This window comes from Okeania hirsuta, from assembly GCF_003838195.1.
GTDB lineage: Bacteria > Cyanobacteriota > Cyanobacteriia > Cyanobacteriales > Microcoleaceae > Okeania > Okeania hirsuta.
Window position 1 is genome coordinate 1 of the sequence record NZ_RCBY01000004.1, and the last position, 57,671, is coordinate 57,671.

41 protein-coding genes and 1 pseudogene (1 of these 42 running past the window's edge) are annotated in these 57,671 nt (G+C 37.5%); 24 read left to right on the forward strand and 18 right to left on the reverse strand.

What is annotated here, in order from left to right; translation table 11 throughout:
• Positions 1 to 325 precede the first annotated feature (325 nt).
• The 14 genes from aroF to guaD all read left to right on the forward strand — a co-directional run bounded on the left by aroF (position 326) and on the right by guaD (position 19,723).
• The gene (aroF, locus tag D5R40_RS01285) at positions 326 to 1,423 is read left to right on the forward strand and encodes a 3-deoxy-7-phosphoheptulonate synthase (protein WP_124146319.1); all 1,098 of its coding nucleotides are present in this window, start codon (positions 326 to 328) and stop codon (positions 1,421 to 1,423) included.
• Positions 1,424 to 1,529: 106 nt separating this feature from the next.
• Complete coding sequence (locus D5R40_RS01290) at positions 1,530 to 2,108, forward strand: chorismate--pyruvate lyase family protein (protein WP_282433598.1); 579 nt, start codon at positions 1,530 to 1,532, stop codon at positions 2,106 to 2,108.
• A 145-nt stretch (positions 2,109 to 2,253) separates the two neighbouring features.
• Positions 2,254 to 3,792: a class I adenylate-forming enzyme family protein gene (locus D5R40_RS01295; RefSeq protein ID WP_124154138.1), complete on the forward strand. Its 1,539-nt coding sequence runs from the start codon at positions 2,254 to 2,256 to the stop codon at positions 3,790 to 3,792.
• 49 nt (positions 3,793 to 3,841) lie between these two features.
• Positions 3,842 to 4,096 carry an acyl carrier protein gene (locus tag D5R40_RS01300; protein ID WP_240039092.1) on the forward strand — a complete coding sequence of 85 codons (255 nt, stop codon included), beginning with the start codon at positions 3,842 to 3,844 and terminating at the stop codon, positions 4,094 to 4,096.
• Between the two features lie 242 nt (positions 4,097 to 4,338).
• Positions 4,339 to 6,939: a condensation domain-containing protein gene (locus D5R40_RS01305; protein ID WP_124154139.1), complete on the forward strand. Its 2,601-nt coding sequence runs from the start codon at positions 4,339 to 4,341 to the stop codon at positions 6,937 to 6,939.
• A 20-nt stretch (positions 6,940 to 6,959) separates the two neighbouring features.
• Positions 6,960 to 8,735 (forward strand): NAD(P)/FAD-dependent oxidoreductase, encoded by a 1,776-nt coding sequence (locus tag D5R40_RS01310; RefSeq protein ID WP_124154140.1) that lies wholly within the window; start codon positions 6,960 to 6,962, stop codon positions 8,733 to 8,735.
• Between the two features lie 80 nt (positions 8,736 to 8,815).
• Entirely contained in the window at positions 8,816 to 10,018 is a 1,203-nt protein-coding gene (locus D5R40_RS01315) for a 4-hydroxybenzoate 3-monooxygenase (protein WP_124146324.1), read from the forward strand.
• 71 nt (positions 10,019 to 10,089) lie between these two features.
• Complete coding sequence (locus tag D5R40_RS01320) at positions 10,090 to 11,580, forward strand: cupin domain-containing protein (RefSeq protein WP_124146325.1); 1,491 nt, start codon at positions 10,090 to 10,092, stop codon at positions 11,578 to 11,580.
• A 219-nt stretch (positions 11,581 to 11,799) separates the two neighbouring features.
• Positions 11,800 to 13,290, forward strand: coding sequence for a cupin domain-containing protein (locus D5R40_RS01325; protein WP_124154141.1), 1,491 nt, complete (start codon positions 11,800 to 11,802; stop codon positions 13,288 to 13,290).
• Positions 13,291 to 13,509: 219 nt separating this feature from the next.
• A complete protein-coding gene (locus tag D5R40_RS01330) occupies positions 13,510 to 14,628 on the forward strand; it encodes a cupin domain-containing protein (RefSeq protein WP_124154142.1) in 1,119 nt (372 codons plus the stop codon).
• Between the two features lie 112 nt (positions 14,629 to 14,740).
• Complete coding sequence (locus tag D5R40_RS01335) at positions 14,741 to 15,829, forward strand: SGNH/GDSL hydrolase family protein (RefSeq protein WP_153183450.1); 1,089 nt, start codon at positions 14,741 to 14,743, stop codon at positions 15,827 to 15,829.
• Positions 15,830 to 15,984: 155 nt separating this feature from the next.
• Positions 15,985 to 16,605 carry a glutathione S-transferase family protein gene (locus D5R40_RS01340; protein ID WP_124146328.1) on the forward strand — a complete coding sequence of 207 codons (621 nt, stop codon included), beginning with the start codon at positions 15,985 to 15,987 and terminating at the stop codon, positions 16,603 to 16,605.
• Positions 16,606 to 17,109: 504 nt separating this feature from the next.
• Positions 17,110 to 18,135 carry a sulfite exporter TauE/SafE family protein gene (locus tag D5R40_RS01345; protein WP_240041527.1) on the forward strand — a complete coding sequence of 342 codons (1,026 nt, stop codon included), beginning with the start codon at positions 17,110 to 17,112 and terminating at the stop codon, positions 18,133 to 18,135.
• A 244-nt stretch (positions 18,136 to 18,379) separates the two neighbouring features.
• The gene (gene guaD, locus D5R40_RS01350) at positions 18,380 to 19,723 is read left to right on the forward strand and encodes a guanine deaminase (RefSeq protein WP_192901261.1); all 1,344 of its coding nucleotides are present in this window, start codon (positions 18,380 to 18,382) and stop codon (positions 19,721 to 19,723) included.
• Positions 19,724 to 20,355: 632 nt separating this feature from the next.
• Here guaD and D5R40_RS34345 read toward each other — a convergent pair.
• The 9 genes from D5R40_RS34345 to D5R40_RS01390 all read right to left on the reverse strand — a co-directional run bounded on the left by D5R40_RS34345 (position 20,356) and on the right by D5R40_RS01390 (position 31,548).
• On the reverse strand, positions 20,356 to 20,499 hold the full coding sequence (locus D5R40_RS34345; RefSeq protein ID WP_161564899.1) for a hypothetical protein: 144 nt from the start codon (positions 20,497 to 20,499) through the stop codon (positions 20,356 to 20,358).
• A 52-nt stretch (positions 20,500 to 20,551) separates the two neighbouring features.
• Positions 20,552 to 21,301 (reverse strand): DUF364 domain-containing protein, encoded by a 750-nt coding sequence (locus tag D5R40_RS01355; RefSeq protein WP_192901170.1) that lies wholly within the window; start codon positions 21,299 to 21,301, stop codon positions 20,552 to 20,554.
• 127 nt (positions 21,302 to 21,428) lie between these two features.
• Complete coding sequence (locus tag D5R40_RS01360) at positions 21,429 to 22,085, reverse strand: endonuclease/exonuclease/phosphatase family protein (protein ID WP_161564640.1); 657 nt, start codon at positions 22,083 to 22,085, stop codon at positions 21,429 to 21,431.
• Between the two features lie 512 nt (positions 22,086 to 22,597).
• Positions 22,598 to 23,446, reverse strand: a complete 849-nt coding sequence (locus D5R40_RS01365) for an FkbM family methyltransferase (RefSeq protein ID WP_205127585.1) — start codon at positions 23,444 to 23,446, stop codon at positions 22,598 to 22,600.
• Between the two features lie 553 nt (positions 23,447 to 23,999).
• Complete coding sequence (locus D5R40_RS01370; protein ID WP_205127586.1) at positions 24,000 to 25,040, reverse strand: Gfo/Idh/MocA family protein; 1,041 nt, start codon at positions 25,038 to 25,040, stop codon at positions 24,000 to 24,002.
• A 1,053-nt stretch (positions 25,041 to 26,093) separates the two neighbouring features.
• The gene (locus tag D5R40_RS01375; protein ID WP_124154144.1) at positions 26,094 to 26,846 is read right to left on the reverse strand and encodes a glycosyltransferase family 2 protein; all 753 of its coding nucleotides are present in this window, start codon (positions 26,844 to 26,846) and stop codon (positions 26,094 to 26,096) included.
• 242 nt (positions 26,847 to 27,088) lie between these two features.
• On the reverse strand, positions 27,089 to 28,051 hold the full coding sequence (locus D5R40_RS01380; RefSeq protein ID WP_124143258.1) for an IS5 family transposase: 963 nt from the start codon (positions 28,049 to 28,051) through the stop codon (positions 27,089 to 27,091).
• A 378-nt stretch (positions 28,052 to 28,429) separates the two neighbouring features.
• The gene (locus tag D5R40_RS01385; RefSeq protein WP_124154145.1) at positions 28,430 to 30,664 is read right to left on the reverse strand and encodes a CHASE2 domain-containing protein; all 2,235 of its coding nucleotides are present in this window, start codon (positions 30,662 to 30,664) and stop codon (positions 28,430 to 28,432) included.
• Positions 30,665 to 30,813: 149 nt separating this feature from the next.
• Positions 30,814 to 31,548, reverse strand: a complete 735-nt coding sequence (locus D5R40_RS01390; RefSeq protein ID WP_124146333.1) for a DUF928 domain-containing protein — start codon at positions 31,546 to 31,548, stop codon at positions 30,814 to 30,816.
• A gap of 1,384 nt (positions 31,549 to 32,932) precedes the next feature.
• Between D5R40_RS01390 and D5R40_RS01395 the strand changes: the two genes are divergently transcribed.
• The 4 genes from D5R40_RS01395 (at position 32,933) to D5R40_RS01405 (ending at position 35,889) form a co-directional block, all read left to right on the forward strand.
• Positions 32,933 to 33,226 carry a hypothetical protein gene (locus D5R40_RS01395; RefSeq protein WP_124146334.1) on the forward strand — a complete coding sequence of 98 codons (294 nt, stop codon included), beginning with the start codon at positions 32,933 to 32,935 and terminating at the stop codon, positions 33,224 to 33,226.
• 23 nt (positions 33,227 to 33,249) lie between these two features.
• Positions 33,250 to 33,381 (forward strand): hypothetical protein, encoded by a 132-nt coding sequence (locus D5R40_RS40645; protein ID WP_282433595.1) that lies wholly within the window; start codon positions 33,250 to 33,252, stop codon positions 33,379 to 33,381.
• 288 nt (positions 33,382 to 33,669) lie between these two features.
• The gene (locus D5R40_RS01400; RefSeq protein ID WP_124146335.1) at positions 33,670 to 34,965 is read left to right on the forward strand and encodes a type IV pilus twitching motility protein PilT; all 1,296 of its coding nucleotides are present in this window, start codon (positions 33,670 to 33,672) and stop codon (positions 34,963 to 34,965) included.
• A 192-nt stretch (positions 34,966 to 35,157) separates the two neighbouring features.
• Positions 35,158 to 35,889, forward strand: a complete 732-nt coding sequence (locus D5R40_RS01405; RefSeq protein ID WP_240039095.1) for a circadian clock KaiB family protein — start codon at positions 35,158 to 35,160, stop codon at positions 35,887 to 35,889.
• Positions 35,890 to 36,692: 803 nt separating this feature from the next.
• On the opposite strand, the gene D5R40_RS01410 is transcribed toward D5R40_RS01405, so the two are convergent.
• The 4 genes from D5R40_RS01410 to sbcC form a co-directional block, all read right to left on the reverse strand.
• Entirely contained in the window at positions 36,693 to 38,207 is a 1,515-nt protein-coding gene (locus D5R40_RS01410) for a thioredoxin-like domain-containing protein (RefSeq protein ID WP_124154146.1), read from the reverse strand.
• A 242-nt stretch (positions 38,208 to 38,449) separates the two neighbouring features.
• Positions 38,450 to 41,149, reverse strand: a complete 2,700-nt coding sequence (locus tag D5R40_RS01415; protein ID WP_124154147.1) for a tyrosine-protein kinase family protein — start codon at positions 41,147 to 41,149, stop codon at positions 38,450 to 38,452.
• Between the two features lie 11 nt (positions 41,150 to 41,160).
• Entirely contained in the window at positions 41,161 to 41,610 is a 450-nt protein-coding gene (locus D5R40_RS01420) for a HEPN domain-containing protein (RefSeq protein ID WP_124154148.1), read from the reverse strand.
• Positions 41,611 to 42,031: 421 nt separating this feature from the next.
• Entirely contained in the window at positions 42,032 to 45,082 is a 3,051-nt protein-coding gene (sbcC, locus tag D5R40_RS01425) for an exonuclease subunit SbcC (protein WP_124154149.1), read from the reverse strand.
• A gap of 407 nt (positions 45,083 to 45,489) precedes the next feature.
• Between sbcC and D5R40_RS38955 the strand changes: the two are divergent.
• Together D5R40_RS38955 and D5R40_RS34350 are read left to right on the forward strand one after the other, a co-directional pair.
• Positions 45,490 to 45,945, forward strand: a pseudogene (locus tag D5R40_RS38955) (IS1 family transposase); the annotation flags it as partial.
• Positions 45,915 to 46,058 carry a hypothetical protein gene (locus D5R40_RS34350; RefSeq protein WP_161564900.1) on the forward strand — a complete coding sequence of 48 codons (144 nt, stop codon included), beginning with the start codon at positions 45,915 to 45,917 and terminating at the stop codon, positions 46,056 to 46,058. The pseudogene D5R40_RS38955 and the gene D5R40_RS34350, both read left to right, overlap by 31 nt.
• A 393-nt stretch (positions 46,059 to 46,451) precedes the next feature.
• Here D5R40_RS34350 and D5R40_RS34355 read toward each other — a convergent pair whose 3' ends face one another.
• The 3 genes from D5R40_RS34355 to D5R40_RS40650 form a co-directional block, all read right to left on the reverse strand.
• Positions 46,452 to 46,613 (reverse strand): hypothetical protein, encoded by a 162-nt coding sequence (locus D5R40_RS34355; protein WP_161564901.1) that lies wholly within the window; start codon positions 46,611 to 46,613, stop codon positions 46,452 to 46,454.
• A gap of 347 nt (positions 46,614 to 46,960) precedes the next feature.
• On the reverse strand, positions 46,961 to 47,101 hold the full coding sequence (locus D5R40_RS34360; RefSeq protein WP_161564642.1) for a hypothetical protein: 141 nt from the start codon (positions 47,099 to 47,101) through the stop codon (positions 46,961 to 46,963).
• On the reverse strand, positions 47,091 to 47,213 hold the full coding sequence (locus tag D5R40_RS40650) for a hypothetical protein (RefSeq protein WP_275670417.1): 123 nt from the start codon (positions 47,211 to 47,213) through the stop codon (positions 47,091 to 47,093). Before D5R40_RS40650 ends, D5R40_RS34360 begins: the two co-directional genes overlap by 11 nt.
• 2,027 nt (positions 47,214 to 49,240) lie before the next feature.
• Between D5R40_RS40650 and D5R40_RS01440 the strand changes: the two genes are divergently transcribed.
• Positions 49,241 to 49,978, forward strand: coding sequence for a phycocyanobilin:ferredoxin oxidoreductase (locus tag D5R40_RS01440; protein WP_124146340.1), 738 nt, complete (start codon positions 49,241 to 49,243; stop codon positions 49,976 to 49,978).
• A gap of 2,062 nt (positions 49,979 to 52,040) precedes the next feature.
• On the opposite strand, the gene D5R40_RS01445 is transcribed toward D5R40_RS01440, so the two are convergent.
• Positions 52,041 to 53,039, reverse strand: a complete 999-nt coding sequence (locus D5R40_RS01445; RefSeq protein WP_240039098.1) for a hypothetical protein — start codon at positions 53,037 to 53,039, stop codon at positions 52,041 to 52,043.
• 1,032 nt (positions 53,040 to 54,071) lie between these two features.
• Here D5R40_RS01445 and D5R40_RS01450 point away from each other — a divergent pair.
• The 3 genes from D5R40_RS01450 to D5R40_RS01455 all read left to right on the forward strand — a co-directional run bounded on the left by D5R40_RS01450 (position 54,072) and on the right by D5R40_RS01455 (position 57,492).
• On the forward strand, positions 54,072 to 56,102 hold the full coding sequence (locus D5R40_RS01450) for a DNA polymerase III subunit gamma/tau (protein ID WP_124146341.1): 2,031 nt from the start codon (positions 54,072 to 54,074) through the stop codon (positions 56,100 to 56,102).
• Between the two features lie 139 nt (positions 56,103 to 56,241).
• Entirely contained in the window at positions 56,242 to 56,370 is a 129-nt protein-coding gene (locus D5R40_RS40655) for a hypothetical protein (RefSeq protein WP_282433596.1), read from the forward strand.
• Positions 56,371 to 57,069: 699 nt separating this feature from the next.
• Positions 57,070 to 57,492, forward strand: coding sequence for a Rossmann-fold NAD(P)-binding domain-containing protein (locus tag D5R40_RS01455; RefSeq protein ID WP_161564902.1), 423 nt, complete (start codon positions 57,070 to 57,072; stop codon positions 57,490 to 57,492).
• 176 nt (positions 57,493 to 57,668) lie between these two features.
• Here D5R40_RS01455 and D5R40_RS01460 read toward each other — a convergent pair whose 3' ends face one another.
• A protein-coding gene (locus tag D5R40_RS01460; protein ID WP_124154152.1) for a WD40 repeat domain-containing protein crosses the window boundary here: on the reverse strand, positions 57,669 to 57,671 show its final stretch. The gene runs 1,791 nt beyond the window's last position; 3 of the gene's 1,794 nt are visible here — the last part of the coding sequence; the start codon falls outside the window, past its right edge; the stop codon is at positions 57,669 to 57,671.

Genomic DNA, 57,671 nt, shown 5'->3' on the forward strand with positions numbered 1-57,671 from the left:
TTTTCAGCTTAGTAAATGCAGAAAACTTGGTACTTAATTATAGTTTCCCTAGTTTGAAGCCAACTTCTCAAAAATGCATAACCTAACTTAGACCAGATATACGCATCTTTACAGTTACAGGAAACAACTTGATTCCTGAGATTAATACTAGCTCAAATGACGTAAATTCGTTATTACAGTTTCTCTAGTTTTAAGCCATTTACAGATATAGAAATAGAACTGGTGGCAGGGACAGAAATAGAGATGTTAGTTTAACCCACATCTGCTATCTCAAACCTTTCTCCATCATTCTGTTCAGCAAACCCAATCTCAACGGAAATAAAGCATGATAATTGTCCTCAAAGCAGCCACTCCGACAGTCGAAATTGAACACATTAAAGACGAACTGTCCCAATACAAAGTCAGCGTCGAAAAAATCATCGGCAAACACCGAGTGGTTATTGGTTTAGTCGGTGAAACGGCTGAACTCGATCCCTTAAAAATTCAAGCTGTCAGTCCTTTTATTGAAAAAGTCTCACGAGTTGAACATCCCTTTAAACGCGCAAGTCGAGACTTCCGACATGGTGAACCCAGTGAAATTATTGTTGAGACACCGAACGGTTCTGTTACTTTTGGCGAACACAGTCCCATCGTTCAAACTGCCGGTCCTTGTTCGGTTGAAAATGAACAGATGATTGTCGAAACCGCCCAACAAGTTAAAGCAGCAGGTGCTCATTTCCTACGTGGTGGAGCTTACAAACCTCGGACTTCTCCTTATGCTTTTCAAGGACATGGTGAGAGTGGTTTGGAATTGCTAGCCATTGCACGTCAAGAAACTGGCTTGGGAATTATCACCGAGGTAATGGATGCATCCGACATCGAAAAGATAGCAGCTGTTGCAGATATTCTCCAAGTTGGTGCTCGTAATATGCAGAACTTTTCTCTATTAAAAAAAGTTGGTGCTCAAGAGAAACCGGTTCTGCTGAAGCGGGGAATGTCAGCAACCATTGAGGAATGGTTAATGGCGGCTGAATATATTTTAGCAGCGGGAAATCCCAATGTTATTTTGTGTGAACGGGGAATTCGCACCCATGACCGCAAATATACCCGGAATACCCTCGATTTATCCGTGATTCCTGTCTTGCGGACACTGACTCACCTTCCCATTATGATTGACCCCAGTCACGGGACAGGTAAAGCCGAATACGTCCCGGCAATGGCAATGGCTTCAATTGCAGCAGGAGCTGATGCTCTGATGATAGAAGTTCATCCCAACCCTTCCCAAGCTCTGTCTGATGGTCCTCAATCCTTGACACCTCATCGCTATCAAGACCTGATGCAAGAAATGACAGTTATTGGTAAAACAGTGGGTCGTTGGCCAGAAAAGTTAGCCCTCGCCCCTTCATCCCCTCAAGCCACCAAAAAATTAAGTGCCATTGTTTAAATTTTGTTGTGAGTTGAAGGAAAAATTGAAGGCTAACTTAGATTGATTCAACTCACAATATCTGATCAAACATGTCTTTTTAGCCAATTCTAGAAAAATAATGCATATGAACGCTCAAACCCTAGTCTTAAGACCAATTTTTTCCCAACACTTTCCGCGAAAGCGGAATTACATCGAACCTGTATTACTCAGCCCATTTCAGCGAATATTACTCACAACAAACGGCACTGTTACAGATATGATTGAAGCTTACTCGGGGGAAGCAATCAAAATCAAAAAGCTGTTTGAAGACGAGATTCAACTTGAAGAAGACATCGTGCCGATGAACCTCAAAAAAGGCACAGAAGTTATCGCTCGCAAAGTGCTACTTCAAGGTAAGATGAGTGACCGCAACTATGTCTATGCGGATTCAATTTTAGTTCTCGACAGACTGAATGAAAAAATGCGAAACCAACTGTTACAGACCAAAACTCCCATTGGGAAACTCTGGATCGAGAACAAAGTGGAAATCTTCAAAGAAAATGTCGAACTTGGCAAAGAACATGCAGGGGATTTAGCAGATTATTTCCAGATTCAACCCAAAGACAATCTCCTGTATAGAAGCTACTGCGTCATCTCCAATCATCAGTACACCATGATGATTACAGAGAAGTTTCCGGAAAATAGTTTTAGGCGAAATTTCTAATAGACATCTCCAATAATAAAAAAGAAAATCAACTATCGTAAAGAAATTATCAATTCTTTCCCACTACTCCCTACTCCCTACTCCCTCTTTTGGAAGAGATGTCTAATAGCATCGGTTGTTCAAGTGGCACAATAGAGGTAAAATTATGATTATTAAACAGTTGAAAGAAGCGGCTCATTCCTTTCCCAAACATACAGCAATTGTCTATAATGAGTCCCGAATTAGTTATGAGCAACTTAACTTCAAAGTTCAAGGATTAAGTGAGGGATTAAGTTCTCTAGAAATCGGCAAAGGTGATTGTGTCGCTTTCGTTTTACCCAACTGTCCTGAGTTTGTTTATAGCTTCTATGCTGTTGCTCAGTTACAGGGAATTGTTCTGCCTCTCAATCATTTATTCAAAGCCGAAGAACTGAGTTATTGTCTCAGGGATAGCAAGGCAAAAGCAGTAATTACTGACCTCAAACGTGCCAAAATTTGTCAGGATATTATTGCAAATATTGACCGAAAAATTGAGTTGATTGTTGTGGATGGTGTTTATCCCGAAAGCCACTATATATACCATCTAATTCTGCCAGGAAAATTTCAACATCAAGACTATTCAGAAAAAGCTCTTTCTTCTGATCTTCTGTATCAATATTCATCCGGTTCAACGGGGAAACCAAAACGAATTGCACGCACCCAGGCGAGTCTTTGCCATGAGGTAAAAAACTTCGCAGAAACCACCCAAATTCAGCCCTCAGATAATATTCTTTGTGCAGTTCCGATGTATCATGCTCATGGGTTAGGAAATTGTCTCCTCGCAGCCACTTGTAATGGTGCAACCTTAGTTATTTTAGAACAGGTTTTGCAGAAGGATGGTACACCTGTTGAGGTTCCCTTTGTCTTCCGGTGCCCCCGAATTTTTGAACTGATTAAAACGGAGAAGATTACCATCTTTCCGGCAGTACCTTATATCTTCAATGCTTTAGCAGAAACTCGAACAAAAACCTTGGTGAACCTATCTAGTTTGAGATTATGCTTTTCAGCCGGAAACTTTTTATCCAAAGACATTTTTGATAAGTTTTGGCAGCGATTTAAGATTCCTATTCGACAGCTTTATGGCTGTACTGAGGCTGGATCTGTGGCAATTAATTTAGAGGAAGACATCAACAAAATTTATCACTCTGTTGGATTTCCGCTCAATAATGTTGAACTCAAAATTGTTAATGAAAGTGGAAATGAGCAACCCATGGGAATGAGTGGAGAAGTTGTGATCAAAAGTCGCTCTCTAACTCAAGGTTATATTAATCAGCCAGAACTGAATCAACAAGTCTTTAAGGAAGGATGTTTCTATACAGGTGATTTAGGGAAAAAAGATGAGTGGGGTCGAGTGTATATTACTGGTCGCAAGAAGCTGCTCATTGATACCGGAGGTCGCAAAGTTGACCCGATAGAAGTAGAAGATATTTTGATGAATCATCCTCACATTAAAGAAGCTGTTGTTGTTGGTGTAAAAGGATCTTATGCTGGCGAGTTGGTTAAAGCTGTAATTGTCAAAAAAAGTCGAAAAAATTTTGACGACCAAGAGATTCTTTCATTTTGTAAGCAGCGTCTTGCGGAGTTTAAAGTTCCCAAAATCATTGAATTTCGCCCAGATATTCCCAAAAGTCCACTCGGAAAAATTCTGAGAAAGGAATTAGTTTAAACCGATATCATCACAGTCCAAATACTAATTTTTTAACGAGCATAATACCATGATTACAACTACAAGAATTCAAGAACAAGTTCAAGGGTTAGTTTTGGAAGTTCTACCCGATGTGACCTTAGAAGAGTTGCAAGACGATGTAGATATCTTCAACTTGGGTCTAGATTCAATTAACACGATGACTCTAATTTCTAACTTGCAAGAGACTTTTGAAATTGAGTTAGATGTGAGTGAGATTAGTTTTGAGAACTTTCAAAATATCTCAACAATTGTGGAGATGATTGAAGAAAAGAAAAGTTGTTAAATTTTATAGCGCTACTTGAATCGGGAATAGGGAATAGGGAATAGGGAATAGTAGACTAATAAAGGGTTTTAGGATTTAGAAATGTCAAGAGCCTTAATGCGTAGCACTATAACAATCTATTTAGGGTTTCGGTGCGTTACGCTACCGCTAACACACCCTACCCATAGCTTTCTTCCCTTCTGCCTCCTGCTTTCTGCCTTCCTTCCTCCAAAGTGTAATTATTCAACCAGACATGATATAATATGTCACTCGAAACATTAAACAAAAAACAACAGAAAACTTCTCCAGTTACCAATAATTCAACTCAATCAGTGGCTGCTAAAAAGGAGTTATGGGAAGCAATGAGAACGGTCATTAGCTTACAAAATCAAGCTCCACCCTTAGTCTCTGTTTCCCGAGAAAATCCACTTCCTCTCTCTTTTCCTCAAGAGCGGTTATGGTTTTTACAACAGTTGGAACCAAGTAAAGCTGCTGCTTATAATATGCCATTTGGGTTTCGCATTTCCGGTTCACTTAATCCATTAGCTTTAGAGCAAAGTCTGAATGAACTTATTCAACGTCACGAGGCTTTGCGAACGACTTTTACCTTAGTTGAAGGTCAACCAACTCAAGTCATTCACTCCTCTTTTTCCTTTCGTTTATCTGTAATTAATTTACAGAACTTCCCTCAAAAACAACGGGAAAATAAGGTAATGGAATTAGTGAAGGGAGATATTGAGCAACCGATTGAATTGACTCAACTGCCTCTGTTTCGAGGAACACTTTTTCAACTTGATGAACAGGATTATTTTCTGTTACTGAATGTTCACCATATTATCGTCGATGCTTGGTCAAAAGGAGTTTTATTTCAGGAGTTATCAACACTCTACGAAGCATTTTCTCTCGGTCAATCTTCACCACTACCAGAACTTCCAGTGCAGTATGCGGACTTTTCGGTTTGGCAACGTCAATGTATTCAAGGTGAGTTTAAAGAGACTTTGCTAAACTATTGGAAGCAACAACTTGGCGATAATTTACAAGCCTTAAAGCTGCCAACTGACTATCCTTATCCGACTAATCCTACCCATTCTAGTGCCTACAATAAACAGTTACTTTCTGTTGAACTCACGACTCAACTTAAAAGCTTCAGTCGAAAACAAGGAGCAACATTATTTGCAACGTTATTAGCTGCATTTAATGTGCTATTATATCGCTACTCTGACCAAGACGATTTTTTTGTATGTAGTCCAATTGCGAATCGGAGTCGGAAAGAAACAAAGGGATTAATCGGTTACTTTGCGAACTTACTGATTCTACGGACACAGTTGAACGTAAACCAAACGTTTCGGGAGTTTTTGAGTCAAGTTCGTCAGGTTGTTTCCGGAGGTTACGCTTATCAAGATTTACCCATTCAAGAAATTATTAACGCTCTAAATTTACTGCAAACTCCTCTATCTAAGGTGATGTTTGCACTGCAAAATACAACAATTCATACCTTAAACTTACCCGATTTAAATGTCGAAACCTTTAATCTTGATAGCGGAACAGCGGATTTTGACCTCTATCTCTATCTGATTCCAGAAGGTGATACTTTTGCTGCTATATTCAAATACAATGCTGATTTATTTGAGGAAGCAACCATTGCTAAAATGCAGGAGCATTATCGTACTATTCTGGAAAACATTTTAATCAATCCAGAGCAGTCTATCTTGGATTTACTCCCTTTGAGCGCAACTGAACAACAACAATTAGAGGAGAAACGAGCCAATCAATCTACATTAAAACCACCCAGTAATTATTCTAAACCTGCTTATCTTGCACCCCGCAATTCAACTGAACTCAAACTCGTTCAATTATGGAGTAAAGTATTAGGAATTGAATCCATTGGAATTCGAGATAACTTCTTTGATTTAGGTGGACAGTCCTTAATGGCGATGAGTTTGTTTACTCAAATTGAACAAACCTTTGGTAAAACGTTACCTTTGGCAACACTACTAAAATCTCCAACCATTGAACAACTAGCCGAAATTCTTGCTGAAAACGAATCTTCTCTCCCTTGGTCTTCATTAGTTCCACTTCAACCTCGTGGTTCTAAACCCCCTTTCTTCTGCATTCATGGACAACAAGGAAATGTATTGAATTTACGAGAATTAGCCAAATCTCTAGGTTCAGAACAACCGTTTTATGGATTGCAAGTTAAAGGGTTAGATGGCAAACAAATGCCTGACTTTACAATCGAAGCAATGGCGACTAATTATCTTCAAGAAATTCGCAGTGTTCAACCCCATGGTCCCTATTTTCTAGGGGGAAACTCTATGGGAGGTACGATTGCTTTTGAGATGGCACAACAACTTCAACAACAAGGAGAAAAGGTGGCATTACTGGTGATGTTTGACACTTTCAATAAAAGTGCTTTTCCTCGCCTTGTATTCCGAAACCAACACTACTTCAAATACTTATCCCAATTGGGACTATCCAAGTCACTATTTGAGGAACTCAAAGACGTTACTCAACGCCAACTGCAAGCAATCCTTTGCCAGCTTTATCTAGGTTTAGGAAAACCTCTACCTCATCATCTCAGTCGTGCGATCGTAGCTGAGGCGAATATGCAGGCAAAGTGGGTTTATTCACCACAAGTTTATTCCGGTAAAATTACCCTGTTTCGGGCTAAAAAATCTGCTAAATTCAACAAGTTTTATTTACCGAATCAAGCAGATTGGGAAACTCGTGATCCTGAACATGGTTGGAGTAATTTTTCTAGGGATAAATTAGAAATTTACGATGTACCGGGAGACCATTATTCAATTTTTGATCGACCAAATGTACAGGTCTTAGCTGAGATTTTAAAAGCTTGCTTAGGTTAGTCTCACTTTTCCTTGAATTAATGTTAACCGAAATAATGTTTACTCTCAATACAGCAGGAGATTTCACAATGAATACAATGACTTATGATGTAGCAATTTGCGGTGGTGGTTTAGCGGGTTCTACTTTAGCTAGACAGTTGAAGTTAACAATGCCCGATCTTTCTATTATTGTCCTAGATCGTTTGGCTCGACCTCTACCTGAAGGTGCTTTTAAAGTTGGAGAATCAACGGTTGAAGTGGGTTCCTATTATCTGGCTGAAACACTCCAATTTGGTGATGGTTATTTCAAACTGAATCATATGCCAAAGTTGGGACTGCGTTTCTTCTTAGGTGATGCTCAAGGTAAATTTGAAGAACGTCCTGAACTCGGACTATCTAAATTTCATTCTCCTTCCTCCTATCAAATTGACCGAGGTAAGTTTGAAAATGATCTGCGAAACTTAAACATCGAAGCAGGAATTGAATTTTTAGAAAATTGCAAGGTTCTTGATATGATCCTATCTGAAAATAATCAAGACTTCCATGAAATTGTTTACACTCAAGATGACACGAAGCAAAAGAATACCATTCAAGCTAAATGGGTTATTGATGCGATGGGTCGTCGTAGATTTTTGCAGAAAAAACTGGGTTTAGCTCAACGAAATAGTTCTAAACATAGTGCGGTTTGGTTCTGGGTCAATGAACGGGTTGATGTCAGTGATTTTGTTCCCAAAAGTAACCAAAACTGGCATGAGCGTGTCCCGGGAAATCAACGATATTATTCAACCAATCACTTGTGTGGAAAAGGCTACTGGATTTGGATGATTCCCCTCCCCAATAACTATACCAGTATTGGGATTGTCACTGATGAAACGGTTCATCCTTTCAAACAACATAACACTGAGGAAAAAACATTTAATTGGCTCCAAACCTATGAACCTACTTTAGCTAATCATCTTCAAGGGATTTCAACTCAAAAATTTATGAAGATGCCTCACTATAGCTATTCCTCTAAACAAATTTTTTCAAATAATCGTTGGGCTTGTGTTGGTGAAGCTGGAGTATTTCCCGATCCCTTCTATTCTCCTGGTACTGACCTAATTGGATTTGGAAATTCTCTCGTCACTCAGATGATTGAAGCGGATTTGCAAGGTAACTTGACTTCAGAAATAGTCGCGGAAGCCAATCGCTTTTTACTCACTTATGCCGAAGGGGTAAAAGATAATATTCATAAGGTTTACTCCTGCTTTGATAAAGATTTAGTGATGGCAATTAAGGTAATTTGGGATACCCTATCCGGCTGGGCATTTAGTGCGCCTCTGATGTTTAATTCGATTTTCCTTGACTCTGAAAAACGGGCAAAAATTCGTCAAGGTTCAGGTCGATTTTTTCTGTTAGCTCACCGGATGCAAAAGTTGTTTATAGACTGGGCAGAACTCTCGCAAAATCGGGGAACTTATGAGTATCTTGATTACTTAGAAATGGATTTCATCAAGCAATTGCGATCGCGGAATTTACAATCCAATAAAACGGAACAGCAACTCATTGATGATCATATTGCTAGTTTGGAAATGTTTGAGGAACTTGCCCAGGTTATTTTTCGCATGGCACTTGAAGATACAATGCCTGAAAAATTAGCTGATTTTCCGGAGTCTGCCTGGTTAAATGCTTGGGCAATTAGCCTCAATGAACACCGATGGGAAAAGGATGGATTATTCCGCCCCAGAACTCAACCCCGTGACTTGCATCCAATGACTCAACAACTCCGAAAAAAGATTCACTTCCCTTCAGTTGTTAAGCAACCTGTTACGGTTTAAGGATTCATTTTCTATCATCAATGAGGTGAGTGAAATACCCACCTCTTTTCCAAAAGATTGACCAAAATTAGGAGTTTACGATGACAAAGACCACACAGTTAAAAACCTCAGTCTGTATTCTTGGTTGCGGTCCAGCTGGTATTGTTCTCGGCAATATTTTGCTCAGAAATGGAATCGATTGTATTGTGATTGATAAGTATAATCGTGAAGAAATTTATGCCAGAGGACGAGCCGGAGTGATTGAAAGTACAACAGTTCAAGTCCTTAAAAAAAATGACCTGGCGGATACCCTGCTGAAAAATGCTTATACTCACGGTTCTTGTGAGTTTCGCTATCCTGATAAAAGCCTAACTTTTGAATATGGAAGCTTAAGTGGAGGAGATGTTCATTATGTTTATCCTCAAAGTGATCTCAACGATGATTTGATTGAAAAATATATCAAGGATGGTGGTAAGTTACTTTTTCATCATGAAGGAAAAAAGATTGTTCAAAGTGATGACAAAGTCGAAGTTGAATGTTATGATTTAGATAGTCAAAAAACTGTAACGATTCAAGCGGATTTTGTAGCTGGATGTGATGGTTATCATGGGTTAGCTCGTCAATCTGTTCCCCCTGAAGCTGTAGAGATTTACAGCAAACAATACAACTATCGCTGGTTAGCAATTTTAGCCTACGCTCCCCCTTCAGCCCAGTATACTCTTTATGGTGTACATCCAGATGGTTTTGCAGCTCATATGCTTCGCAATAGCAAGATTTCTCGCTATTACCTTCAAATTCCCAGCACCGATACTTTAGAAGATTGGTCAGATGAGCACATCTGGGCTAATTTACACCAGCGGCTTGCTAAAGAAGGATGTCCGTTAAATGAAGGCGAAATCTTTCAAAAGCGTATTATGGAGCTGCGGAATTATGTGATGGAACCCATGGGTTATCAACGATTATTATTAGCAGGAGATGCAGCTCATATTATTACCCCAATGGGTGGAAAAGGCTTAAATTTAGCGGTGCAAGATGCGGGAGTTTTAGCAGAGACATTGATTAGCTACTATCTCGAAAACCACGATCTTTCTTATCTAAACCGCTACTCCGAAATTCGCTTGCCCTACATCTGGCGTGCTCAAGAATTCTCCTACAGCTTGTTAACAATGTTGCACTCACCGGAAGGAGAGGATTTAGAGGATGTACGTTTTCGACGTAAACTCAGTGAATCTAAGCTCTCTCAATTAACAACTTCATCAACATTTGCTAAGAATTTTGCCCGAAACTACGTTGGTATTGTATAATTTTCGAGATTCCTTGGGAGACCAGGGAATTTCAGACCATTACATTGTCAAAATTTTTAGCAGGTATACCCATGAATGCCAGTACTAAGTCTACCGCATTTTACGTCGCTAGTTCATTTCTATTAATTTTGGGAATCAGTTTTCCAGCAGAAGCTCACTTTGGTTTTGATTTCCATGAGCATGGACAACAGGATTCCTCAAATGTTTCTTCTTTTACCATTCCGACCAATGCTACTGAAGCTTCAAATACTCTTGAAATCACAGCAAATGGTGACACTCCAGTTGTATTACCTGATGTAGACCGTCCGGGCTTTTGGCTATTCAGTGACAACGCAGAGTTTGTTGAAATTGGTGACAATACTGATGGTCAGTTAGCACTTTTTGATTTCATTACCTTACCGGGTGGACCACTACCTCACTATCACACCCTTGAAGATGAGTTTGTCTACGTTCTTGAGGGAGAAATAACCTATCAACTTGAAGACCAACTCTTTACTGCGACACCTGGAACCTTCATTTCTAAACCGAAAGATGTTCTCCATGCTTTTGTTAATGCGGGTGAAGAACCTGCCCGTCACATAGAGTTTGTAATCCCGGCTGGAATTGATGGCCTATTTGAACTTTTGGGTCAACCGGGAACCTCTGATAATCCACCTTTTCCTCAACTTCCAACACCTGAATTATTAGAGGGTGGCTTCCAACTGTTGAGGGATTTTGGGGTAGTGGCACCTGACTCATTACTCATTACTCCCCCTCAATTTGGAATTACGCAAGAGGGTGATCCTGAACTTGTTGTAATTCGTCCGGGTGAAGCTGATGGAGAAGCGAGTGCGACACTGATTGTTAGTAATCCTGAAGATGACTCAACTGTTGCTGAAATTCCTGTTACCTTTGGGGATGGAGAACGAATTCAAAACTTAGAGATTACTGGTATTGAAGGTGCAGAAAATCAGAACTTTGAACTGACCTTAGTTGATCCGATTGATACCAGTATTGCACTCCTACAAAATAAAGCCCTTTTCACCTTGGGTGAGGATAATACTTACACCTTAATTGATGGGTATTCTCCGGATGATTTTCCTCTGTTACTCCCTGATCCGAATCCGAATTCTTTTTGGTTAGGTGGAAGTAATTATACACAGGTTGCTAACCTGAATCAAACGGAAGGACTGCTCTCATTATTTGATGTCTTTATTCCCGAACAAAACTCAGGGATTGAAGAATTATTAACAGCTCCAACCGATTTAGCACTCTACACGTTGGATGGAGAGCTAACTATTAATGTTGCCGATCAATCCTTTAGTGCCGATCCGGATACCTTTATTTACTTGCCAGAAGGAAGCAAGTACAGTTTTAGTAACTTTGAAACATTTTCCGCTCGCACTCTACTATTTACGACTGATAATCCCTCTAAATTAGAAGATTTTGTTATGACATTTGGTACTCCAGATGATCAAGACAATGTAAATATTCCTGAGCCTTCTTTGATTTCTGGTTTACTACTCATGGCTTGCAGTGCAGGCGCTCTGTTGAATAAAAATCGTAAATCAGTAAATCATTAGACATCTCCAGAAAAGAGGGAACTTAGATAGCCCAATTCAATTGTCATTGTTTGATACTTCTGAGTTGACTACTAGATGTAAAAAGTTTAATGGTGCACTTCGGGCGATCAATTAAGTTTGTTCTCAAATTTTAGGGGAAAGTAATTTATATGCTGGTTGCTTTCCTCCCAACACTAAAACACACTTTATAGTGTGGGTCTCCAGCAACTATTTTTATTAATGAATACAAAAACTAAGTCTACCGCATTTTACGTCGCTAGCTCATTTCTATTAGCTTTAGGAATCAGTTTCCCCGCACAAGCTCACGTTGGTTTACATTTCCATGAGCATGGACAACAGGATTCCTCAAATGTTTCTTCTTTTACCATTCCGACCAATGCTACTGAAGCTTCAAATACTCTTGAAATCACAGCAAATGGTGACACTCCAGTTGTATTACCTGATGTAGACCGTCCGGGCTTTTGGCTATTCAGTGACAACGCAGAGTTTGTTGAAATTGGTGACAATACTGATGGTCAGTTAGCACTTTTTGATTTCATTACCTTACCGGGTGGACCACTACCTCACTATCACACCCTTGAAGATGAGTTTGTCTACGTTCTTGAGGGAGAAATAACCTATCAACTTGAAGACCAACTCTTTACTGCGACACCTGGAACCTTCATTTCTAAACCGAAAGATGTTCTCCATGCTTTTGTTAATGCGGGTGAAGAACCTGCCCGTCACATAGAGTTTGTAATCCCGGCTGGAATTGATGGCCTATTTGAACTTTTGGGTCAACCGGGAACCTCTGATAATCCACCTTTTCCTCAACTTCCAACACCTGAATTATTAGAGGGTGGCTTCCAACTGTTGAGGGATTTTGGGGTAGTGGCACCTGACTCATTACTCATTACTCCCCCTCAATTTGGAATTACGCAAGAGGGTGATCCTGAACTTGTTGTAATTCGTCCGGGTGAAGCTGATGGAGAAGCGAGTGCGACACTGATTGTTAGTAATCCTGAAGATGACTCAACTGTTGCTGAAATTCCTGTTACCTTTGGGGATGGAGAACGAATTCAAAACTTAGAGATTACTGGTATTGAAGGTGCAGAAAATCAGAACTTTGAACTGACCTTAGTTGATCCGATTGATACCAGTATTGCACTCCTACAAAATAAAGCCCTTTTCACCTTGGGTGAGGATAATACTTACACCTTAATTGATGGGTATTCTCCGGATGATTTTCCTCTGTTACTCCCTGATCCGAATCCGAATTCTTTTTGGTTAGGTGGAAGTAATTATACACAGGTTGCTAACCTGAATCAAACGGAAGGACTGCTCTCATTATTTGATGTCTTTATTCCCGAACAAAACTCAGGGATTGAAGAATTATTAACAGCTCCAACCGATTTAGCACTCTACACGTTGGATGGAGAGCTAACTATTAATGTTGCCGATCAATCCTTTAGTGCCGATCCGGATACCTTTATTTACTTGCCAGAAGGAAGCAAGTACAGTTTTAGTAACTTTGAAACATTTTCCGCTCGCACTCTACTATTTACGACTGATAATCCCTCTAAATTAGAAGATTTTGTTATGACATTTGGTACTCCAGATGATCAAGACAATGTAAATATTCCTGAGCCTTCTTTGATTTCTGGTTTACTACTCATGGCTTGCAGTGCAGGCGCTCTGTTGAATAAAAATCGTAAATCAGTAAATCATTAGACATCTCCAGAAAAGAGGGAACTTAGATAGCCCAATTCAATTGTCATTGTTTGATACTTCTGAGTTGACTACTAGATGTAAAAAGTTTAATGGTGCACTTCGGGCGATCAATTAAGTTTGTTCTCAAATTTTAGGGGAAAGTAATTTATATGCTGGTTGCTTTCCTCCCAACACTAAAACACACTTTATAGTGTGGGTCTCCAGCAACTATTTTTATTAATGAATACAAAAACTAAGTCTACCGCATTTTACGTCGCTAGCTCATTTCTATTAGCTTTAGGAATCAGTTTCCCCGCACAAGCTCACGTTGGTTTACATTTCCATGAGCATGAACAACAGGATTCCTCAACAGAAACATCTAGCTCGACAGAAACATCTAGCCCGATTGATATCTATGATTTTTTGAATGGCCCCATTCCCACGGCTATCACTGATTATGTAGCCGGGTTAGATGATATCTCAGCGACATCTTTATTCTACCAAGATTTAGAAACTGCATGGGTTGCAGGTGGACGAATTTCCTTTGTTGAAACAGGCGAGACCACTAATGAACAATACACCCTATTAGATGTGGTTGTTGTCCCTGGTGGTGGTACTCCATTACACTTCCATGAAAATGAAGCTGAGTGGTTTTTCATGCTGGATGGTACTTTAGAGTTTCAATTAGAAGACCAAACAGCACTGACACCACCTGAAACGCTTATTTTTGGCCCCGAAAATGGCAAGCACGCCTTCCGAAATCAGACATCAGATTTGGCGAGGCTACTCATTTATTATGAACCTACAGGAGTTGAAGACTTTTTCCGGGAAGTCGGTCAGCCCGTAACAGATCCATTTAATCAACCTCCTGTAAATCCTGAAGAACTTTTGGAAGCCGCCCCAGCAAACGGGCTTATATTTCCTAGCTCACTAGAGTTTGCCGGTAATCAATTCTTCACTGAGGAAGGGTCTTCTGTCGCAACAGTAGATGTAATCCGCACTGGTGCTGTTGAGGATATTGTTGGTGGTAGCATTTTTCTAGGTACTGGAACTGAAATCCCAATTGAGTTTGGTATTGGCGAGAGTTTTCAAAGGGTAAATATTCCCCTACCTAATGACATTAACACCATTGACTTATTCTTAAAAAATCCTACGGGTGGAGCTTCTATTGGTCTGCTAGCAGACCAGGCTATTATTAGGACAAGATCAATCCCTGAGTCTTCTTTCCCTGTTGGTTTGTTAGCTTTTGGTACAATCGGTGCAGGTTTAATGCTCAAAAATCGCAAGTCAAATCAATGGAATGTAGAACGTAGTTTCATGTTTAATTCATCTAAAACAAAGTCTTCTAAAACTTTATAAACAGAAGTTTAGCGTCAGACTTTTTTAATCTCAGAAAATAAAAACTGGAGTGGAAAAAATCCTGCTCCAGGACTTAAATTGATAACTCAACTAGGACAAGGAGAAATTTTTGATGAGCATCACTATCGATCAAATCTTTGATGAAGATTTTTATCTTTCTCAATATCCAGAAGTGGCTGATGCGATCGCAAATGGTACTGCCAACAGTCCCCTCGATCATTACCTAACAGTTGGTCAATATCAGGGTGATCTTCCCGGCAAACTTTTTAGCGATGTTTATGTCTTTGGAGATAGTTTTTCTGATGATGGGAATTTGTTTGAACTGACTAACGGTATTTTTCCAGAATTTCCAAATTTTGAAGGACGTTTTACCAATGGGATAATTTGGATTGAAACTTTAATCCCTGAGTTGGGTTTAGAGATAAATCCTGAAAATAATGTCGCCTATGGAGGTGCAACGACAGGAACCGATAATGTTCTCAATCCGAGAACAGATGTTTTACCCGATAACCTACTGCCTTTACCCGGAATCCAAACACAAATTGATGATTTTGTCGCCGAAAATCCTGTTGCCGATCCCGATGCACTTTATATGGTTTGGGGAGGCGGTAATGATTATGTGGGTTTAAGTCTAACGGAAGTTGATACACCCATTACCAACTTATTAACAACAATTGATAAATTAGCCGATGCAGGGGCAAAAAATATTATGATACCTAATCTTTTTGATTTAGGTGCAATTCCCCTTGCTGTTAATGGTTCTCCTGAAGTTCAGCAAAGACTGGCACAAGTTACTCAAGATCATAATGCAGCGTTGCAAACAGCTTTAGAAGAAGTTGAACAAAATTCAGATATCAATATTATTCAGGTTGATATGTATTCAGCCCTGAATCAAGCTATAGAAAATCCAGCTAACTTTGGGTTTTCTAATGTCACAGAGGCTTTTTTAGATACGAATGCAACCAATCCTGATGAATTTGTATTCTGGAATCCGATTCATCCTACTGTCCGTTCTCATAATTTATTTGCAAATCAGGCTCAGAAATCTCTTTCTGAGGTTTCTGAAGTGCTGAGTATTGTCGAAGCAACTCAAGAATATCCCCGTCAATCTGTACCTGAACCTTCAATTTTTAATTCCGGATTGGTGATTGTATTGGCATTATTATTTTTGAGTAATAACTTATCAAAAAAAACAAGATAAATTATCCGGAATACTGACATTTTGCCCCCCTAGACCCCCAAATTTGGGGGGAATAAGAGTCAACTTGCTTCTAAAAGTCCCCCTAAATTGGGGGATTTAGGGGGCTTTCACATCAAGTTAACTGAAAATTTCACTGCTCAACCTAGGAGTCTTCAATGATTGAACTGTACACACACAATACCCCAAACGGTCACAAAATTTCTATTTGTTTGGAAGAACTTGAACTCCCTTACACTGTAAAGCATATAAATGTTTATGAGGGAGAACAATTCAAAGAAGAATTTGTTGCACTCAATCCTAATGCTAAAGTTCCAGTAATTGTAGATCAAGAAACTGGACAAACGGTATTTGAATCCTGTGCAATTTTACTCTATCTTGCAGATAAAACTGGACGGTTAGTATCACAATCAACTCAAGGTCGTTGGGAAGCAATTCAATGGTTGTTTTTCCAAGCGGCTTCTATTGGACCAATGTTCGGACAACGAGCGCACTTTGCCTTGTTTGCTCCTGAAAAAATCCCTTACGCAATTGAACGCTATACCAAAGAAACTGAAAGGCTGTATGGTGTCCTTGAACAACGTTTGAAGCAGCAAAAATATCTCTGCGGTGATGAATACTCTATTGTAGATATTGCCCATTGGGGTTGGGTTTATACTGCTAAACGTATGGGATTTGGCTTCGATCAGTTTTCCTGCTTAATCGCATGGCACGATCAAATTGCAGAACGTCCTGCGGTTCAGAAAGGAATTCAAGTTCCTGGACCTCTTCCTTTCTAAGTTCATCACAATAGATAGAGATGTCTGGTGCTATTTCAACAGAAATATTATGCATTATGTAATTTTATGATTCCAGACATCTCTGGAGATGTCTATTGAAAAACACTATTCATCAAATATCAACAACCCATCACTTTTTGAGGATAAACTGATTTGCAAAATTTTTACAACTGATAAAACTCAACTCACGAGTTGTTTTTTTTGACTGTTTTTTAAATCAGTAATAAAATATGAGGATTTTTAATCCCTGTTATATCATGTTCGGATGATTAGTTATAAAAACTTCTTCACTTCAAACTTTGCTCTCTTCCTTCTGCCTTCTGCCTTCTGCCCTCTGCCTTTCCTCTGCCAAAGTATAAGTATTTAACCTAGGATGATATTATATCAATTTGTTTACTAATAATCAACTTAAGGGATATTAATTATATTTGATCAAAGCCGCAATCAAAAAGCTGATAAAATTAGCTTTTTTATAAAAAAATAATCTTCAATAGTTTAAAGTTTATGTATTCATTATTTCAGTTGATTTTATCCCAACGTTCCATTCGTTATAGTCTATTGTGTGTACTCACAGTTTGGACAAGCTGGCTGATTATTCTTGAACCTAGTCGAGCTATTTATAACCTGATTGAACATTGGGAATTTGCCTTCACAATGGTCTTTGGTTCCATGGTTGCAGGAGCGACAAGTATGGGAGGAGGCGCAGTTGCTTTTCCAGCTTTAACAAAGTGGCTTCACGTCTCTCCCCCTGATGCAAAACTCTTTTCTTTAGCCATTCAAAGTATTGGCATGAGTGCCGCATCTTTTACGATTGTGGCTATGAAAACTCAAGTAGAATGGAAGTTAATTCGTTGGGTGAGTTTAGGGGGAATTCCAGGTATTTTTATGGGAACAGCTTTTCTGGCTCCTTTACTTCCTCCCGAAGTCATAAAAATTTCATTTACAATGATGATTGGCAGTTTTGCCCTCATTTTAATTCACTTAAATTTAACTAAGAATGAACGGAAATTTACTATTGAACACTGGGGTAAACGAGAAAAAATTTTATCTCTAGTCGTCGGATTAATGGGTGGTATGATTAGCGGTTTAGTCGGAAGTGGAATGGATGTTTTTGCCTACTCTGTAATGGTGTTACTATTTGGTTTGTGTGAGAAAGTTAGCACTCCTACTTCAGTGATTTTGATGGCAATTAATGCCGTCACAGGCTTTTTAATTCATAACTTTATCCTGGGGGATTTTGTTACTCCCGTCAGTAATTATTGGTTAGCGGCGGTTCCGGTTGTGGTAGTTGGTGCGCCAACAGGAGCAATTCTTTGTAGTCTGATGGAACGTCAAATGGTGGTTTGGATTTTGATTAGTTTAATTGGAATTGAATTGTTGACTTCTTTATTGTTGATTCCGCTCACAACATCCGTAGTTTCGGCTGGATTGTTTGCCCTGATTTTATTTACTTCATTTTATTATCTCATGTATCGCACAAAACTAAGATGCTCTTCTCAAGGGGTGACAAGCATTTCAAAACTATTGTGAGATAAAGGATCAACCCACATTCCGCACCACAAAATGTAGTATAGGAGAAGGAGTCAGGAGACAGGAGACAGAATTTTAGAAGAAAATCATAGCTGCCGTGAAGGCTAAAACCTTTATCTGTAAAAACTTTGAGATTTAATCAGCAAGCTCTAACTAAACCCTTTTTCCTTCTTCCTTGCAAACTTAACTCAAGCTTATCAACCCATTTTCTTCATATATACTCTTACCAAAATATCAGATAAAAATGAATCAAAATATTAACATCTCAGCCATCAGGGGTTCATTCCTAGATTTTGTTGCAGATCCGTTTTACTATCCAGAATTAGAAACCGTTCGTTATATTCATGATGGTTTAATGATTATCTCCAGAGGCATAATTCAAGAACTAGGAAACTACGACAAATTAAAGCCTAAATATCCTGAAATTCCTATTATTTCTTATCCAGGAATGCTAATTTTACCAGGATTTATCGATATTCATATCCATTATCCCCAAACAGAAATAATTGCCTCCTCTAGTAAACAACTTTTGGAATGGTTAGATAAATACACTTTCCCAGCAGAAGGAAAATTTAAAGATCAAACCTACGCTCAACAAATAGCATCCTTTTTTCTAGATCAACTACTAAAAAATGCCACGACAAGTGCTTTAGTTTTAACCACAGTTTATCCTCAGTCAGTTGATGCCTTATTTGAAGTAGCAGAACTACGAAATATGCGGATAATTGCTGGTAAAATGCTCATGGATCGGAATGCTCCAGATTATTTGTTGGATACTCCAGAAACTAGCTACGAAGATAGCAAAAATTTGATTAAAAAATGGCATGGTAAAGGCAGACTTCTATACGCCATTACTCCGAGATTTGCCATTACTTCTACCCCAGAACAACTACATCTAGCTGGAGTTCTCAAACAAGAATTTCCAGATGTGTATGTACATACACATTTATCTGAACAAAAATCTGAAACTGAGAAAGTTGCCCAGCTTTTTCCTAATAGTAAAGACTACTTAGATGTTTATGAAAAGTTTGGTTTAGTTAGTAATAAATCAATTTTTGCCCACGGTATTTATCTCAGTGATTCTGAATTTAATCGACTCTCACAAGCAGGTTCAACTATTGCATTTTGTCCGACTTCAAATCTATTTTTAGGCAGTGGTTTATTCCAACTACACACAGCAAAATCTCAACAAACTCCAGTGAAAGTTGGTTTAGGTACAGATGTGGGAGGTGGCACTAGCTTTTCAATATTTCAAACTATGAACGACGCTTATAAAGTATCTCAATTACAGGGACAAAATTTATCTTCTTTAAAAGCTTTTTATCTGGCTACTTTAGGAGGAGCAAAGTCTCTATCCCTGGAAGATAAAATTGGCAATTTTGATGTAGGGAAAGAAGCAGATTTAGTTGTGCTAGATACCAGAGTAACTCCGTTGTTAAAGTTGCGGAATTCTCGAAATAATTCCGATTTATTAACTGACATTATTGATGAATTATTTACCCTGATTATTTTGGGAGATGAACGAGTAGTTAAAGCTACTTATTTAGCAGGAAATTTAGTTTATGAACCTAATATTATGTCCATTTAATTAGGGGTTGCTGATGAACTATAAAAGCATTGGCATATAAAGGTTTCAGCCTTCTTATATCATGTCCGGTTAAACAGTGATAAATAAATAACTACGGAGGAGTCAGGAGTCAGGAGTCAGGAGTCAGGAGAAAAGAGGTAATAAAGAAGAACAACAGGAGAAGAAGGAGAAAGTTTTTTTATAACTAATTATCCGGACATGATATTAGGTTGAAAAAAAGTGCCAGCTTTTCGGTCAAGAAACCTCATGCATATTAGCATTTTGTGCAGACAAGGTCAGAAAAATTAAGGGATAATTCTTCCAACTACATCCTCTGTAATTCTCATTTGTCCTGACTCTTGACTCCTGATTCCTGACTCCTACCCTCACCCATAAGACTTTTTCAGCAAACCCTAATTAGTTATAATAAAGCTCTTATAGTGTTTTTATTTGAACTGGGTAGTTCTACTCGCGTAATGGTGAAGATATATATTTTTGGTGTTGGTGAAGCGCGTGTATGATATTAATCGCGCATTACTTAGGAGTCAGGAGGGAAGAAAGAAGAAGTAAAGAGGAACAGAAGGAGAATGTTTTTTGTTTGCTGGCGCACAAAGCACGTTAACGCAGAGCGCGGAACGGAGTTCTATCCCTAATTATCTGGACATGATATCATACCTCAAATCACCAACGCCATATTTTTTAATTTCTTCCCACACTCCCCATCTCCCCACACTCCCCACGCTCTCTCTACCATTACTATGCACCACTACCTTGAACTGTTCCCTCTCTTGATCCACCTTCCCTTGCGTCTGCTACCGACGGGGGGTCGCACCGCTGTTGCCTCCTATACTACAACTTCAATACATGATATTGCACGCCTGTTTCAAAAATTCTTACCCCACCCCCTTCCGCAACAGTTTGTCTTAAAACTTCAGCATTACTAACAGTAACTCCTGCCAAATAATCAATCCCAAATTCCTTTAACTCTGCTAACCAAGGCATAGTCGGACCCATCAAAACTAACTGAGAATTTTTTGCCAACTCCACTAACCGAGGAAAGGTCTTATTAGCAATAGAAGTCGCTGTCAAAAACACCCATTCCGCCTCCGGTAATAAATATTCTGATGCAGTGTCGGGAAGATCATCTGCTCCCGGTTGCCGTTCGATGACAGTTATTTCCATCTCATTCTCATAACGAGACAACCGAGGATACCTACCAATAATAACAACTTTTTTTCCCCGAATCATTGGTAGAAAATATTCAAATACTGCCAAATTTCCTGGTCCGTATGGAGATAAGGGTTCCGCTTGAGTCGGAAGTCGAGATTGCCCATTTATCTCAGCATTAATAGCTGCCATTCCCACAGTTGCCTCAAAGCTATTCCAAGAGCGTAACCAGGATGCCAACTCTTTCACAGGTTTATTTACCAGAGTTCCTGACCAAGGTAATGTGCGTGTAACTGTACCTGGACTCATACATAAACCAATGCCTTCTGTTTCGCACAAAGTCCAGGTTAAACCAATTAATATTTCTTTGATTGGAGTACTTGTGTTGCCGTAATCTAATAATAAGTCGTATATTTCTTTTGGATGCACCATAGTTTAAAAGTCAAAATTCAAAAGTCAAAATTCAAAAGTTAGATTTGAGTCAAAATTGCCAAATTTTAGGGATTATTTTAATATAATGCCACGATTTGTACTTGAACAAAATACAGGACTACCAAATTTATATTCTGTTACCAGTAATGATTAAATCTGTGATTAAAGGTAAATGATCTGAACCTATATTTTTACCACTTTTTATTTTGACAACCCTAATATTTTGACTTACCAAACAATGGTCTATTGGAATAGATAATAACGGGATGAAGCTTGGCCAAGTGGGAATCATACCAAAGCCTGTTCGTGCATTATACAGTCCAGAATTACGAATCAACTCTTTGTAATATGGAGACCACATCGTTATATTCAAATCCCCAATGACTACAATTGAGCTTTTCTGACTTGCTACATAACTGGCAATTTCTGATAGTTGTTTATTCCTCAAATTAAACTTATATTTTCCAATACTCCAAGTAGGATGGGTTGCTAATATTGAGAGAGTTTTTCCCTGAATCTCAACTTGGGTACTTACGGTTTTTCTTCCTCCTCCTAAATCTTGTATCGATGTATTTTTTAGAGGTATCTTACTATAAACTGCTATTCCCAAATTTATATTTTTACCGAAAGCAATTTGTGGATCTTGATGAATCACCCAATAAGAATAATCTTGTTGTAAAAGTTCTAATTTTTCTGCCCAAGCATCAGTCACTTCTATAAATATGGCTACATCGGGATTTTCTTCTTTGACTTCAGAGATTAATCGCTCATACTGTTGGTTCATATAGAAGACATTCGCTTCCAAAAATCTGATTTTTTGAACGCTCCCATCTTTGATTATATTTCGGGAAATATAAAACGGGATTACTTCTAACAAATTAATCGTCAGGCAGAATAAACTAATCAGCAACCAGAGATAATTGCCAACCCATAAAAAAAACGAGATCCCCAACAAGCTAAGAAATGTATATTGGATTTTAAAATGGCAGGTTAGTTCGAGCAGAAAATGAAACTTCCCTAAATAACTTGCCAGAGAACATAGAGTCACTAAAACGATGGTAATGACAAAAATCAAGTATAGTAGTTTTTCTATCCCCAAAATATCCATTAGATTTCCTGTTATATTATGTCCGGTTGAATAGTTATAAATAAGTAGGGAGGAGTCAGTCCTCAGGAGTCAGAAGTCAGGAGGGAAGAGGAGAAAGTTTTAAGGTCTTAGGAGAAGCAAGTTTTTTGATCGCTAATTATCCGGACATGATATTAATAAAGATATCCAAAATTAGATTTGGAATGGTTTTATTGAGGAAGTGCGAGAACATTTATACTTCCACCAGGAGGACATAATTTTTCGATCGCCTCCTTTGTCATCATAATTGGATATTTAGCAGTTAAATGTACTAATCGATATTGAGCATCTTTTAACTCAGCAAGCAATTTCTCTAACTGTTTTTCCTCTTCCTCATTCTGACGAGCCATCTCAAGAATTATCTTGGGGGAATCTCGTAAAAGCAGTTTCCTTGCACCTTTAAGAACAGCTAGTTCATAGCCATCCACATCTAATTTAATCAGATCGACTTTATTGTGGGGATTCTTCTCGAAATATCCATCAAGTGATATCCCTTGACCCCCATCAGTAGTCATTAATCTTCCTTTGTGTTGTGGGTGCGTCAGTTTGTCCTCGCTCGCCGACAGATTCCAGCTCGAATACACAAAAGATGGCAGTTCTTTTTCCTCCTCTAGTAACATCATCTGCTCAGTCTTAACCCGATTAAGCAAATGAGGGTTTAAAGATAAGTTATTCTGTAACTTACCATAGGCCCATGAGGTTGGTTCAAAAGCAATAACACATCCATCAACTCCCACATATTGAGCTAAGGGAAGGGTTAGTGCGCCGATGTTAGCACCGATATCCACAACAACATCTCCAGGCTTAACAATACGCTTTAGTTCCTTGATTGTTTCTGGCTCGTAAACTCCTAAATAAATGGCAAGGTCTATACCCTCTTTTAAATCAAGAGACCAATGTAAACCTCGACGATATACTTTAGTAATTGATGAAAGCCCAAAGATTGCTCTAAACCCAACAATCAAATTACTAATAAATCGGGCAATTGTGATTTTTTTCTCAGTTGGAAGTTTCACCATGTCATTTCAGTTATCAGTTATCAATTATCAGTTATCAATTATCAGTACCTCTGGCTGTTTGCGCAGCATGACCTAGGAAACCCAGAGGCTTGAAATACGGAAACTTAATTTTTTCATCCCCTTAAAAGGGGAAGCTTTAGACTTTATTTTTTGGTAAAATTACCATTCGTTAATTAACATCATCCTAAAGAAATCTTAGCAAAAGTCTACCTGAAAGGGGAAAGCTTCAGATCCACTTTTTCGGTTAAGCCTTTCAATATTTTTCTCCAATGACACGTTATACCAATTCACTTTAAAGATGTGAAATTATTTCCTGAAGTAGCTGTAGTGTCAAAGTTCTGAGTCTATAAAATCTTACTTTTGACTGTCTTGAGTGCGTCTTACATTCTGAGGAAACCTCAGAATTACGCACTCGCTTTTGTACGGGCGTTAGCGGCAGCTTTGCGTCAGCAAATGGCCATTCGCCCCTACGAATTTTGACTTCCGTGAAACGGTATTTGAATCTATAAAATCTTACTTTTGACTTTTGACTTTTAACTTTTGACTTTTGACTTCAGTGAAGAGGAACCCCACCTCCCTCGCTGGACTGGTAGGCTGCTTCGACGCAGGACATGGTGACGAAGGCATCTTCCACCGAAGTAGGCAAGGGGCGAGATGGGTCTTCCAACTTGCGCATCAGACTGGACATGGAACCAATAAAAGCTTCTGGGAACCACGACCCGCGAATCTCGTAGCTTTGCCACTCCGCTTCCTGCTCCCCCCGCAACAGGCAAACTTCAAATTCATCGTTAGTTCCCTTGGGATAATCCATCAGCACGCCCAAGTGGATCTTGATCGCTCCTTGGGAGCCCTCGAATTTCAAATATGATTCCTGATGTTTCAGACCAAACTCATGACAGTGGTTGGTATTGATAGTCGCCCGGACAAATTCGCCATAGTCCAACATTAAGGTCGTGCGCACTGAGGACATTTTCATCATCTTAGGATGCTTTACTGTTTTTGCGTAAACCCCCTTGGGGTCTCCCAAGAATGAGCGGATCAGGTCGATATAATGGATGCTGTGGTAAAGAATTTCCACTCGCTGGCACTTTTCCAAGAAGTCCCATAAATGCCAGGGGGTGTAAACTGTGACTCGCATCTCAATGTCGTTAAGTTCGCCCAGGTTACCTTCTTCGATCAGATGGCGATCTGCTATCACAGGCGGTGCCGTGCGCAACTGAAAATTAACCGCCGCAGTGTACTCCCGTTCACGACAGATACTTAATAACTGACGTGCCTGAGCTAGATCCTCGCCCATGGGCTTTTGGATCAATATCCCAGCTCCTCGCGGAAACTTGGGCAGCAGTCCCGGTAAAGCCGAAGCTGGTACAGCAATATCAAAGACTGTGTTTGCTGGAGCATGAGCTACAGCTTGTTCAACACTAGCGTAAACATTAGGAATGGAGAATTTTTGAGCTAGCGAGACTGCTTTCTCCTGCTTAATATCGGTAATTCCTGCTACCTTAAAACCAGCGATCTGATATGCTGGTAGGTGAGCATCGGATACAATGCCACCAGCACCGATAATTACTATGGGTCGTGGCTGCTCAGGCATGGGAATTTGGTCATTTATCTGCATGAGTGACACCAAAATATTACTACTTAGGGTTTTCTGAATAAAATCTTTTGGTAAGGGTAGGAGTCAGGAGTCATATAGAATCCGGTTACATAATATATGTTCATAATTTTATCTAGACTTCAATATCCAATCTCCTCCTATATCCTATCTTCCCATCCCCCTCAAATATATAATTAAGTGTTTAACCTGATTTTATATGAGGGTTTGGAGACTAAATGAGGGGTCTGACCCTTAACTGCAACGTTATAGTTATTATGAGGGGTCTGACCCTTAACTGCAACGTTATAGTTATTATGAGGGGTCTGACCCTTAACTGCAACGTTATAGTTATTATGAGGGGTCTGACCCTTAACTGCAACGTTATAGTTATTGAAATTTTTGGATGATATAGAATCTGGTGATTTAACGAAGTCAGAAGTCAGAAGTTAACCCACCCCTAACCCCGACCGTGGAGGGGAAGTAGGGGATTTGAGCTTCGCTCCAAAAATATTCCGCCTTAAAAGGCGGGGGTTTTAGACCCATATTATTTTGATAATATGTGTTCATAATTCTCGATAAGACTTCAATATTCAATCTCCCCTACTGCCCAAACTATATATAAGTACTATTCAACCGGATTTGATATCAGGTAAGGGAGCCATCGGATTAGCGATGTACAGGAGAAATGGGAATTATAGAGGAAGTCGTCGGAAAAACTGTCCATAGATTTTTCTGCCATAATCAGCCCAAAATACTAGCTTTTTGCAGCTCTTTCCACTGAAAAGCTGGTACTTTCTCCAACCCAAAAAGGCTAAAGCCTTTATCTTTCAATACGCGCGAGAATTAATCAGCAAGCCCTACTTAAATAGGTATTAGTTTTTAGCATTTCCGTTCCGGAATACTTTCCTAGGTCATGCTACGCAAACGCAAACAGCTATCAGCTTTTAGAGAAAATCAAGTCTATAGATTTCTTAGTAAACCAGTATTATTAACTAGGCTATAGATAAATACTAAAAATTTCTGAAAAAATTGCATTATTGCATTAATTTCTCACCTCCTAACCTCTGAAGCAGTATATAAAATCATTTTTAAAAGTTGGAAACCGCCTTGGATATGTTTAATATTTGATTTCCCATAAGTTCTTGGTAAATATTCTACAGGAACATCCTGAATAGTTAAGCCAAATTTTTTGCTCCCAATGAGCAAATCAAAATCCCCAAAAGGATCGTATTTACCAAAGTTTTGCCAATTAGCAACTATCTGGAGATAGTTTTCTTTGGTAATAGCTTTAGTTCCACAAAGGGCATCCTTAATTTCAACTCCCAATACAATTGATAACAGTTTAGCAAAAAAGCGATTAGCAAGTTGATTCACCAATGGCATCGCTTTCAATGATACTGAATGGGTAAGTCGCGATCCATTCGCTAATTGGCAATCACCTGAAGCGATCGCCTCGAAAAATTTGGTTAATTCTTTTGGTTGAACAGTTAAGTCAGAATCTAGAATAATCAGAACATCACCTGTTGCCATGTTAAAACCCTGACGAACAGCATCGCCTTTTCCTTTACCATTCTGTTGACATATTTTGATATCCCATTGCTCCTCATATAAACTCTTAACTCTCTTAATTTCTTCCCAAGTATTGTCTGAGGAATTACCCTCAATAAATATAATTTCTGTATGTTTGCCTAGTTTTGGCATTTTAGTAATGCAATCTTCAATAGTACCAGCTTCGTTTCGGGTGGGTATAATTACACTTGCTGTTTTTTGATAACTTGGTGCTTTTTTTGTTAACTCTAACATATATTACCGAAAAATTAAGGTTTAAAGCCTCTCCTTTCAAGAAGAAAAAGCGGTCGTTTAGCTAGCGCACAACTACATTAACGGCTGTCGCCGACATGAATGCGGAGCATTCGGAAGTACGCCATATCCAATCGACCAAGAGAACAAAAAAATTCCTTTTAACCAATCCTCTTCTTTTTAAGAAGAGGGGCTTTGTTGCATGAAAGTAGCGATCGCCAAAAACTCCCTTAGTTGGAAGTTAACTAGATTTCTACTTTGTAGCTCTGGGGTTTACCATTTTGAATCATCACGTTGAGTATGGAACATTGTATGAATAACTCCACTGCCTGATTATCAAATTTTCGTCGTCGTAACTTGCATCCATTGAGGACTTTGAGCCTGAACATTGTAGTTTCTGACAACGAGCGTCGGTGGTAGCCACATTCACGTTTCCACTTCTTGCGTCCTACTTTTCTTATCCTTCTGAGGTTTTCATCTCTGGGATGAGGTGAGCATTTACAGTTGCCATGTTGACCTATTACTGCATTTTTCCTGGGTGGAATTGTTGCCTTTGCCCCTCGTTGCCTAGCTTTCTCGTAACACTTATACTTGTCATAGGCTCCATCTCCTGATACTTGGGCTATTTCCCCATCTACTCCATCTAACAGGTCAGAAAATACTTGGTCGTCACTGACATCATTGGTAGTCACTACCCCACTGATAATCTCCCCTGTGGCCTCCGAAACTCCTAGATGTAATTTACGCCATGTACGCCGTTTACTGACACCATGAACTCTTGTTTTCCATTCACCTTCGCCGTAAACTTTCACCCCTGTAGAGTCTACTACCATATGAATTGCTTCGTTCGTTGGTATAACTGGTAGTTTAACATTCAGTTTTGGCAAGCGACGGGATACAGTGCTATGGTCAGGTACTGGTAAATCTAAGTCCATCAATTGAAATATAGATTTGACAAAACCTTCGGTCTGTCGTCCGGCCAGACTATACAAGGATTGCATAGTCACCATCAATTCAATGGCCGTGTCACTATAATTATTAGATGCTCCCCTACGTCCAGTTTTTTTCTGATTAAGCCACTGCTCGATGGCCTCTGGAGTCAGCCAAAAAGTGAGACTCCCTCGCTGCTTTAAGGAGGCATCATACTCAGACCAGTTTTTGAGTCGATACAAGGACTTGGAGTTGGATTTAGACTTACTCTTACTCATATCTGCTGAGTGTAGTTTCGTGTACCATCTTGACTTCTTTATTTTTACCCTAAACATCATCTTTTGTGCAACAAAGCCAAGAAGAGGTATTAATTATTAATTATCATTTTCTTTGTGGGTTTAATACCCCACCGTCTACACGGTGTTCAAAATTACTTGGGGTTAGAATCCCCATGTAATTTTCCTCCTGTCTCCTGTCTCCTGTCTCCTGTCTCCTTCTTCAATAATTATTAATTATTGAACTATCTTTATTCTTTATAGTTTTTTTATAGTCATCTTTTGTGTAACAAAGCGGTGTTTTACCTAAAATGACATCATACCAAATATTTGAACTATCAAAACTCATCAATCAGACTTAATACTACTAAAAATTAACCACTAACTTTGCAGCGATTTATACAAAGATTCTAATTTAGCAGAAACATTTGGAGGTTTAGCCGTAAAACGAATATAAAAATTACCATTTTCTCCTGATTTCTCTAAAACTTTGCCATAAACATCCTCACTTTCTTTTCCATCCCAGATAAAATTAAGCTTAATATTAATCAAAGCTGGTGGAAGATGATCTCGTGTTTGCACAACCTGAATTTCTGCTTCTTTTTCTGATAATTTGATTAAGCTTCCTTTTTGCAAACAATCACCGACATTTTTGCCATCTAATACTACATAATTTAGAGATATTGTTTCTGTGAGTGGGAGATAATGTTCTTCTTCTTTTGTCAAAAATAAATTATATTTACCATCAATACCAGCAACATCATAAATCGTAATTGGTTTTTTAACTCCTTTTGGCATTACTTCTTTTTCATCATTAATTTTAATTATCGGTCCCACATTTTTTAAGGTTGTCTCAGAAATTAAAATTTGACCACCTGTAGTATAAGATTCAATCCGATAAGTTAAATTTACCTGACTGCCTACCACACCATATTTTGTTCGTTTATCAGAGCCAATATTACCAACAACAACCTCTCCAGTATTAATACCAATTCCCATTTCTAATGGCGGTAAACCCCATTCTTTCATCTGTTTATTCACAGGTTCCATAGCTAATTGCATATCAATAGCACAAGCAACAGCTCTTACCGGGTCGTCTTCTCTAGTTATAGGGGCACCGAATAAAACCAAAATTCCATCCCCCATAAACTCATCAATAGTTCCCTGATACTTAGTAATTACATCTGCCATATATCCCAGATAAAAGTTAAGAATTTTCACAACTTCTTCTGGTGTTATACGTTCTGATGTGGCAGTAAATCCTCTTAAATCGGAAGTTAAAATTGTGATGTTTCGGCGTTCACCTCCTAGCTTTAATCCTCCTGGACTTTCTAATAAAGTAGCCACTACTTCATCAGTTAAATAACGACCAAAAGTTTTGCGAATATCTTGTGCAGTACGAGCAATATAAGTTGTAATTGTAACTGCTGATCCAGTCAGACCTAAAAACGCAGGAATTACTGGCAACCACCAATTCCATACAAAAGCAGTATAGGTGCTAGCGAATAAGACTATACCTGAAGCGAACATTGTCAAGACTTTCCAAATAGAAAAATAGCTAACACCACCAGCAGTACGCCATTTCCAAGTTGTAGCTGCTCCCACCAAAGACCAGAATAAAATCCACGCCCACTCAAGAGGTTCCCCCCAAATCTGAATCAGAGAACGACCATCCATAGCAGAACTAATTAGTTGACTGATTAGATTAGCATGAACTTCTACCCCACTCATGGGTTCTAGAGTTGTAATTAAGTTACTACTGTAGGGAGTAGAAAATAAATCATTAAAGCCTTCACTGACTGCTCCAATCAAGATGATGCGATCGCGACCCCAATCAGCAGGCACTCTGTCTTCAAGAATATCCATCATGGAAACAATCTCAAAGTAACGACTCGGACCCCGGTAGTTTAAAAGCATTAAATAACCACCTGCATCTGCTCTAATATAACCACCATCATTGGCTTCAAATGGCTCTATTATTGTCTTTCCTAGCTGAAATTTGTCACCATCAATTTTCTCTAGACTAATATCAAGAGTATCTAAATAACGCAAAGCAATATGAGAAGCAAAACTCCAGACATTTTCTCCGTTTTGTAGCGTGATATATAAATAGCCTCGTCGAATTTTTTTATCTGGGTCTACCTTTACATCATTAGCACCTGCTTGATGATTAGTTTCCAGAGCTGGTGGTGCTTCTAATACGTCATTTTGCCTTTCCCCCACTACTTTTTTAATTCCTACCAAGTTGGAGGTAGACTGGAATACTTTCACTAAGTCCTGATGGCCAGGTTCTACAGGTAAGTCTCGATAAATGTCTAAACCAATAACTTTTGGCTCCATTGCTTTTAATTTATTCAGCAATTTAGCGTAAATAGCGTCAGGAAAAATTGGCTGCCCGACTGCTCTGACATCATCTTCATTAATACCTACAATCACAATGCGATTGTCTGGACTCTCCAAAGGCCGTAATCGCATATATTGGTCATAAGTTGCCCATTCCCAAGCTTGTAGTAAGCCAAGAAAACGTAGTATAATTACTAACCCTGTTACGGTGGGGGCGGTAATCCATACACCATACCACTGATAAAAAAAATTCTTGCATTTATTCCATAACATTGGTGTAAGCTGCTCTGTAGAAATTAAAAGTTTTTGGGGGAGGGTAAAAAAAAACAGATCTATCTGCCCACCTTTACCATGAAATCAATGTGAGAGTAGTTTACCAGACTCAACTTAGTTACTGACAGCTATTTCAATGCTAACTTAATTTATTCTTCTACTTGACAGCAGGGTGCAAAGGGTTCAGAAGCAATCTCGTGTAATCCTACTGATGTGAGTAATTCTTCCCACTCTGTTGGGTAAGAATTGCGTAACTCGGCCACGGTAGCGATCGTTTCATTCCAAATCTTTGCTTTTGCATATATTTCTGCTTGTTCAAGGGGACTAGCATTTTTTAAGCTATTTTCTAAGTCTGAACTGATTTCTACTTTTTTGACAATTCCTTCAACAGATTCGTTAGCACTGTGATCCCATTCATCGCAAATCATAGCAAATCTCCAAGTATATTCTTTATTAGTTGTCAAACTTACATTTTTTGGCAGGGCAAGTTTCACAATACCAGAAGTCTCGGAAATATCTAATTTAGTTAAATAGATGCTCTTACCTGATTTATCAAATACTTCAAATTCTGCTGACTCTGCTTTGTGTTCGGGAACATACACGAAAAACTTGGGATGATCGGCAACTGTTGTTCCGACATTATCTCCTGGCATTAAGGCTGTCAATTTGGTTTGACCAGGAGTACAGTAGGATTCTGGAGCGCGAGTACCCCCACCTCTTGTTCTTCCTGAGCTTGCTCTTTGTGGCCCAGAAGGAAATTCTACACTAATCAACAATTCTGCGGTTGACTGTGCTTGTACTAACTGCACGCCTGAAAAAGTTACAATAATTGGGGATGTAGCTAAAGCCAAAAGTCCCCAAAACTTGATATTTTGCCTCGCCATAATCAATGATATCTCCTTTTTTTGATATTTTCACTATTTCGTATAATTTTAACATATCTCTAAATCAGTTTTTATCGATATATTAATTTACTTCATACTTTTAATTATTTATCTTTGATAGATTATTACTGATAATTAATCTGAGATGCAGTTGAATTTTTATACATGAAGTGATTAGAGGTCAGGAAAAAGAATAGAGTCAAGAAGGATAGGGCAGAATAAACTTTTTTGAAAGCTCATTAAGCGGACATGATATAACCTATTAAATATTGCTAATCAATAGAAAAAACCACAAAAAATATTTACGCTATATCTTGCAGTAGAGGAGTGAGAAGATCAAAAAATTGTTGTAATTTGTTCTTCATATACTAACTTAAAGATCGATATAGCAATCCTAAATAGATCGTGACAAATCAAAAAGTAAATAAAAAAACTGAAACTCTTACCTGTTCTCTGTTCCCAGTTAAGTGTTCCCTAAAAAGCAGTAAGATTTTTGACACGAATAAAATAGGATTGCTATATCAGCAACCAAAAGGAAAAAAGATTAAATTTTGATCTTGATAAAAAAGTTTATGGATAGAGGTAAAGTCCTACTAAATTTTTCCAGTAATTTCCTCTAAAACTAACATTTTTTTGGGAAAATTCTATATTTAGCGAAATTGGATTTGTTGGATTTGATATACTAAGTAAGGGATCATCAGAAAGTAAATCTAAAATAGATCTGAGAGGATAGGCAAACTGATTAAGTATAGTCATCAAGGAAGACAAAATAGAACAACATTTAGGAAAATCTTGATTTGTTGGTGTAGCTACCATTTGAATCAGTGAACAGTTAACAATTATTTAATTAGCATTCTGGGGAGGAACTGCGGAATTCAGGTGTATGATGGAAAATGAGCAACCCGCCACAAAGGTGCAGCACGCACTTTTCAAGCAGAAACGTGGGGGTATTAACCTGTTAAAAATATTAACTGTTAACTGATGAGTGATAAATAACATCTTTAAATACTGAGTTAATTGACAATATCTCACAAAAATTTTTAACAATAGTCTGTTTTTTTAGGAGATGTATTATATCAAGTTGTTAGTGATGTATACAAAAATTGTCTACTTATCCGGCCTCTCTTTTTGAATAGTCCCAATCTGGTGAAAAGATAGTTAAGCTACTCTATATAAATACAGCTTTTTATTTGGGCAAAGTATATATTCTAGCTTAAAGGTAGCAATGCAAAGGTTATTTTCCTTAAAGTGAAAAAAGCTGTAAATACTTTTCACATATTCTCTCAAATCAGGCTAGTAATTATTATTCAAAGCCATTAATATTTTGAGTCTGTCGCTCAAACAACCTGACATTTACAGTAGCAGATTTAAGAAATGAGGTAGTATGACTATTTTATTATTAAAACAACTCGGTTTGATTTCTGTTATACCTATATTTTTAATAATATCTTTTGAGTATCCTTCTTTGTCAAAAAATTATACTCAAAATCAAAAAATCTCAGATCATGAAGCAAACAATATATTAAAACTGAACAAACCTCAATCTACTAAACTTCAAAATCAACCTGCTAATAAATATCTAAAAAATAGAATAGAAGTATCTGAAAATGGATGTATAATTAAGAACTTGAGATTGAGAAATGGTATGAAGATCAAAATAAGACAAAATTGCAATTAAGTGAAATTTAAAAAAAATCAGGTTTGAAGAAGGAGTCAGGTAGGGGAGCCGTCGGATTGGTGACGTACAGGAGTCATAAAAATGTGGTCTATGGGGATTCTAACCCCAGCAACCACATTTGCACCACAGGTGATGATGGGTTATTAAACCCATAAGGGATAAAGATAAATAATACAAGTATTTTACAGCCAAAAATAAGGAATTAAATTAAATTTACCGATCATTATTGAAGTCTTAAAAAGTCAAATAATACTCTAGTAATAGCAATTTAAAAAAGTAAGACTTAACAATAAATTTAAGTAGGCAATAAACCTTTTTAAGCCTAATGTTGTTGGTATCCAAAAAATAATTAAATATTTTAAATACTACCCATTTTAACTTGCCATTAGAATTAGAATATATTTGTTGACTGCAATATCCGAATTCAGCAAGGTAATGCAACTATGACACAAACACCACCACCTCGTCCCCCAGCTCCTCGTCCTCCAGGAGGCCGTGGTTTACCGCGTCCCCCAGCTCCACCTAGTCCACCAGCAGCAAGAAGACCGCCAACATCTCCTCCAACTTCTGCCGATCCTCCAGCATCATCAACACCTGTTTCTCAACAACTAATTCCTCCAACGGAAACAGCACCAGTACCTCAAATAGCAACTCCTGGTAGTCCACAACTGGGTTATGGACAAATTCCGCTGACAGATATTGTCCGGCGAGCTAATCAAGAAGGTGTTTCAGATGTTCATTTAGGGGTGAAAGAAATACCACGGTTCCGCAAACTTGGAGACCTTCTACCGCTTGAATATCCAGAAACTGACTTGAACACCTTTATGTTTTGGTTGCGAGAAATTCTTACAGATGAAGAAATTCGTCGATTCCAAGAAAATCTTGACTTTGATGGTGCTGCGGACTTAGGTTTTGTCAGGATTAGGATTAGCTTGTTTGACTCTCTTGCAGGTCCAGGGATGGTTTTACGACTGATTGGATCTAAAATCCTAACTATGGAACAACTTAAATTGCCAGGAGTCTTGAAGAAAGTCTGCCATTACCATAAAGGGTTAATTTTGGTGACCGGACCTACAGGTTGTGGTAAGTCCACCACCATGGCGGCGATGATTGATTATATGAACAATACTTTTCCTTATCATGTCATCACTATCGAAGACCCTGTAGAATTTGTCCATGAAAGCCGAAAATGTTTGATCAAGCACCGGGAAGTAGGTAGACATACTCTAAAATTCTTCAATGCTCTTAAAGGTGCTCTCCGTCAAGACCCTGACTTAATGTTAGTAGGGGAAATTCGAGATAAGGAAACGGTGGGAATTGCAATTAAAGCTGCTTCTACAGGACATTTGGTGATGGGAACATTGCACACCAACAGTGCCATCAAGACTCTGACTCGTATTTTGGATATGTTTTCTGCTGAGGAGCAACCAGCGATTAAATTAGCTCTTTCAGAAATTCTGGTAGCAATTATTGCTCAGTTGTTGTGCAAAACTACTGATGGTAAGCGGGCAGCTTTCCATGACATTTTGATTAATACTGATGTAATTAAGGAATATATTATTAAAGACCAGTATGAAGACATTAACCAAATTATGCTCAAAGATACTTATGAAGGTATGATTACTATGAATAGGTCTTTGTTTGAGCTTTACCAAGAAGGTCGAATTACAGAAGAAACAGCAATAGATCAATCTCCTTACCCAAATGAAATGGCTATGATGTTACGAGGTAGAATTTAAAAAGATTGTGAAGTTTTAAATTTTAAGTTCTCAGGATGAACTAGAGTATAAGTTAAGGTTACAGTTTTAAGTTAAGCTAATGCCTTAAGCAGTTGAGTTTAATGGAAAAACTCAAAAGTCTGTAGTCGATCCTAATTGATTTTCTTGAAACCAGCTCCAGTAAAATTTCCCCTGTTGTTCAAGGGTATTGCCTTGTTTACACCTGGGGGAGATTTAATTTATTGTATAGACCCAAGTAAACAAAATCGATGGCATCTACACCTCTGTGTAGAGCTACAAGAAATATTGGGGTTATCAGAACCACCTCATTTCTTAATACCAGGATACACTGCAACTATTGATAAATGGTTAGACCATCGCACTCAAAAAGTCCAAGTTTCTGCTGAAGCTTATGCTCCAGTCTTAAGATATCAGATATTACTTAATGCCATTTTTAAGACTGATGACTTGATTTGGCAACCTGCTCCTTGGTCAGAGGAATTTTGTAATCCAATGGTAATTGCTAGTTATTACGACCAGTTTTCTCAACTCTGGGAAAATCATGACCTTGTTGTACATCTTGAGCAGCAAGAGGTTAATCTGGATTCAACTCCAGAGAAATTTTTGACCTCCAGTCTCGACCTACAACTAGAAAAACCAAAAGTTCAAGGGTCTGTTCTTCGCTTATTTGTATCGGGTAACAATATTGGCACTGAGCGGACTCTCAAGAGTCTGCACCAAATATTAGAAAAGTCTCTTTCTCATCCTTATACTTTAAAGGTAATAGATGTGTTGCAAAATCCGGAACAAGCTGAAGCAGATCAAATTACTGCTACTCCTACGCTGATTAGGGTTTGGCCTCTACCTGTGCGGAGAATTGTTGGGGAATTTAATGATGTGGAAAAAATTATTAAGTTGTTGGAAGGTGTTAATTCTAGATTTTAAATGTTAGATTTTTTTAGCGTTTGGTAGTAAAACTTTTCAAATTTATAGTGCTACGCGCTAGGGAATAGGGAACAGGGAATAGCAAACTGTCAAAGGGTTTTAGCATTGAAAAATGTCCTAAGAGACTGTTTGTAAAGTTTTGTAGTATACAATGATTGACCTTTAAACTGTAACAACTTGGTTATTTATCCCAGATTTATAGGCTGAAATACCCAATTTGCCAGGGGTAAAAACACTTCATAATTCTTTACAAACGACCTCTAACCAATTCTTGTAGTGCTATAGTATGAAACAACCTATGACATTCCAGCAGCTAAGATGAATTTTTTAGTTGCTGGTAATGCTTGTATACTAACAATTCACTAACTACGGCTTGCTGATTAAATCTAAAAGCATTGACATATAAAGACAAGTGCCTTTTTGGGGTCGAAAAAAGTGTCTGGTTTTCAGCTCTTCATACTCATGCATGGAGCGTATTTTAGGCTCATAGTTGGGCAGAAAAATCATTCTTACAATTGTTATATCATGTCCGCTTAATTAGTGATAATACAGTTTTTAGGTTGTAGGTTGTAGGCGTTATATAGAATCCGGTTATATAGTATATGTTTATAACTATACTTAAAGCCTTCAATCTCCCCTACTCCCCTACTCCTCTACTCCCCCGAACTATATAATAAGTGTTCAACCGGATTTGATATTACTCCTACCTTCTCGCTCCCGATCCATTTCTCCCCTCCTGGGAGGGGGAGGGGCGAGGGGTGGGTTGTCTCCTACCTCTACTACAAGACTTTTGAGCGCAAACCCTAACTAGGTAAACAGACATCAGGAGCGCACAAACCAGGAAAATTTACGGTTGTGACTTGCAAGGTATCTAGCTCAACTTTGCGGATAATACAATTATTTGTATCTGCAATAAATAAATGTTGCGCGATCGCACTTAATCCTGATGGCTCAAAAAATTGACAATTAATACCTTGTCCATCTTGATGACCGGCGGTGCCATCTCCCAACATGGTAAGGCATAAACCTGCGTGATATTCTACCCGCTTAATTTTGTGATTATAGGTATCAGCAACCCAGACATAATTTTGGGTATATTCTATTCCCAAACAATGCTGTAGCAAAACTTCTGGACCTCGGCCATCTTTGTCGCCAAAGCCAAATAGTCCTCCACTACCACAAATAGTCCGCACTTTCGGATGCTCATTAATACCTACTGCTCGAATAGAACTAATTTCACTGTCAGCCACAAATAATTCATTGCCATCCGTACTAATACCGCTAGGTTGAGCAAAAGCAGATTCTGTCAGAGAGCCATCTACACAAGCTTCTGCACCAGTCCCTGCATAAGTGCTAATCATCCCAGTATCCAGTTGCAACAGCCAAATTTGATGGGAACCTGCCATAGCAATAAAAATGCGATCGCCTATCTTGTCCACATCCCAAGGTGAATTAAGTCTAGTTTCTCTAGCAACTCCACTATGAGGCGAAATTTGATAACTCTTTTCTCCAGTACCTGCAATAGTCTCCACCTGCTGAGTTGTAAAATCAATTTTGCGCAAAGCATGATTTTCTGTATCGGCAACATATAAAACTTGATTCTTGGCATCAAAAGTCATACCTTGGGGAGCAAAAAATTGAGCTTCAGAAAATGAACCATTAATTAATCCTGGTTTCCCAGTACCAATAATGTGCAAAACTTCTCCCTCAAGAGTACTAACAACAATACGATGATGTCCTGAGTCGGCGACAAATAATTGATTAGTATCACTATCAGCGAGAACTTTACCAGGAAAAGCTAAAGGTGTAGTCAAAGGTTGCTTTTGTTTTTCTAGAATTGAGCTAACTTCACTAAAATTAATAGTACCTTTGTCTTGATGTTCTTCTATCAACTTACCAATAATTTCATCCAAGAAATCACGTTTACCTTCACCAGAAACAGACCCTACTATATACCCTTCTGGATCGATAATTTTGAAAGTAGGCCATGCACGAACAGCATATTGTTGCCAAACTCTCGATCCACTGTCCACTAAAACAGGATGTCCAATGTCGTAGCGGAGGATAGCTTGGCGGACATTTTCCACATCTTTTTCATTCTCGAATTTTGCTGAGTGGACACCGATAACAGTCAGACTATCTGGATATTTTTGTTCTAGGAATTTTAGGTCTGGTAGAACGTGGAGGCAATTGATGCAACAGTAAGTCCAGAAGTCGAGGATAACCACTCGTCCTTTCAGAGATTCGAGGGATAGTGGTTTGTCTGTATTTAGCCAGGGATAATTTTGGGGCAGTTTAGGTGCTCTGATACGGGACATAACAATTAATAATTAATAATTAATAACTGGACAGTACAAAGTTATGAGTGGAAAGAAACTATGTTAGCAATGGATAATTAGAAATATAGCAATCATATTTCAGTTGTAAGATTTTAGTTGTAATTCTGGGGAAGTGACGTAATATAAAAGGATTTTGATTTATCTTAATTGTTCTTAAACATCTCATAAATCATTCCTGATTGCTATAGTTTTCATTATCCATTATTCATTAGATTTTTTACCTAACGTTGCCCTTTGCGAATCATACCCAGTCCATACAAATATAGTTCAGCAACACTATAAACACGAGCAGACTGGGAGGGATCTTTACGGCGCAAATATTCTTGGAAAATACCTGCATCCATCATTTCCTTAAGACGAGTAGTTAACTCTGTACCTTCAATTTCCCATATTTCTGTTAGTCGATTTTCATCAATAGGAGAACGTTCACCCTGGAGTTTATCCAATAATTTTTCCAGTTCAGGATATTCGTTGCGCACTTCATTGACACGCTGCTTAGATACCTCTGGTAAAACATCAGACAATGAGCGAGGTCGCAAAATTCTACTATCTGTGTATTCTGTTGATAAATTTTTCTCTCTTTTAACTGCTTCGTCTAAAAGCAATATCAAGCTTCGAGGGAAGCGGTTATCTTGACTGTCAGCGGTTCGTTTACGTACCCAATTATATGTGTAAGCAGCTTTGCCACGACCCATCTTTTCGCCCCACAGAGGAAAAAGACTTTTGCGTAATTGCTTTAATTCAATATTCTCAAGTCGTTCAACTTTTACTCCTGATTCCTGATTGATAGTTTGGCTAAGACTGCGAGAATTATTGAGAACTTGACGTAGTACAAGTCGCCAGAGATCGGCTTCTTCCCACTTCAATTCAAGCGATCGCCCACTGACGTAATGTCCTTTGTTAGTAAAGTTAAGTTGATTCCAAATATCCTCTCGTAAAAATATCTTAGGCACAATATATTTAAGACCAATGCCACTTTCCAACCACCAAGCGAGCAAAGCTTCTAATGCTTTCCTTCGTCGCTGATAGTCTTCTTGACTATAACCAAATCCTGTATCTAACTCATCATAGAGGAGCCAAACTCGTCGGTTATTTTCTTCCAACCATGAGTTAATATCTCGTAGTTGGTCAAAAGTTTCGAGACTAGCTGTTGACGATTTTGCTTGTTCAACTAACCATGAAACTATATCAGCACTTCTAGGTTTCTCAGTAGCTATTAAACCTTTTAAATTATCATTAATATTAGGGAGTGACTGCAACTCTGGCAAAGAAGAACATAATTGCAATAAAGCATAATTTAACCAAAAATATTTCCAGCAATCATCGCCTACCTCACGTTCATAACTAGCTAGAGCAGTACCCTCTAAAATATAGCTTTTGATTGTAGGTTTACCATGTCCCGCAATAAAATTAACATTACCGATCTCTTGATAATAACCAGCTAGTTTTTTAGCTTCTTCTGGTTGCTCTACAAATAGTCTAAATAACAAACTTTTTCCTGTACCTTTAGCACCTCGAATTAGCCAATTTTTATCGCTTAAAAATTTGGGGAAATCTTCTGTACGTTGAAATATTTCTGGAATTTTTTCTGGTTCTATATCTTGTGCTGTTGCTGCTATAAAATTCAACTCATTTAAAATAGTTTTCTTGGTAGCTTTCTCAACAATAGTGTCAGTTGTTAGACTAGGTTTAATATCTGGTAAACTAGCATCAATTACTTCTGCAATTGAGAGATAATTATCTAGTAAACTTTTAGGTACATCATTAACAAGACTTGACAAAGTGCTAATGTTAGGATTGTAGTTAATTTCATAGTAAAGTTCGTTAACTGTTGTATAGCTTGGCACTCTCCAATTCTTCTCTATCCAATCTTCAACTTCATAGATCCAAATTTGACGTTGTTCTGCAGCAACAGCAGGCATAGGTGTGAGGACAAAACGTAAATCTGGTCTGCCTCGATATTGGCATTGTTTACTAACAGTTTGTACAATCCAACTTAACCCTTTAAAACTTTGGTCAGTTGGTGAAAAACAGATAATTCCTAAATCAGCTAAATCTAATAAAGCAATAGCGCTAGTATCATTAAATCCAGGACGAGCATCAATTAAAATTACATCAGGATTTAGTTGTTCTTTAATATCTTCAATTAATTGTTGAACAGGATTATTGTCTCTGCGATAAAAAGCCTGTAAAGTTCCCCGGTCTAGTTCAGCTAAACGATGAATATAATTTTCATCATATTCTCCAACTGGAACTAAAAAGAGTTCGCCACGGGCTTTTATTTCTACTTGATAAATGCAACTTTCAATAGGAGGAAATTTTTCTTCTGGGGTGAGAAAGCGTTGGTATAAATAATCTAATACACCATAATTTTCTTGATTAATCAGCTCAATATCTGACTCCAATAAAATTGAAATTCCTGGTGCTTCTAAATCAAAATCTACTATTACTACTCGACGTTTTTTTTCAGTAGCTAATATTCCGGCAACTAAACCTAGTGCAGTAGAACGACCAACTCCTCCTCTAAAAGAATAGAAAGTTGCTATTAAAGGAGTTTTAAAAACATCTTCTTCATTTGGTTCTTTAGTTTCCTCTGGTTCTGATGACATGAGAATATCTGACCATAAAGGTAACTGAAGTTGAGTATATTCAGGAGGTTGTTCTGTTGCTTCTTCAGGAGTTAATAAGTCATAGCTTAAAATTGGGTATTTACTCAAATTAAAGTCTATATAGGCTAATATTTCATCAATCTTTTGTTCGCGCTCTTCTAAAGATTTTTCTTGAAATAAATTGGTAATAATTAAAATCTTTATCCAACCCAATGAATTGCGTATAACAGTTATTTTTGATGAATCATCTTCAGCTACTAATATTGTACTTAAATGAGTTTTAATTTTTGTAGGTAAAGTATTGAAATCCATAATTATCAAGTTTATCCTTGTTTATCTAGCAATAATCTGTGTAATTTTTCGACAGCTTTGATAAATCTTTCACTATCTTGTTCTTGACCACTTTTATCTGAGTAGCGTAATCGATCGTTGTGCCATAAAGATGAGACTGTATTCCAAGCATCTTTATAACTATTAGTACGATCTAAAGCGATCGCTCTTTGTACCGAGTTTACATAATCTAGAAAAACAGCCAGATTATGTAAATTTGAACCTTGTATTTTTATTTTTTTGTATGCTTTTGTATCTTTGAAGTTATGTTTTTTTTCCTCATAACAAATGAGAGATTTTAAGGCGCATTCAATAGCATAACCACCCATATAAATAGCACCATTCCATCGTTTTTGACCATGTAGCACTCTAGCATCTTCAAGACGACGACGAGAAGCACCTAACTGAATGCTTCTGCCATAAGTATCTGGCGTATTTGGCAAAAAATAGACCTCCTTTCATTGATTGATAATGGATCATGAATAATGGATAATTATATCATGTCCGATGGGGCACGTTTGTGTAAACCCAAAGGTGAATATCTATAGTAAATTTAAATTTTTTTCTTGCTTTTAGGTATTCCTGACTGTTCCTTGTTCCCTGTTCCCTACCTTTGCTATACAATATTGATGCTATCGGACATGATATCAGTCAAATTGCAGGAGGTGTCTAATAGACATCTCCAGAAAAGAGGCAGTAGGCAGTAGGCAGTAGGCAGTAGGGAGAAAGAATTGATAATTTTTGTGTGAGAATTGATTTTATTTTTTATTTTTGGAGATGTCTAATAGCTAAAAGTCCTATATCCATTATCAATTAATGAATCCCTTCTTGCTTCTTCCCTCTTCCTTCTTTCTTCTTCCTTCTTTAAACAGATAACATAATTTGAGAACCTTGAGGGGTTTTACTAACTTCTATTCGTGCCTGAAAAGCTTCTTTAAAATGAGGAATATGAGTCACAGTTAAAATACAGGAAAAATCAGAAGAAATGGCATTAATAGCTGCAATTAATCTGTCGCATCCCTCGGCATCTTGAGTGCCAAATCCTTCATCAATAATCAGCAGTTGTAATGCAGTTCCAGAACGTTGTGCTAATAATTTTGACAATGCTAAACGAATGGCAAAGTTAACTCGAAAAGCTTCTCCACCGGAATAAGTTTCATAAGGTCTTGTTCCTTGAGTATCTGCAATTAAAATATCTAATGTATCTATCCATTTACTATTTTTTTTACTTCCTTTTGTGGCTTTTTGAGTCACGAATTGAATATGTAATTGATTACCACTTAATTTTGCCAAAATCTGATTTGTTTCAGCCTCTAACTGTGGCAAAATATTTTCAATCATTAGCGCCTGAATACCTTTTTTGCCAAAAGCTAAAGATAATTCTTGATAAACTCGATATTGCCGTTTAGCAGTTTTTAATTGTTCCAATTGTTGACTGGTTTGAACTTTCAATTTCTCTAAATGTTGTAACTGCTGTTCTACTTTTCCTAAACTTCCCAACTGTTCATCTAACTGCCGACGACGGTCTTGAATTTTTTTATCTAAAAATAGAATCTTTTCATCCGCATCAGGAGTTTGTTCTAACTGTTGATTTAAAGTAAAAATCTGGCTTTTAATTCCTGCTAAATCTTGTTGCTGATTTTCTATAACTTCTTTCAATTCATTAATTCGTTTTAGTAGGTGGGGATATTGTTTTTGAGCCTGACATAATTTTTCGATACGAGTTAACCAAAATTGTGTCTTTCTCAATTCAGACCTCACACAATTATGCTCTTCTAAATCATATCCAATTTCAGCAATTTCTCTCTCAATCACAATAATTTGCTGTTGTACTTGAGAAGTTTGTTTTTGCTGCTCCAACTCCTGTTTTAAACTAACTATTTGCCCTTCAATTTCTGGCAGATGAACCCTAATTTTCCCCAACTTTGTCTCTGCATCTTTTATCTGCCCATACTTAATTTCTGCCCACCTTAATTTCTTCTCTTCTTGTCTAGCTAAACTATGACTCCGGTCATCATAATTAAGCTGTTGAATTTTTTCCTCTAAAATGCTAATTTCAGCATATAAATTAACTGCAAAATCTCCTGTCTGTAGCGATCGCTCTACCTGTCCCACTTCCTTTACTAACTCTTGCAATAAAGTTTCATCTTTGCCAATATTATCCAACTGCGCTTGTAAACTACCTCGACATTCCCGCAACTCATCATATTTCTCTAACTCTCCCTCTATTTGCCGATATTCCGTTCTCAAAACCTGAATTTCCCGCTCAGAAATAGCTAGTTGTTCCCGTGTAACCCATAATAAATCTCTAATTTCCTTTTGCTGACTCTGATGTTTGTTCACAACTAAATTCCAGTGATGTTCATCCAAAGGGCGATCGCATAATGGACAAGGTGGGTACTCTGTCACTCCTATTTCAATATTATCGGTACCTTTATTTAATAATTTCAACTTTTGATCTAACTCGGTAAGTCTAGTTTCGTAGTCTTTTTTATTGCGAACTAAACGTTCGAGAAAATGATGTCTTTCCTGTCCTTTTTCCTGTACCCGTCGCAGATAAACTCGCTTATTATCTAATTTAGAAATTTCTTCTACTACTTCCTGTAATGCTGTCTGTAGTTGAGGTTGCTTTTGCCGTTGAGTTTTTCTGAGTTGGTGCGTTCTAGAATTGAGTTCTTCCAAACGAGCGCTCAAACGTGCTTGCTCCCGTTCCAGTTCAGTTTGTAATTTTTGGCGTTGTTGTTGTAGTGGGGTAACTTCCACCTGTAATTTGTCTAGTTCATTTAATTTTGTTCTGGCAGTTTGTAGTTGTTCCAGAGCAGTTTCAATATCAGCACGTTTGCTCAAAATATCTAAATTTTCTTGTTCCTGTTGTTTGAGAGAATTTAACTGTGCTTGATGTTGCTGAATTTTGTTTTGTACTTCTTGCAGTTGTTGACGTTGTTTTTCCTGGAGTTGTTGACGCTGGTTCAGAGCATTTTGATGGGTTCTAAATTTTGCAGATAAATTCTCTTCGGTAGTTTGCAAGTTTTGGAAATGAGCATATCCAGCTTTAATTTCATTTTCCTGTTGCAAAACTGCTAATAGTTCATCTTGTTGTTGTTGAGTAGTTTTGAATTCCTGTTGGAGGCGATAACATTCTTGCACCAGTTTGTCATATTGTTGTTGTTGTCCGTGCAGTAGTTTTTCCCAGGTTTGACGATGGTTTTGTTGAATTTGCAGTTGTTTGAGTCGTTCTTTATCACATTCTTGTTGTTGCTGGAGTTGAGTAAGGGTAGTTTGGAGATGAGTCTGTTGTTTAGCGATCGCTTCTTTTTGTTGGAGTTGTTTTTGGTTTACTTCTAAAGTCTGTTCAAGTAATTCCACTTTCGCTTTGAACTGCCGAGCAGTATCTTTAGCTTTTTCCCCCAGGGTGTCATATTGGTCGAGTTTTAGGAGGTTGGCGAGAATTTCTTTCCGTTCATTAGGACGTTTGAGCATAAATTCATCTGCTCTACCTTGACGCAGATATGCTGAGTTAACGAATGTGTCGTAGTCGAGTTTGAGATGTTGGATAATAGTTTGTTGGGTTGCACGGACACCTTTTTGAGTCAGACTTTTAAACCGGGAACCAGTGCTAATTTGAAATTCTAGAGTAGCTGAACTTCCCCGACGACGACCACGAATAACACGGTAAACATTACCGTTGCTGCTAAAGGTGAAGTCTACCCGTACTTCTTTTTCTCCCAGACTGATAATATCATCTTCAGTAGCGGCGCGACTATTTCCCCACACCGACCAGGCGATCGCTTCCAGTAGAGAAGATTTTCCTGCACCATTTGGTCCGCAAATACAGGCAGTATGCAGACCTGTAAAATCTAGAGTTGCTTCCTGATAGCTGAGGAAATTTTTTAGTTGCAATTTTTGAGGAATCATTTTGTTATCGCACTTTTAGTTGTCAAGATTTATTAACAGGACTTACGCACAGACACTAAATCTAATGAGGGCGAATGCCATTTGCGCTCCGCAAAGCTCCGAATTGCGCCCCTACATATGGCGCTTTCAAGGTAAATTTGCGTAAGTCCTGACTAAAATAATGTTTCACTGAGTTTTGTTTTAACTAATTTGGTTGATGTTAATTCACCCTAGTTTTTGCTTTCTTTTCTACGTTACTTTTTAGAAAACAACTATATTAGTCTGGTTATATTTTTCACATTTTACATTAGCACAAAAAAATAACTATTGTGCTTAGGTTTCTATCTGCAAATATAAATTATTGGGCGTTGTCAGAAAAGAAGATAATTCAGAGAATGATCAGCGTCTAGAGTTCAAGGAGAGATGTCATGGAATGTCCAGAATGCCACAGTCACCACATCCATAAAAATGGTCACGTGAAAAGGTAAGCAAAATTATATCTGTGTCAAGTGTGGCCGTCAATTGATCCCAGAATATCAACCCATACGGATATAGTGATGATGCCAAGCGCAACTGCTGGAAAGTGTATGTTAATGGCATGGGTTTTCGTGCCATAGAGAGAATTACAGGAGTTTCACGCACAACGATTATTGATGGGGTCAAACTTGTGGGAACACTTCTACCAGATGCCTATGAGGCAGAAACTATGCCAGAGGTCGGAGAATTGGATCAACTAGAAACCTTTGTCGGAAAAAAAAATCAAATCTGGCACAGGAGCTGCTGTAGACCATTTTCCAGCCGGGATTTTAGGTTGGGTAGTAGGTAACCATAGTGCAGAAACATTTATGGTACTATGGCAGACTATTTCCTGGTGGAAATGTTATATCAAATCCGGTTAAACAGCCATAGAATGGTTAAGTTAGGAGTCCTCAGGAGTCAGTCGGACCTCCTCAGGAGGAGAAAGAATTACAAAGATAAACGTAGTTATGGCGATTGAAGATTTTTTTTATGTCCAATTAAACGGATTTGATATTACTTTTGGGTGAGGAATGGTAATCCAGTTTATAGCAAATTTATTCCGGCAGGAGATCAGATTGTGAGCAAGACTTACATGACTGGTGTAGAGGGAGAAAATACACGCGCTACGTCATTACTGAGCTATGTTAGATGGCAAAACCTTGTGCTATTCCAAGTCTGTTGAAATGTTAAAGCACTCAATTGACTACTGATTCATTACCTTAAGTTTAAAGAGGTCCCTGTTCCCACCCTGTCCCTATAATTCATCTTTTAATCTGACAACGCCAATTATTGAGCTTCCTATGGTAGACTAAATCTCATTTTTTCTATATTTGGTGTGATTAATTTATTGTTGACACTATATATAAATTTTCTAGAGGTAGCGATCACTAAAAGTTGATTTATAAACTTGTTTCCCTGGTGTTAGATGATAAGTATTATACCAAGGGTGATAAATGTTTGCTACATTTTCTTGAGTAGGGGAGTAGGGTAGTAGGGGGCGAACGGCCGTTCGCCCGTACAGAGAAGTAAACATCAGAATCATTAATACGCTACTGACTAATCATTATCAAAAATGTGATTCCACCTGTGTTAATTACTTAATAATTGAAGTTTCACCTAAACTTAATAATTGAAGTTTCACCTAACAAAAGCATTCTTTTTTCACCCTTGGTATTAGAGAGCTTCTATTTCTCAATGGTGCTAAACAAGTTCAACTTCATTTAAAAACCTAAATATTATTGATTTATCGAAATTTACAGTCGTGCCAATTGAGCTGTTTTTTGAGGGTTTTATCTGTTTCGTTTTGAGCCGTAATATCAAATCCGGTTGCATAACTTCACTTCAATGTTTATAATAATAATATTGTCAGGCTTAATATCTCTATATAATTATATTCCTTTGATGAAAATATTCAAAAATATCTAATAATTTGAGTGTAAAATGTACAGCATCAAAGATATTCATTACACCTTCTGCTACAAAATTTTCTAATGTACTTCCTTCTATCAATTCAGTCACCATGTAGAGAGGAATATCTTCCTGAAAAAGTTTTGTCTTGACCACCACCACCAATATATTCAAATTTTTCCCAATTTTCATCCCAAGGTTTAGGTTTACTTTTACTTTTGCTCATAATTACACTGACTGAAACGCACAAATGTTATTATATAGAGCTTCGCTAGGGGTTTACTTACAAGTTATAATCAAATATAGTCAATGAAAAGTCGCTCAAAAGGAGATAAATACTTAGATGGTGATCGCTTAGAGTGTGAGGTCTTAAAATCTAATTTGATTCAGAAAAAATAGGGTTGAGCATTCTCTACTGACTACTAAATTGAAGTGAGGTTCTTCAACCTAATTTTATCTGATATTATGTGTGTTTAATTAGTGATAAAAAAACTTTCTCCTCCTCCTACTCTTTCTTCATTCTTTAACCTATCCCACTAATAATACTTTTGCTAAAAACTCTAAATATGTTGATAGTTAAAAACGAAAAATCAAGCTTTTAAAACACATTTTACTTAAACAAATAAACTTGTTAAAAATAGTGGGATAGCTTCTTTCTTCCTGAAACCTGACTCCTGACTCCTAACTTATTACTTATGACTCCTCCGTCGTTATTTATAACTGTTCAAGGGAATTTGATATTATTTCTCGCTCGCTACTTAATTTTTTCCCCATACAAAAACAACGCCTCAGTCTTACTCACTCAGTGACTTCCTTCAATTTCTGGATTATTTCTGGAGTTGCACTAAGTCATAAAATAAATCTTAGTTACATTGCTCCCCTTTTACCATTTAAGGAAGTATTAGTTTTCTATTTTGGCGTTGTTTTTGATTATTTAAGGAGACAGATTTTCGTAGATTTAACAGCTTTGTAACCTCCTGAGTTCCTGAAATTATTTCCTCTGTTTTAATGAATTTTAAATGAAGTTTAACTCAAATCTCAACTTGAGTAATCTTTACTTCCTTACCGTTACAACTTGAGGAATTATCAGCTTCTGCCAAAGAAGTTGCTGTTGTTGAATCACACAGATAACTAGAGTTAACAGTATTTTTTTCCTCCTTATTTTTAATGTCAACTACTTAACTAACAATTAAGGTTGACAACAACCTGTTTCTCGGTCAAAACCTTAACACTCAGTATTAAGTTATAACTCTTTGATCGAAGAAGATGAGGTTATGAATGTTTGAAGCTTTGCTGCTTCAATTACTAATCTAACACTGTTACTAATAATTACAAGACAATTTAACGAAACTTTACTTTATTTTTTTAAGTCAATCTTTTCAAACAATAACACCCACCTATACTCACTTTATTACTTCCTTTTTTCCTCTTTAGGTCTTGGATGCACAGCTTTAAATTCACTGTACTAATCCCAAATTTTTAGGAAGTATTCGCTTTCTAGATGGGTGTTATTCCGACTTTGTATTGAGATTAACTTAAAATTTAACAGCTTTTTTTTTCCTCCTTGGCTGAGTAATTTCCTCTACATTATTCAATATTAAATAGAGTTAGAATTTTTCAAAAATTCAAATTCATTGCTCCCCTACAAATATTTGAGGAAATATCAACCACCGTTGGTAGCTGTTGGAATCTAAATGAACAGATGATGAACAGGTTAAACAGTTTTTTGTTACCTCCTAAGTTATTATTTTAACTTTTGACATCTGCTAAAGAAGCCTTTTTGCTTCTTCATGTTTTTAATTTAGCACTATCAATCAACTATGCAAGTTAATTTAACGAAACTTCACTGAATAGCTTTTCAATACCTTTGAGATTGTAAATATAGGTTAAATTTTAGTCATATTTACTATATAATTAAAATCTAAGTAAAACTCTGATTAGGAGATAATTTAGTATTTAGGAAAGTAACAATATATGGTGTTAAGAATTGAAAAATTAATAACTTTGAACACCGTTATATGCTAGACAGCAATCGCAGTATTCAGAAAACAAGAAAATACTTCCCAAGTTCACCATCAATTTTCACCTCACTTTCTATTTATAATAATTTCTCCTTTCGATTTCTGATTTTTATTGAGACAATGAGGTAGAATTGTGGGATTCTAATGAATATACAAACTACTAATTAAGTAAGTATCTAAAATCTAAAAAAGCTAAGATAGTAAAATTACACCTAATTGGCCTATAACTAGAATGTTAAAAACATCAATTCCATCACTACGAGAACAACAGCACCCCTTAATATGCCAACTAGCAGATACCATAGAAGCAATTTGGCAACGTTACCTGGACTTACAACCATATTACCTACCCGCAGAACTAGGGTATGTAGAAGGCCGTCTCGAAGGAGAAAAACTAACAATAGAAAACAAATGTTATCAAACCTCCCAGTTCCGCAAGCTACATCTGGAACTGGCCAAAGTAGGTCAAAGCTTAGATATATTACACTGCGTAATGTTTCCTAGAACAAGTTATGCCCTACCTATATTTGGCACAGATTTAGTGGGAGCAAGAGGTCAAATAAGTGCAGCAGTAGTCGATCTATCACCCCTCAATCAAGAAAGGAAACTGCCACAAGTCTATAATTACCAACTTAAAAACTTACCAATAAAAGAATTTTCTTATCCTCGCCAACTTCCTAAATGGGGCGAAATATTTTCAGAATTTTGTCTATTCATACGACCTAGTGATTTAGACGAAGAACAAAAATTTCTATCTATAGTGGAATCTTACCTAGAAATACATTGCCAACAAGCGATCGCCCAAAAACCTGTTACCTCAGAACAACAACTTGAGATTCTTAAAGCTCAACGCCATTACTCTAGTCAGCAGAGACAAAACGACAAAACTCGCCGAGTCTTGGAAAAAGCTTTTGGGCCTGAATGGACAGATTATTATTTGACAACTGTATTATTTGATAGTCCTGATTAATGATTACAAAAGAAATTGCGAATAATTTTTTTTGATTTGTTATATCATGTCCGCTTAATTAGTGAGAATAAAGTTCTTAGTTGGTAGGTGTAAATTCAAGAGGGAACACTGGAAACGGAGCAGAAGTTTGGGATATTCCTTCCAGATTGAGAGGAGAACATTTTTACTATATTTAATCATCCGGACATGGTATTTAATATATATTAAAGATTGTAGAGACCTTCGATTAAACATATCTACAACTCAACAAATTCGAGAGTCAGTAGCTAATCTAAATTGTATAGTAATTTCAAATAAGAATGAAACACTTTTTCGGCTGAAAGTATTTCCAGACGAGGAAACCTTACCGGGTTCTGACCGCTTGCATCTGTCGCCGACGCGGGGTGACACCCATTTTCTCTATTCCCTGCTATAAATGCGACGCAAAATGTGCAAATGTATTGAGAATTTCACCCCAATTTTTTAGGCAGAAACTCTCCATCAAATCATAGAAATTTTTAGAATTAATAGGATTAGGAGAATGAGTACATTACTACCCTAAGAGTTTATATAGCGAGCAAAAGTAAAGGGTAGCGATCGCTCATGCTTTAATAATTAAACCTAAGTTAGTATTGCAGTAGATGAACCCACGGTTGCTTTAGATAGTAAATCTGGTATAAATATAGTTTAAATTATGATAGTTTAAATTCTGCAAAATTTAGCTAGTAAAAAGAAGAAAATTATATTTATTTTTACTCGCAATTATCGCATTTTATCAAAATAATATCATGTCCGCTGGGGCGCGTTCGTGTAAACCCAAAGGTGAATATCTACAGGAAATTTAAGTTTTTTTCTTGCTCTTAAGTATTCTTGCCTGTTCCCTGTTCCCAGCTCCGGTGTTCCCTGTTCCGGTGTTCCCTACCCTTGCTATACAATACCGATGCTACCGGACATGATATAATTGGGTCGCGCAACCCCGCCTTTTAAGGCGAAATATTTTTGGAACCTTGCTCAAATTCCCCGTTACAAAAATAACTTCTGATTTCTGACTTCTGACTTCTGACTTCTGACTTCGTTATATCATGTCCGCTGGGGCGCGTTTGTGTAAACCCAAAGGTGAATATCTACAGGAAATTTAAGTTTTTTTCTTGCTCTTAAGTATTCCTGACTGTTCCCTGTTCCCAGCTCCGGTGTTCCCTACTCTTGCTATACAATACCGATGCTACCGGACATGATATTAAATGTTGCTAACCTGATAGTTAAAATTGAAGATTTTTACCTGTTAAGCTAGGCATATTTAAACACAATAAAATCAAACTAGTCAATTTCCACTCATTAACATTTCGCTACACTACATGATTCCTGAAGTCTGCTTTTCTTCTTCTTTGTTCCTTTTTCCTGACTTTAATTATTTCCGAATTTGAGTATTTTTAGCATTATTTTTAATTGGGTAGTGCAGAGCGCAAAGTGTGGGAGAAGTAATTAGGTCGTTCCAACTCTAAGGAGTGATACTGCGCTCTGCAATGCTCCGCGAACGCGTTCCTCAGCTGTTTGTGCAGCAGTATTTTCTTTGCGACTATGAACCCAAATCCAATTGAAGTAGGCCATACTGCTGATGCCACGCTCCGCGAATGCTAACCTAACCGTTATCTCTGTCTGTGCCCAGACCTTACCAAATTTATTCTGGGGTGCGATGCCACCTACCTATCTGCTGTGTCTGGTCTTTAAACTTGATATGCTTTACTTCTGGAGGCAAAACTCGCTCATACCCACCCTAATCATCAGTATGCCACTGCCAGTCAGTTAGTTTTCCCTTCTGTGTTGGTGATTAATTCTGTATCGGAACTGGTCAGTGTGTTTGCTGACACGAGTGGCCAAAATTAATCCACGTTCTGGATGCTTGAGTCATCCCAATCCAACAATCACATGAGTGTCAATTCATTCATCTGACAGTGTTTTTGTGTTTTGAGTCCGTCTTACATTCTGGGGAGATCCCAGAATTACGCACTCGCTTTTTTTTGGACAAATGACCAAAATTCGTCACTACTGACTTGTGAGGTTTCTATATGCGCGTACATGGGCATTATGAATCATTTCCACACTTTCTTGATACACTACCTTTAATTGCACCTTTTGTTTTCCTTTTTGCAGATACCTGCATTCTTGCTCCTTTAGTATTTTTAACATTATTTTTAATTGCACCTTTTATTTTCCCTTTTGTAGATACCTGCATTCTTGCTCCTTTAGTAGTATTTCTTTTACTTACAGTTGATCTGAATGGAGGTGGAGGTGGAGGTGGAGGTGGAGGTGGAGGTGGAGGTGGACTAACATTTCTTGCTGCTGGTCGGTTAGTACGAAATAGAACTCCATCATTAGATTGCTCTAGTACCAACATCGGTGTTGGTTTTGCTTTTTGATCCCAATCAATATGTACAATTCGACCTTGAATAGTAGGAGTCCAATTATCATGATCGTCACTAGGACTAAGGTAGGTTTCTAAACAATCAATAATTTGATTAATAGTTTGAGAAGTTGCCTGAGTTGGTAATTTTGTTAGTTTGATTGACACCCGAAATAACACTCTTTTTTTCAGATCTTTGCCTGGTTCCCCAGTATCATATTCTACATCAAACATAGAATCAATTTGTCGCCCACTTGGGTTTCCTTTTTCTCCTGCTGCTAATGGAGTAGGACGCAATACAATACTAATTTGTTGTTTAACTTTTACCTTAATTTGATTGACAATAGCAAAGTGAAAAACTTCCTCTACCATCCGCATTCTTAAGTAGTCTAAGTTAAACTCTCGCGAATGGATTAGGTCAGGATTTTTTTCCATTTTTGAGATAGTTGCTACAGCCAATTTATATTTTTTACGCAGGTCTTTATTTCTAAATCCTTCCATATTTAGTTTTTTATTAAATTGCTTCATTTTTACTTGGTGGAATATACCCATAATAATCACTAATAGTAATAGTAGTCCAGATGCAGCCATCCAAATATATTCTGATTTTTGCAAAGTTACTTGTGGTGCTGGTGAAGCTTGGGTTAACCTTGGTTCCACAATAGTAATTGGTGTTAACATAGGTTTTAAATAAAATTTGACAATTAATTTACAGAAATTTAAAGTTAAAATCAGGGAGTTAATATTTTCAGGATAAATACCTGATGGTTATAGTTGGTAGAAAATAGTTGAAGTTATTGATTGGCTAAAAAACTATAAACAGGTTAAAAATTACTACAATTACAGGTATAGTAAGCATCTTGATAATTTGAATTTTAAATATATTACAGAAAATAAACTATAAATTTGTCTTATTTTTATCTGTTTTTAGGCCGCCTTAAATTCTGATAATATCTCATGGTTATCCACTAGCTTTTGATTGATTTTATCCACAAAGTATCATATAAAATCTAGAGTTTTTTTGTTTGATTTTCTGTAAAGTGTAAGCATTTCCTGCGGAATGCTGTGCAAATAGCTATTAGCTGTATGCTCTCAGCAACAAGGATCTCTCCTTAAGGACAGTGTTGAAATTAATATAGACTTTAAGGGCAAGGGATATAACTTTTGTAGTAAGACAATTAATAAAGCTTTGATCGTAAACTAAAAGCAATAGCTGATAGCTAATAGCTGACTGCTGAATGCTTATTGTCAAGTAAAGATTGATTGTCTAAATAATCAAAAATAAATCCTAAACCAGCTAGCCAATTTTCCAGCCTCATAGAAATTGATAGGCAATTCTAAATTAAGTTAGAACTTTTTCAAGATTACTCAAAAAATCAAGGCTATTCAAAAAATTTTTCTAAAAGTTAACTCATCATTTAGGAATCATATTAGAAATTAGACATACATTTAATTTATGCACAAAAATTAAGTAAGATATTTAAAATCTTTGAACTACTACTCTATAATAGTAATAGTAAATATTATACTTTATATAAATTAGGGAAAATACATAAATTGTTAAAACCTTTGTAAAGGAATAAATTGTCATAGACAATATAACTAAAATATCATCAAAATTTTCAGCAGAAATACTGAAAAAAAACAAGAAATTAGTATTGCTGATTACTTTAATCAAACTAGAATATACGAAATCATTCTTATTTCTGAATTGTGGCCTACAAACCCCTCCATCACAAATATCGTCCTCAGACTTTTGCTGACTTAGTGGGTCAGGAAGCGATCGCCCAAACCCTCACAAATGCTATCCATACTGAACGAATAGCTCCAGCATATCTATTCACAGGACCGAGAGGTACAGGGAAAACTTCCAGCGCCAGAATTTTTGCCAAATCTCTCAACTGTCTCTCCCATGACCATCCTACCCCCAGTCCTTGTGGTACTTGTGATGTTTGTATAGGTATTACAAAAGGGTCAACTCTGGACGTAATAGAAATTGATGCAGCTAGCAATACTGGTGTGGACAACATTCGGGAATTGATTGAAAGATCCCAGTTTGCACCTGTTCAATGTCGTTATAAGGTATATGTGGTCGATGAAGTCCATATGTTATCTGTGTCAGCTTTTAATGCTCTACTCAAAACTTTAGAAGAGCCACCAAACCGAGTGGTCTTTATTCTGGCAACTACAGACCCTCAGAGAGTTTTACCGACTATTATCTCCCGTTGTCAAAGGTTTGACTTTCGCAGAATTCCTCTAGAAGCGATGGTTGGACACTTGCAAAAAATTGCTACGGAAGAAAAAATTGAAATTACCACTGAAGCTGTCCAAATGATAGCTCAAATTGCTCAAGGTGGACTGCGAGATGCAGAAAGTTTGTTAGACCAGTTGAGTTTATTGGCAGGTGAGATTACAGTTGAACGAGTATGGGACTTGGTAGGGGCAGTGCCAGAGCGAGATTTAATGTTACTTTTAGAAGCGATCGCCTCTGATAATTCTACGGAAGTTTTGGAATGTACTCGTCAAATAATGGATCGGGGTCGAGAACCGATTATTGTATTACAAAATTTAGCAGGATTTTACCGAGATTTATTAATAGCAAAAACTGCACCGACAAATGGAAATTTAGTGGCGTTGACAAAATCTACTTGGGAACAACTTTGTCAAGTTTCTCAAACATGGGATATTAGCACTATTTTAGCCGGTCAAAAGCATTTACAAACTTCTGAAGTACAAATTAAAAATACGACTCAACCTCGTTTATGGTTGGAGGTCACTTTGTTGGGATTATTGCCTGCTGCATTGGCAAGTTCGAGGGTAATAGTCGAACAGTTACCTCAAAGACAAACAAGTCAAAATATTTCGGTTCAAAGTACTTCTAAAAGTTCTAGTCAACCACAAGCAAAGCCTCCTATTTATTCACCTCCAAAACAGAAAATATCGGAGGTAAAAGAAATTCCGACTGCATCAAAAAATGAGGAAAATTTAGTTCCTTCGGAAGCTGTTAATGTTAATCCTAAAGAAGTTGATTTACAAGAAATTTGGCAAAGGGTACTTGCTGAAGTTAAATTAAGTACCCAACAGTTACTACTTCAACCTCAGCCTCAAGTTATATTATTAGGGTTTAACAATCAAGTAGCGCGTATTGGTGTTAGTTCTGATAAATGGCAGAAAATGGTAATGTCTAAAGTTGCTAATATTGAAGCTGGGTTTGAGAAGGTTTTTAAGACTGCGGTAAAAGTTAAAGTAGAAGTAACAAATACCAAGGGAAAAAATCAAAGTGTTAGTGAAAATATTTATCCCAATAATAGTAGAAGAGAAAGAAACATAACTAACCATGAAAAACATCAAGAAACCTCTAACTCTGATGATGAAGTTATAGAAGATGAACCAGAAACAATCCAAAAATCTAATACAATAAAATCGGACAGAGAAAACAGATCTATGCCAGATATTTCTTTGTTTCAACCACAGTTGGATAATGTAGCGAAACAGGAAAAATCTCCTGAAAAAGAAAGACAAACTGTAGCAGTTGCCACTCGCCGAATAGCTGATTTTTTTCAGGGAGAAATAGTAGATATAGAGTTAATTAAATCAGCAGATAAAACTGATTTATCTGCTGCATCAGAGTCTTCTCAGTTATCGGTTAACTCTCAGATTTTTGAGTCTGAAGATAGTAATATTGGCATAGATGAGCCAGAAAAAAATGAAGACCTTGAACTTGATGATGATATTATATTTTAACTAGCTGGTAGCTTATACCGTCTGGAAAAAATATTCGGTAGTGCAGAGCGCAAAGTGTGGGAAAAGCAATTAAGTCTTTCCACTTCCAAGGAGCAACTGCTAATCCTGCCCTTTGTGCTGCTGTACTATCCTTTCTACTATGAACCCAAATCCAATTGAAGTAGGGGATACAGCGTTTCGCCACGCTCCGCGAACGCCAAGCTTACTGTTACCTCCATTTGTTGCCAGAACTTGCCAAATTTATTCTGTTGGCAATACCATCGACTAGTCTGCTGTATGATAATTCCATTTGTGCCTTCCAATTACTGTGTCTGGTCTTTACCAATGATGTGTTCTACCAATGGGGGTAGAACTCCTTCATACCCTCCTCAATCATCAGTATGCCATTGTTTAGAGTTAATTTTCCCTTCTGTGTTGACGATCAATTCCTCAATGAACTGCTCAGTATGTTTACCAACTCTAGCACTCAGCATTACAGCGGTTTTCCTGCACGGTAGACCACAGTAGGGACGTTCCTTAAATCCCACATTCCGCACGACAAAATGTAGTATGTAAAAGTTAGAAAACTTGAGTAAGTATTGATATAGCAATGTGCGCTGGCATATTTACAAATTACAGGAGGTGTCCAATAGCTAAAAGTCTTATATGATTCCTACGGAATGCTTGCGCAAACAGATTTTTATTCCCCTCCTGGGAGGGGGAGGGGCGAGGGGTGGGTTGCCTGTTGCCTGTTGCCTTTTGCCTGCGCGCAGCGCTATAGTGCTCAAAAAGACTTGCTCACTGCTGCTGAGTATAAATTCAACTATAACTGTGCCAAAATATGAGGTTATATCATGTCCGGTTGAATACTTATAAATAAACGACGGAGGAGTCAGGAGGACCGAGTCAGGAGGGAAGAAAGAAGAAGCAAGAAGGAATAAGAAAAAAGAAAGATGTTTATGAAACTTTTGAGGGGCAATTTTTATGTTTGGAAGCTGTTCCTGCTACAACAAGTGCAAAGGAAGAAAGTAAAATAATTTCTGAGGTGGAAAATATTAGTGATGGAGCTGTTAAATTTAATCATCTTTTTAATCAATTAATTAACAAATGGCAACAAAAATTTGATGAAATAACTAAAAAACATCAAAAAGTAGTAGTTTGGGGTGCTGGTTCAAAAGGTGTAACTTTTTTAAATTTATTGAAAGAATATAATGATATTGAATATGTTGTAGACCTAAATTCTCGCAAACAAGGAATGTATATTGCTGGAGCTGCTCAAAAGATTGTTTCTCCAGAATTTTTAAAAGATTATCAACCAGAAATAATTATTATTATGAATCCTATATACGAGCAAGAAATTAGACAGCTTACTTATCATTTAGGTTTAAAGTCAGAATTTATTTTAGTTTAGATTAAAATTGGGCGTTGCATCATCATAGGATGATTTTGATATGTGTCAAAAAATTTGTTTTGATCTATCAACATTTTCAGATAGGTGCAAATGTGATTATCATCCCGCAATTATGCAACGTCTCTTCTCCCCTCTCTCCTAGATAACCAAACGCCTTCTTCCTTCTGCTATATCTTCTA

Coding starts and splice junctions, on each gene's coding strand:
- D5R40_RS01300 (WP_240039092.1), top strand. CDS start 3,842: ATGATTACAACTACAAGAATTCAAGAACAAGTTCAAGGGTTAGTTTTG.
- D5R40_RS01310 (WP_124154140.1), top strand. CDS start 6,960: ATGTTAACCGAAATAATGTTTACTCTCAATACAGCAGGAGATTTCACA.
- D5R40_RS01315 (WP_124146324.1), top strand. CDS start 8,816: ATGACAAAGACCACACAGTTAAAAACCTCAGTCTGTATTCTTGGTTGC.
- D5R40_RS01410 (WP_124154146.1), bottom strand. CDS start 38,207: ATGTCCCGTATCAGAGCACCTAAACTGCCCCAAAATTATCCCTGGCTA.
- D5R40_RS01390 (WP_124146333.1), bottom strand. CDS start 31,548: ATGGCGAGGCAAAATATCAAGTTTTGGGGACTTTTGGCTTTAGCTACA.
- D5R40_RS01290 (WP_282433598.1), top strand. CDS start 1,530: ATGAACGCTCAAACCCTAGTCTTAAGACCAATTTTTTCCCAACACTTT.
- D5R40_RS01320 (WP_124146325.1), top strand. CDS start 10,090: ATGAATGCCAGTACTAAGTCTACCGCATTTTACGTCGCTAGTTCATTT.
- sbcC (WP_124154149.1), bottom strand. CDS start 45,082: ATGATTCCTCAAAAATTGCAACTAAAAAATTTCCTCAGCTATCAGGAA.
- D5R40_RS01345 (WP_240041527.1), top strand. CDS start 17,110: ATGTATTCATTATTTCAGTTGATTTTATCCCAACGTTCCATTCGTTAT.
- aroF (WP_124146319.1), top strand. CDS start 326: ATGATAATTGTCCTCAAAGCAGCCACTCCGACAGTCGAAATTGAACAC.
- D5R40_RS01370 (WP_205127586.1), bottom strand. CDS start 25,040: ATGCCTGAGCAGCCACGACCCATAGTAATTATCGGTGCTGGTGGCATT.
- D5R40_RS01330 (WP_124154142.1), top strand. CDS start 13,510: ATGAATACAAAAACTAAGTCTACCGCATTTTACGTCGCTAGCTCATTT.
- D5R40_RS34355 (WP_161564901.1), bottom strand. CDS start 46,613: ATGTTTACTTCTCTGTACGGGCGAACGGCCGTTCGCCCCCTACTACCC.
- D5R40_RS40650 (WP_275670417.1), bottom strand. CDS start 47,213: ATGAGCAAAAGTAAAAGTAAACCTAAACCTTGGGATGAAAATTGGGAA.
- D5R40_RS01325 (WP_124154141.1), top strand. CDS start 11,800: ATGAATACAAAAACTAAGTCTACCGCATTTTACGTCGCTAGCTCATTT.
- D5R40_RS01445 (WP_240039098.1), bottom strand. CDS start 53,039: ATGTTAACACCAATTACTATTGTGGAACCAAGGTTAACCCAAGCTTCA.
- D5R40_RS01365 (WP_205127585.1), bottom strand. CDS start 23,446: ATGGTGAAACTTCCAACTGAGAAAAAAATCACAATTGCCCGATTTATT.
- D5R40_RS01380 (WP_124143258.1), bottom strand. CDS start 28,051: ATGAGTAAGAGTAAGTCTAAATCCAACTCCAAGTCCTTGTATCGACTC.
- guaD (WP_192901261.1), top strand. CDS start 18,380: ATGAATCAAAATATTAACATCTCAGCCATCAGGGGTTCATTCCTAGAT.
- D5R40_RS01340 (WP_124146328.1), top strand. CDS start 15,985: ATGATTGAACTGTACACACACAATACCCCAAACGGTCACAAAATTTCT.
- D5R40_RS01335 (WP_153183450.1), top strand. CDS start 14,741: ATGAGCATCACTATCGATCAAATCTTTGATGAAGATTTTTATCTTTCT.
- D5R40_RS01360 (WP_161564640.1), bottom strand. CDS start 22,085: ATGAACCAACAGTATGAGCGATTAATCTCTGAAGTCAAAGAAGAAAAT.
- D5R40_RS01400 (WP_124146335.1), top strand. CDS start 33,670: ATGACACAAACACCACCACCTCGTCCCCCAGCTCCTCGTCCTCCAGGA.
- D5R40_RS34350 (WP_161564900.1), top strand. CDS start 45,915: ATGGCAGACTATTTCCTGGTGGAAATGTTATATCAAATCCGGTTAAAC.
- D5R40_RS40655 (WP_282433596.1), top strand. CDS start 56,242: ATGAACCCAAATCCAATTGAAGTAGGGGATACAGCGTTTCGCCACGCT.
- D5R40_RS01375 (WP_124154144.1), bottom strand. CDS start 26,846: ATGTTAGAGTTAACAAAAAAAGCACCAAGTTATCAAAAAACAGCAAGT.
- D5R40_RS01415 (WP_124154147.1), bottom strand. CDS start 41,149: ATGGATTTCAATACTTTACCTACAAAAATTAAAACTCATTTAAGTACA.
- D5R40_RS01395 (WP_124146334.1), top strand. CDS start 32,933: ATGACTATTTTATTATTAAAACAACTCGGTTTGATTTCTGTTATACCT.
- D5R40_RS01295 (WP_124154138.1), top strand. CDS start 2,254: ATGATTATTAAACAGTTGAAAGAAGCGGCTCATTCCTTTCCCAAACAT.
- D5R40_RS01305 (WP_124154139.1), top strand. CDS start 4,339: ATGTCACTCGAAACATTAAACAAAAAACAACAGAAAACTTCTCCAGTT.
- D5R40_RS01355 (WP_192901170.1), bottom strand. CDS start 21,301: ATGGTGCATCCAAAAGAAATATACGACTTATTATTAGATTACGGCAAC.
- D5R40_RS01440 (WP_124146340.1), top strand. CDS start 49,241: ATGTTAAAAACATCAATTCCATCACTACGAGAACAACAGCACCCCTTA.
- D5R40_RS01385 (WP_124154145.1), bottom strand. CDS start 30,664: ATGTTATGGAATAAATGCAAGAATTTTTTTTATCAGTGGTATGGTGTA.
- D5R40_RS34360 (WP_161564642.1), bottom strand. CDS start 47,101: ATGGTGACTGAATTGATAGAAGGAAGTACATTAGAAAATTTTGTAGCA.